The sequence below is a fragment of the Streptomyces sp. NPDC025651 genome, from assembly GCF_055558735.1.
The window spans coordinates 1-57,671 of record NZ_JBVHLZ010000024.1 but is presented as its reverse complement, the minus strand read 5'-3'; the positions used below and the strand labels follow the sequence as shown (position 1 = coordinate 57,671).

The window sequence follows — 57,671 nt, the reverse complement described above, 5'->3', positions numbered from 1 at the left end:
GTGAGGCGCTGGATGTCGCGGCGTTGAGGCCGTGGATGCGGCGTGCGGTCAATGGTGGGACGCGTCTGGTGAACATGTACGGGATCACCGAGACGACGGTTCATGTCACGTATCGGGAGATCACGGAGGCGGATGCGGACGGTTCGGCGAGCCCGATCGGTCATCGCATCCCGGACTTGCGGATCTACGTCCTGGACGAGCACGGTCGGCCGGTTCCCCTGGGTGCCGTGGGTGAGTTGTATGTCGGTGGCGAGGGTGTGGCGCGGGGGTATCTGAACCGTCCGGAGTTGACGGCGGAGCGGTTCGTGTCGGATCCCTTCTGTGGTCGTGCCGAGGCGCGGATGTACAAGACGGGTGATCTGGCGCGGCAGTTGGCGGACGGGTCCTTGGAGTACCTGGGGCGCAACGACGACCAGGTCAAGATCCGCGGGTTCCGTATCGAGCTCGGCGAGATCGAGGCCGCCCTCGCCGGACACGAAGCGGTCTCCCACGGCGTCGTCGTCCCGCGCGGCTCCGACGACGACCGTGCGCTCGTCGCCTATGTGAGCCCGACGCCGCAGTGGCTCGACGACGCCGCCCGCGAGCAGAACGCCACGCTCCTGGACCAGTGGCAGCGGGTCTTCGAGGACCAGTACGCGGGGACCGGCGACGAAGCCGCCGACGACCTCAACCTGGCGGGCTGGGACAGCAGTTACACCGGCGTGCCCGTGCCCGAGGCCGGCATGCGCGAGTGGATCGACGGCACCGTCCGGCGCATCGCCGGGCTGCGGCCGCGGCGCCTGCTGGAGATCGGCTGCGGCACCGGACTGCTCCTGTTCCGCTACGCGGAAGCCTGCGAGGCGGTGCACGCCTTCGACCTGTCGGCATCGGCGCTCGCCGACGTCCGCCGGGGCGTCGAGCGCCGCGGCTGGAGCCACGTCACCCTGGAACAGGGAGACGCCCTGTCGATGGCCCGCCTCACCGGGCAGACCTTCGACACGATCGTGCTCAACTCCGTGGCGCAGTACTTCCCGAACCGGGTCTACCTGGAGGAGACGATCGCCCGGATGCTGCCGCTCCTGGAGGACGGCGGCCGCATCTTCATCGGCGACGTACGCAACCTCGACCTGCTCCCGGCCCACCTGAGCGCCGTCGAACGCAGCCGCGCAGGAGGCCGCACCACGGCGGGCGCGCTCGCCGAACAGGTGCGCCGCCGCCGCAGGCAGGAGAGCGAACTGCTCCTGAGCCCCACCTACTTCGCCCGCATCGCCGAGCGCTTCCCCGATCTCGGCGGGTACGACCTCATGGCCAAGCGCGGCGTCGAGGACAACGAGATGTCCGCCTACCGCTACGACGTCGTCCTGACCAAGGGCAAGGGCACCCCGGCCGAGCCCCTGACGTGGCTGGACGCCGACACCACCCAGCGGCTGGGCGCCCTCCTGGAGGACGGCGCCCCCGACCGCTTCGGCGTCAGCGGCCTGCGCAACCCCCGGGTCGCCGACGACGTGCGCGTCGGTGAGGGACTGACCCGCTGGTCGCCCTCCCGCGAAGTGGACCCGCTTCCCGGTGGCGTCCGGCTCACGGAGCAGGCCGCCGACGAGGTGCGCGAGTTGGAGGCCGTGCTGCTGCGCGCCGAAGAGCTCGGCTACCAGGTGGCGGCCACCTGGTCGCAGGACCGTCCCGACGGCCTCGACCTGGTCTTCGGCCGGGACGCCCTGCCTCCGGTCCGGGCCCGCGCGCCCTACCGCGAGGCGCACCTGGCGAACTTCCCGCGGATCGGCGACCTGGGCCCCTCGGCGGCCCGCACGCTCAAGGAGCACCTGTCCGCGCGGCTGCCGGAGTACATGCTGCCCAGCGTGTTCATGCTCCTCGAAGAGCTGCCCATCACCCCCAACGGAAAGGTCGACAAGCGGGCGCTGCCCGCCCCGGACGAGGGCGCCGTGGCCAAGGAGGCCTACGTCGCGCCGCGCACCGGGACCCAGCGGACCCTCTGCCGCGTCCTCGAAGAGGTGCTCGGGGTCAGCCGTGTCGGCATCGAGGACAGCTTCTTCGCGCTCGGCGGGCACTCCCTGCTCGCCGTCCGGCTCAACCTGCGCGTACGCCAGGAGACGGGCCGCGAACTGCCGCTGCAGCTGATCCTCACGGGCGCCACCGTGACCGAGATGGCCGCGGCGATGGAGGACGAGCCGTCCGCCGCCGAGGCCGTGCCGCTCGTGCCGGCCGTGCCCGTCGCGGAGGGCGAGGAGGTGCCGCTCTCGCTCCAGCAGGGCGACCTGTGGTTCCTCGGCCACCCGGAGCACCTGGACGCCTCGTACGACAACGCGCAGCTGGCCCACCGGCTGACGGGACGCGTCGACCGCGACGCCTTCGCGCGCGCCGTCCAGGCACTCGTCGCACGCCACGCGGTACTGCGCACCGGCTATGTGCGCCGCGACGGAGACGTCGTCCAGCGCGTCCACGACGCCGCCGGCTTCGAGGTGACCGTCACCGAACCGATCGCCGGGGACGACGCCCTCGCCGCGTGGCTCAGGGACGAACGCACCCGTCCCTTCGCGCCGGAGGGCCCGTACGCGGTGCGGATCCACCTGGTGCCGGTCGCGGACGACGAGCACGTCGTCGTGCTCACCCGCCCCTGGGGTGTCTTCGACGGCTGGTCGCTGACCATCGTGCTGACCGAACTCATGGTCCTGTACGGCGCGTCGAGCCGGGGCGAGGAGCCGGATCTGCCGGAACTGCCGCTCCAGTACGCCGACTTCGCCCGCTGGCAGCGCGAGGTGCTGGACGACGCGGTACTCGACCGCCAACGCGACTACTGGAAGCGGCAGTTGGACGGCCTGCCCGCCTGTCTTTCGCTGCGCACGGACCACCCGCGCCGCCCGGTGAAGTCCTACCGGGGCGCCAAGGTCACGTTCGACGTCCCGCAGTCCGTGCTCGCACGGCTCAGGCAGCTGGGCCAGGAACACGACGGCACGCTGTACATGACCCTGCTCTCGGCGTTCGCCGTGCTCCTGGGCGGTCACGCGGACGACCGCGAGCTGGCCATCGGTTCGCCCGTCACCAACCGGCCGCGGGCCGAACTGGAGCAGCTCGTCGGCTACTTCGTGAACACCGTGGTGATCCGCCTCGGCATCGCCCCGGACCGCGTCTTCACCGACCTGCTCGCCCAGGCCCGGCAGGTCACGGGGGAGGCCCACGAACACAAGGACCTGCCCTTCGCCGAACTGGCCGGGGAACTGGCGCCGGAGGCCGATCCCTCGTACTCCCCGCTGTTCCAGGTGATGTTCAACCTGGTGCCGAACCCGGCGGCCGAGGCGGGCGACGCGGCCGGAGCGGCGGACCTGGCCGTGAGCCCCGTCGCCGCCGACCCCGGACCGGCGAAGTACGACCTCAACCTGACCGCCCTGGAGACGGACACCGGCCTGCAGGGCCAACTGGAGTACAGCACCGACCTGTTCACGCGGGACACCGCCGAACGCATGGCGCGGACGTACGAGCGGCTGCTGCGGGAGATCGCGGCGGACCCCGCGGCGGACCTGGCCCGGCTGCGGACGCGAGCACAGACCGTCACCGAGGCGGACACGACCGCATGACGACGCACCCTCCCCACCACCTCGAACAGGAACGACCGGAAGAGGAAGCAGGCATGTCCACGAGTGATCCGGCCGAGCGGGCGGTCGACCCGACCGGCGCGGCCGACGCGGCCGAGCGTGCGGTCGCCGTCGTCGGCATGTCCTGCAGGGTTCCGGGCGCCGAAGACCTCGACGCCTTCTGGGAGTTGCTGCGCGACGGCGTGGACGCCATCACCGACGTGCCGGCCGGGCGGTGGGACCTGGACGGGATCCCGGACGGCGCGCCCGGCTTCGAAGGCGTGCGCCGCGGCGGGTTCCTGGACCGCGTCGCCGACTTCGACAGCGGCTTCTTCGGCATCTCGCCGCGCGAGGCGGACGCGATGGACCCGCGCCAGCGCCTGGCCCTGGAGCTGAGCTGGACGGCGCTCGAACACGCCGCCGTCGTGCCGGAGACCCTGCGCGGCGGCAAGGCCGCGGTGTTCCTCGGCGCCACCGGCGACGACTACGCCGCGCTCGTCCACCGGCACGGCGGGGACGCCGTGTCCCACCACTCCATGGCGGGCCTGAGCCGCGGAGTGATCGCCAACCGCGTCTCCTACCAGCTCGGCCTGCGCGGCCCCAGCCTCACCGTGGACGCGGCGCAGTCCTCGTCCCTGGTCGCCGTCCACCTCGCCTGCGAGAGCCTGCTGTCGGGCGCCGCCACGCTGGCCCTGGCGGGCGGCGTCCACCTGAACCTCGCGCCGGAGGGCACGCTCGCCTTCGCGCGGGCGGGCGCCCTGTCCCCGGACGGGCGCTGCTACACCTTCGACGCGCGCGCCAACGGCACGGTGCGCGGCGAGGGCGGCGGCATGGTCGTCCTCAAGCGCCTGGCGGACGCCGTCGCCGACGGTGACACCGTCCACTGCGTCCTGCTCGGCAGCGCCGTCAACAACGACGGCGGCGGCGAGGGCCTCACCGTCCCCGACGGCGAGGCCCAGCAGGAACTCCTGCACAGCGCCTACGCCCGGGCCGCCGCGGACCCGGCCGGGGTGCGGTACGTCGAACTGCACGGCACCGGCACGCGCGCGGGCGACCCCGTCGAGGCGGCGGCGCTGGGAGCCGTGCTCGGCCAGGACAGGCCGGACGCGGAGCCGCTCCTCGTCGGCTCGGTCAAGACCAACATCGGGCACCTGGACGGCGCCGCCGGGGTGATCGGCCTGATCAAGGTCGCCCTCTCGGTACGGAACGGAACCCTGCCGTCCAGCCTCAACTACACCGAGCCCAACCCGGCGATCCCCATGGAACGGCTGGGGCTCCGGGTCAACGACACGACCGGGCCCTGGCCCGAGGGGCCGCGGCTCGCGGGCGTCAGCTCGTTCGGCGTGGGCGGCACCAACTGCCACGTGGTGGTGGGCGAGGCCCCCGCCGCGCCCGCGGACGACCCCGCGCGGGCCGAGCCGACCGCGGTGCCCGTCGTGGTGTCGGGCCGCAGCGGGGCCGCGCTGCGGGCCCAGGCACGACAGCTGCACGCGCGCGTGGCGGCCGACCCGGAGCTGCGCCCCGTGGACGTCGGACACACGGCGGCCACCACCCGGTCGGTGTTCGCGCACCGCGGCGTCGTCGTCGCCGCGGACCGCGCCGAACTCCTGGCCGGCCTGGCCGCCCTGGCCGCGGGCGAACCGTCGCCCCACGTGGTGGAGGGCACCGCGGGATCCGCGTCCGGCGTCGTCTGGGCGTTCCCCGGGCAGGGCCCGCAGTGGGCCGGCATGGCCCTGGACCTGTGGGACCGCCTGCCGGTCTTCGCCGCCCGGATGGACGCGTGCGCGCGACTGCTCGACGACCAGGTGGACTGGCGGCTGCGGGACGCGCTCGCCGACGAGGACGCGCTGCTGCGCATGGACGTCATGCAGCCCGCGCTCTTCGCGGTGCAGGTGTCCCTGGCCGAGGTGTGGCGCGCGGCCGGGATCGCCCCCGACGCCGTGGTCGGCCACTCCCAGGGCGAGATCACGGCCGCCTGCGCGGCGGGGATCATGCCCGTGGCGGACGGCATGCGGCTCATGGTCGAGCGCAGCCGGGTCATCGCCGACCGGCTCTCCGGCCGCGGCGGCATGGCGCTCGTCGAGATGACGGCGGCGGACGTCGAGGCGGCCATCGAGCACGCCGTGTGGGAGCGGGTCTCGATCGGCGCCGTGAACGGCCCGCGGGCGGTCGTCGTCTCAGGACCGGTCGACGCCGTGGACGCGGTGGTGGCCGACTGCCGCGCCCGTGACGTGCGCGCCCGACGCGTCCCCATCGACTACGCCTCGCACTCGCGGCACGTCGAGGAGATCCGCGAGGAGGTCCTGCGGGCGGCCGCGCACGTCACCACCCAAGGCCGCGAGGTCGCCTTCTACTCCACCGTCACCGGCGGCCCCCTCGACCCGTCCGACCTGGACGCCGCGTACTGGTACCGGAACCTGCGCGAACCGGTGCGCCTGGAGGACGCCGTGCGGGCTCTCGCCGCCGACGGGCACCGCGTGTTCGTGGAGGCCAGCCCGCACCCCGTCCTGACGATGGCCGTCCAGTCCACCGTCGACACCGTGGAGGGCGCCGCCGACGCGGTGGTGCAGGGCACCCTGCGACGCGCCGAGGACGGCGTGCGGCGCCTCCTCCTGTCCCTGGCCGCGCTGCACGTGCGGGGCGTCACCGTGGACTGGCGGCCGGTCTTCGAGGGCACCGGCGCCCGCGCCGTGGAGCTGCCCACCTACGCCTTCCAGCGCAGTACCCACTGGATCGCCGCCGAGGCGACCGGAGGTGCCGTGCGGCCGACGGCGGCACCGGCACCCGCGCCGCCCCAGGACGCGTCCGACGCCGAGACACCCGCCATGGGGGAGCGGGACCTGCGCGCGCTGATCCACTCCCAGGCGGCAGCCGTCCTCGGGCACACCGACCCGCAGACGGTCGCCGCGGACCGCACGTTCAAGGAGACCGGCTTCGACTCGGTCACCGCGGTCGAGCTCAGCACCCGCCTGAGCCAGGCCACCGGACTGCGGCTCGCCACCACGCTCGTCTACGACCACCCCACCCCCGCCGCGCTCCTGCGCCACCTCACCGAGGAGCTCGCGGGAGACGCCCCGGACACCGCGGCGCCCGTACAGGGCCCGGCACCGGACGACGACCTGGTCGCGATCGTGGGCATGAGCTGCCGGCTGCCCGGCGGCGTGAACTCCCCCGAGGACCTGTGGCGGCTGGTCCGCGACGGGGTGGACGCCATCTCGGCGTTCCCCGAGGACCGCGGCTGGGACGTGGCGCCGGAGGCCACAGGACAGGTCCGCAGCGGCGGATTCCTGTACGACGCCCCGGACTTCGACGCCGACTTCTTCCGGATCAGCCCGCGCGAGGCCCGCGCGATGGACCCGCAGCAGCGGCTGCTCCTGGAAACCTCGTGGGAGGCCCTGGAGCGCTCCGGGATCGACCCCGAGTCCCTGCGCCACAGCCGCACGGCCGTCTTCATGGGCGTCTCCGACCAGTCGTACGTCCCTCCGCTGCACGAGACGTCCGACAGCTTCGGCGGCTACGCCCTGACCGGCGGCCTGCCGAGCGTGGCGTCCGGCCGCATCGCCTACACCTTCGGGTTCGAGGGCCCCGCGGTGACGGTGGACACGGCGTGCTCGTCGTCGCTGGTGTCGCTGCACCTGGCGGCGGCGTCGCTGCGGTCGGGCGAGAGCTCCCTGGCCCTGGCGGGCGGGGCCGAAGTGATGTCCACGCCCGGCATGTTCGTGGAGTTCTCCCGGCAGAACGGCCTCTCCGCGGACGGCCGGTGCAAGGCGTTCTCGGACGCGGCCGACGGCACGGGCTGGTCCGAGGGTGTGGGCGTGCTGGTCCTTGAGCGGCTGTCGGACGCGCGGCGCAACGGCCACCAGGTCCTCGCCGTGCTGCGCGGCTCCGCCACCAACCAGGACGGCGCGTCCAACGGACTCTCCGCGCCGAACGGTCCCTCCCAGGAGCGGGTGATCCGCGACGCGCTGGCGCAGGCCGGCCTGTCGGCGCCGGACGTGGACGCGGTGGAGGCGCACGGCACGGGCACCACGCTCGGCGACCCCATCGAGGCGCGGGCGCTCCTGGCGACGTACGGGCAGGGCCGGGAGGCCGAACGGCCCCTGTGGCTGGGTTCGTTGAAGTCGAACATCGGTCACACGCAGGCGGCGGCGGGTGTGGCGGGTGTGATCAAGACGGTGCTCGCGCTGCGGCACGGTGTGCTGCCGCGGACGCTGCATGTGGAGCGTCCCTCGCGGCACGTGGACTGGTCGTCGGGCGCGGTGGAGCTGCTGACCGAGCAGCGGCAGTGGCCGCAGACCGGCCGCCCCCGCCGGGCCGCGGTGTCGTCGTTCGGGATCAGCGGCACCAACGCCCACGTGATCATCGAGCAGGCGCCCGCCGAGGCCGAACCGGCCCCGGAGGAGCGGGCGTCGGCGCGTGCCGCGCTTCCCGTGCCGGTCCTCGTGTCCGCCAAGACCGAGGCGGCGCTGGCCGACCAGGCCGCGCGGCTGCGGGAGCACCTCGTGTCCCACACGGAGCTGCGCCCGCTCGACGTCGGCCGGTCGCTGGCCACGGCGCGCACGCGGTTCGAGCACCGGGCCGCCGTCGTGGCCGCCGACCGCGACGACCTGCTCGCCGGGCTCGACGCGCTGGTCGAGGGCGCCGCGAAGGCGCCGCGCTCGGTCACGGGAACGGCACGGGCCGCCGGTGGCCGCGTGGTCTTCGTCTTCCCCGGCCAGGGCTCGCAGTGGGCGGGCATGGCCGTGGAACTCCTCGACGCGGAACCGGTGTTCGCCGAGCGGCTGCGGTCCTGCGCCGCGGCGCTCGCGGAGTTCGTCGACTGGGACTTGGAGGACGTGCTGCGGCAGGCCGCGGACGCCCCGACCCTGGAGCGGGTCGACGTGGTCCAGCCCGCGTCCTGGGCGGTGATGGTGTCGCTCGCGGCGCTCTGGCGCGCGTACGGCGTCGAACCCTCCGCCGTCGTGGGTCACTCCCAGGGCGAGATCGCGGCCGCCTGCGTGGCCGGAGCCCTGTCGCTGCGCGACGCGGCCCGCGTGGTCGCGCTCCGTTCCCGGGCCATCGCGCGGGACCTGGCGGGACACGGCGGAATGATGTCCGTCGCGCTGCCCGCCGCGCAGGCCGAGGCCCGCCTGGAGCGCTGGCGCGGCCGCCTCGCGGTGGCCGCCCTGAACGGCCCGAACGCCACCGTGGTGGCCGGTGACGCCGAGGCGCTCGACGAACTGCACGCCGCCTGCCAGGAGGAGGGCGTACGGGCGCGCAAGGTCCCGGTGGACTACGCATCGCACACCTCCCACGTCGAGCGCATCGAGGAGGAACTGGCCACGGTGCTCGCCGAGTTGAGCCCCGTCCCCGCCGAGGTGCCCTTCTACTCGACCGTGCGGAGCGACTGGCTGGGCGAGGACCTCGCGGACGCCGGCTACTGGTACCGCAACCTGCGCCGGACCGTGCACTTCCACTCCGCGGTGGCCGCGCTCGCCGAGCAGGGCCACGACACGTTCATCGAGGTCAGCTCCCACCCGGTGCTCACCATGAGCATCCAGGAGATCCTGGAGGACGGCGGGTCCGCGCGGACCGCGGCGGTCTGCGGGTCGCTCCGCCGCGACGAGGGCGGCCCCACCCGGTTCCTGGCCTCGGTCGCCGAGGTGTGGACGCGCGGCGTCGACGTCGACTGGGAGCGGCTGTTCGCCGGCGCGCCCCGGGCCGACGACCTGCCGACGTACGCCTTCCAGCGCACCCGCCACTGGCTCGACGCCACCGCCGACCAGCCGCTCCTCGGGAACGCCGTGGAGCTCGCCGACGGCGCGGGCACCGTCCTGACGGAGCGCGTCTCGCTGCGGTCGCGGCCCTGGCTGACCGACCACCGCGTGCTCGGCAGGGCCGTGGTGCCCGGCACCGCCCTGCTCGACATGGCGCTGCGCGTGGGCGACACCGTCGACGAACTGACGCTGCACACACCGCTGGTGGTGCCCGAGCGCGACGCGGTCGAGGTGCAGCTGACGGCGGCCGCGCCGGACGACGCGGGCCGACGGGCGGTCCGTGTCCACGGCCGCGTCCTCGGCGCCGCCGACGAGGCCTGGCAGCTCCACGCCACCGGTGTGGTCCGTGCCGCGGAGCCCGCGCAGGCCTGCGTCGCGACGGAGGCGTGGCCGCCGCCAGGGGCCGTGCCGCAGGACCGCACGGCCTGGTACGACGAACTCGCCGGGCGCGGCCTGGAGTACGGCCCCGCGTTCCGCAACCTGGAGCGCGTCTGGCGCCACGGCGACGACCTGCTCGCCGAGGTGGCGCTGCGCGAGGAGCCGGGGCCGTTCGGCGTGCACCCGGCGCTCCTCGACGCGGTCCTGCACCCGCTGGTCCTGGAACAGCCCGGCACGATGGTGCCGTTCTCCTGGGCCGGTGTCCGCCTCGCGCGCAGGGGCGCGTCCCGGCTGCGGGTGCGGATCTCGCCGCTGGGCGAGGGCAGGGCGTCCCTGGACGTCGCCGACGGCAGCGGGGTCGAGGTGCTCCGCGTCGACTCGCTGACCCTGCGGCCCCTGGACGCCCGGCGCACCGACCCCAGGCTCTTCCAGGTGGAGTGGCGCGAGGCCGCCGCGCCCGCCGCCGCGAAGCCAGGGGATCCCGCGACGACGGTGCTGCCCGTCACGCCGGGCGACGCGGACGTGCCCACGGCCGTCCACGAGACCGCCGAGCGCGTGCTGCGCCACGTACGCAAGTGGCTGGAGGAGAACGGCGAGGGCTCCTCGCGCCTGGTCGTCGCCACCCGGCGTGCGGTGGCCGTGGAGCCCGGCGACGACGTCGACCTCGCGGCGGCGACCGTGTGGGGGCTGCTGCGACCCACCCAGACCGAACACCCCGGCCGGATCGTGCTCGTGGACACCGACGCCGCCGGTGACGACTCCGCCGAACCCGACGCCGAGGAGCTGGCACGCGCCTCGGCGCTCGGCGAGCCCCAAGTGGCGCTGCGGGACGGCACGTCGTACGTCCCCAGGCTCGCCCGCGGCTCCGTCCCGGCGCCCGACCAGGACCGTCCGGTCATCGACCCCGAGGGCACCGTGCTCATCACGGGCGGGACCGGCGGGCTCGGCGCCCTCGTGGCGCGCCGCCTCGTGACCGGGCACGGCGTACGCCACCTGCTGCTCGTCAGCAGGAGCGGCCGGGCCGCCGACGGCGTGGACGAGCTGGTGGCCGAACTGGCCGCGCAGGGCGCCGCCGTCTCCGTCGCCGCCTGCGACGTCACCGACCGGGCCGCGCTCGCCGAACTCCTGGCGGACGTCCCCGCGTCGGCGCCGCTGCGCGCCGTGGTGCACGCGGCCGGACGCATGGACGACGCCGCGACGCTGTCCCTGGAGCCCGAGCGGCTGCACGCGGTCCTGGCGCCGAAGGTCGACGCCGCCTGGCATCTGCACGACCTCACCGCGGGCCTCGACCTGACGGCGTTCGTCCTCTTCTCCTCCGTGACCGCCACGGTGGGGCTCGCGGGCCAGGCCAACTACGCGGCGGGCAACGCCTTCCTCGACGCGCTGGCCCACCACCGGCACGCCGCCGGGCTGCCCGCCCTCTCCCTCGGCTGGGGCCTGTGGGAGCGGCGCACCGGCATGACCGACCGGCTCGACGACGCCGACCGGCAGCGGATGCTCCGGATGGGCATGCGGCCGCTGCCCACGGACGACGGCCTCGCGCTGCTCGATCTCGTCCTCGGCGCGCCGGACCGGGCGCACCTGGTGCCCGCCTGGCTCGACGTCGCCGCACTTCGCGACACCGGGACCGAGCCGCCCGCGCTGCTCCAAGGGCTCGTCCCGGCAAGGGCCGCGCGGGAGAGCACGGCGCGGGGCGGCGCCGAGCCGTTGCGGGAGCGGCTGCTCACCCTGCCCGAGCGCGACAGGGAGCTGACGGTGCGACGGCTCGTGCAGGCGGAGATCGTCACCGTCCTCGGCAGGGCCGGGGCGCAGGAGGTGCCCGCCGACCGCGGCTTCACCACCCTCGGCTTCGACTCGCTGACGGCCCTGGAGCTGCGCAACCGCCTCTCCACCCTCACCGGCGTCACCCTCACCGCCACGGTGACCTTCGACCACCCGAGCCCGGCCGCGCTGGCCAGGCACCTGCTGGAGCGGCTCACCCCGGAACCTGCCGCCGCCGCGCCGCAGGCGGCCCCGGAGCCACCGGCGAGCCCGCCCGCACCGGCGTCGCCCCCCGACGGGCCCCCGGTCCTCGCCGACCTGGACCGGCTCGCGCACAGCGTGACCGGCGTCGGCGACGACGGACTGCGGGCGGCCGTCACCGACCGCCTCATCGAGCTCCTCGGGGCGGTGGCCGTCGGACCGGATCCCGGCGACCCGGTGGAGGTGCCGCATGACGAGCAGATTGCCGCGGCCGACGCGGACGAACTCTTTTCTCTGATCGACGATGAGCTGGGAAGGCCCTGAAACATGACCGACGGGAAGCTGCTCGACTACCTCAAGCGGGTCACCACCGAGCTGCGTGACACTCGCCGGAGGCTGGCCGAGGCGGAGTCGGGCCCTTCGAGCCACGAGCCGGTCGCGATCGTGGGCATGGCGTGCCGGTTCCCCGGCGGCGCCACGTCGCCCGAGGAGCTGTTCCGGCTGGCCGTCGACGGCGTGGACGCCGTGTCGGAGTTCCCCGCGAACCGCGGCTGGGACCTGGAGGGCCTGTACGACCCGGACCCGGAGCGGACCGGCACCAGCTACACGCGCCAGGGCGGATTCCTGTACGACGCCGCGGAGTTCGACGCCGGGTTCTTCGGGATGTCCCCCCGGGAGGCCATGGCGGCCGACCCGCAGCAGCGGCTGCTGCTCCAGGCGTCCTGGGAGGCGCTGGAGCGCGCGGGCATCGCCCCGTCCTCGCTGCGCGGCAGCCGCACCGGCGTCTTCGCGGGCGTCATGTACAGCGACTACGCCTCGCGGCTCGGGCAGGGCACGGGCGGCTTCGAGGGACAGCTGCTCACCGGCAGCCTGCCGAGCGTGGCGTCCGGCCGCGTCTCGTACACGTTCGGGCTCGAAGGGCCCGCGGTGACGGTGGACACGGCGTGCTCGTCGTCGCTGGTGTCGCTGCACCTGGCGGCGGCGTCGCTGCGGTCGGGCGAGAGCTCCCTGGCCCTGGCCGGCGGCGTCGCGGTGATGTCCACCCCGACGACCTTCGTGGAGTTCTCGCGCCAGCGCGGCCTCTCCGCGGACGGCCGGTGCAAGGCGTTCTCGGACGCGGCCGACGGCACGGGCTGGTCCGAGGGTGTGGGCGTGCTGGTCCTTGAGCGGCTGTCGGACGCGCGGCGCAACGGCCACCAGGTCCTCGCCGTGCTGCGCGGCTCGGCGGTCAACCAGGACGGCGCCTCCAGCGGACTCACGGCGCCCAACGGCCCCTCCCAGGAGCGGGTCATCCGGCAGGCGCTGGCCGACGCCCGGCTCACCCCCTCCGACGTGGACGCGGTGGAGGCGCACGGCACGGGCACCACGCTCGGCGACCCCATCGAGGCGCAGGCGCTCCTGGCGACGTACGGGCAGGACCGCGACGCCGAACAGCCCCTGTGGCTCGGTTCGTTGAAGTCGAACATCGGTCACACGCAGGCCGCCGCGGGTGTGGCGGGTGTGATCAAGACGGTGCTCGCGCTGCGGCACGGTGTGCTGCCGCGGACGCTGCATGTGGAGCGTCCCTCGCGGCACGTGGACTGGTCGTCGGGCGCGGTGGAGCTGCTGACCGAGCAGCGGCAATGGCCGCAGACCGGCCGCCCCCGCCGGGCCGGTGTCTCGGCGTTCGGGGCCAGCGGCACCAACGCCCACGTGATCATCGAGCAGGCGCCCGCCGAAGAGACGGCGGCGCGCGGCGGTGAGGACGGCGCCGCGCCCGGGACCCGTACCCCGGCCGTGGTCCCGGTGACCGTGTCGGGCAGCTCCGACGCCGCCCTGCGCCGCCAGGCGGGCCGGCTGCGGGAGTGGCTCGAGGCCCGCCCCGAGCTGAGCCCGGCCGACGTCGGGTTCTCCACCGTGACGACCCGTGCCGCGCTGCACCACCGCGGGGTCGTCGTCGCCGCCGACCGCGCCGAACTCCTGGAGGGGCTCGGCGCCCTGGCCGCAGGCGATTCGGCGCCCGCGGTCGTGGAGGGCACCCTCGCCCCCGAGTCCGGCGTGGTGTGGGTCTTCCCCGGCCAGGGGTCGCAGTGGGCCGGGATGGCCCGCGGCCTGCGCGAGTCGTCGCCGGTGTTCGCCGCGCGGATGGACGCGTGCGAGCAGGCCCTGAGCGGCCTGGTCGACTGGTCGCTGCGGGACGTCCTCGACGACGCCGCGGCGCTGGAGCGCGTCGACGTGGTGCAGCCCGCGCTGTGGGCCGTCATGGTCTCGCTGGCCGAGGTGTGGCGCGCGGCCGGACTCGTGCCGTCCGCCGTCGTGGGCCACTCCCAAGGCGAGATCGCCGCCGCCTGCGCGGCCGGAGCGCTCTCGCTGGAGGACGGCGCCCGCGTGGTCGCCCTGCGCTCCCGCGCCCTCCTGGAGATCGCGGGCGAGGGCGGCATGGTGTCCCTCGCCCTGTCGCTGGACGCCACCCGCGCCCTGCTGGAGCCCTGGGACGGGCGGGTCTTCGTCGCCGCCGTCAACGGAGCGCGCTCCACGGTGGTTTCGGGTGACGCCGCGGCCCTGGACGAGCTGCTCGCGCACTGCGGGACCGAGGAGATACGGGCCCGTCGCGTCCCGGTCGACTACGCCTCGCACTCCGCGCACGTCGAGCGGCTCCGCGACCGGATCCTCGACGACCTGGCGGGCCTCAGCCCGCGCCGGGGCGACATCCCCTTCCACTCCACCGTCACCGGGCAGGTCCTGGACACCTCGGGGCTCGACGCCGCGTACTGGTACGAGAACCTGCGCACCACCGTCCGCTTCGCCCCCGTCGTCGACGGCCTCCTCGCCGACGGGCACCGCACGTTCGTCGAGTGCAGCCCGCACCCGGTCCTCGCGCTCGGCGTCGAGGAGACCGCGCAGGACGCCGACTGCCAGGCCCTGGTGGTCGGTTCGCTGCGCCGCGACGAGGACTCCACCCGGCAGATCCACCTGTCCATGGCCCGTCTGCACGCCCACGGCGTGCCCGTGGACTGGCGGCCCTCCTTCGAGGGCACCGGCGCCCGCGCCGTGGACCTGCCCACGTACGCCTTCGAGTCGACGTCCTACTGGCTGCAGCCGCCGCGGCCGCTCCTCGACGCCCCCGTCGAGCTGGCGGAGGGCGGCCAGACGGTCCTGACCGGCCGCCTCTCCCTGCGCACCCACCCGTGGCTGGCCGACCACCGCGTGCGGGGCCAGGTGGTCGTACCCGGCACCGCGCTCCTCGAGATGGCGCTGCACGCCGGGGGAGCGGTGGACGAACTCACCTTCCAGGCACCCCTGTTGATCCCCGAGCGGGGCGAGGTCGAGGTCCAGGTCGTCGCGGGCCCGGCCGACGGCGGCGGCATCCGCCCGCTGCGCCTGCACGCCCGCACCGCCGATTCCGACTGGCAGCTGCACGCCACCGGTTCGCTGCTCGACGCCGAGGCGCGGGACGGCGCCGCGGAGGACCCGGTGCCCTGGCCGCCCGTCGGCGCCGAGCGCGTGGACCTCTCCACCTGGTACGCCGACCTGGCCGAGCAGGGTCTTGAGTACGGGCCCGGATTCCGGGGCCTGCGGTCCCTGTGGCGGCACGGCGACGAGCTGTACGCCGAGGTGTCCCTGCCCGAGCCGGTGCGGGCCGCCCTGCTGGACGCCGCCCTGCACTCCCTGGACCTCAAGACCACCCCCGCCATGCCGTTCTCCTTCACCGGGGTCCGCTGGCTCGACGCGGAAGCGGCGGCCGAACCGTCCGGCCTGCGGGCACGGATCACGCCCCTGGAGGGCGGCGCCGTCGCCCTGCGGATCTCCGACGGGACGGGTCGCGGCATCCTGACGGCTGACTCCCTGACGCTGCGTCCGCTCGACGGCATGAGCCTCGACGCGGGCCGGAGCTCGCTGTTCGGCGTCGACTGGGTGCCCGTGCGCCCGGACGCCTTGCGCACGGGCGGCGCCGCGCGGGCCACCGTGCTGCGCTGCCCCGCCGTCGACGGCGAACAGCCCGACAGGGTGCGGGAGATGACCTCCGCGGTCCTCGCCGAGCTGCAGGCCCGGCTCGCCGACGAGGACGGCGGTGAAGGCCGCCTGGTCGTGGTGACCCGCTCGGCCGTGGTGACCGGCACCGGAACCGCCGAGGAGGCGGACCCCGCCGCTGCCGCCGTGTGGGGTCTGGTGCGCTCGGCGCAGACCGAGAACCCGGACCGGATCGTGCTGGTCGACATCGACTTCGACCTCGACCTCGATCGGGACCTCGACCTCGCTCGCGACGCCGACGGTGCGGGCGGCGAGGTGGGCGCCGACGGTCTCTCCGGCCTCCTCCCGGCCCTGCTGGCCACGGACGAGCCCCAACTCGCCCTGCGCGACGGCGAGATGCGCGCCCCGAGGCTGGTCCGCGCGAAGCAGGCCGCCGGTACCGCGGCTCCGGCGCTCCCCGCCGAAGGCACCGTACTGATCACTGGCGCGTCGGGCACCCTGGGCGGCCTCGTGGCACGCCACCTGGTCGCCGAACACGGCGTACGCGACCTTCTGCTCGTCAGCCGTCAGGGCGCCCCCGAGCTCGCCGGGGAACTGGCCGAGCTCGGCGCGAAGGCGACGTCGGCGGCGTGCGACACCGGCGACCGCGACGCGCTCGCCGAACTCCTCGCCTCCATCCCGCGGGACCGCCCGCTGCGGGCCGTCGTGCACGCCGCGGGCACGCTCGACGACGGAGTGATCGGCTCGCTGACGCCCGAGCGCCTGGACTCCGTCCTCGCGGCGAAGGCCGACGGCGCCTGGCACCTGCACGAGCTGACCCGCGACCTGGAGCTCACCGCCTTCGTGCTGTTCTCCTCGGTCGCCGCCACCCTGGGCACCGCGGGACAGGGCAACTACGCCGCCGCCAACGCCTTCCTGGACGCGCTGGCGCAACACCGCCGTGCCCAGGGCCTGCCCGCGCTCTCGCTCGGCTGGGGCCTGTGGGCGGAGCGCAGCGCCCTCACCGGCCGCCTCGCCGAGGCCGACCTGGCGCGGCTCGGCGACGCCGGCGTCCTGCCGCTGGCCACCGACGAGGGCCTCGCCCTGCTCGACGCGGCGCTCGGCGCCGACCGGGCCCACCTCGTCCCCGTCCGCCTCGACCGCACGGCGGCGCGCTCCGCCGGGGGCACGCTGCCGCCGCTACTGCGCGCCCCGGCCCCGGCGCCGCGCCGCCCCCGGCCCACCCCCGGCGCACCGGCCGACACCGCCGCCGCGGGTGAGGGCGACGGGCTGCGGGCGGTCCCCGCGGCCGAGCGCGAGGACGTCGTCGCCGAACTGGTGCGGCGCGAGGTCGCCGCCGCGCTCAAGTACGGATCGGCAGACGAGATCGACCCCGACGCCGAGTTGCTGCGCCTGGGCTTCACCTCGCTGACCGCCCTGGAACTGCGGAACAAGCTCAGCGCGCGCACCAAGCTGCGGCTGCCCGCGACCATGGTCTTCGAGCACCGCACGACCCGCGCCCTCGCCAGGTTCCTCACCGCCAAGCTGTCCGACGGCCAGGCCGCGCCCGCCGTCACCACCGAGGAGCCCGGGCCCGACGAGCGCGCGGACGACCGCATCGCCGTCGTCGGCGTCGCGGGACGCTACCCGCTGGCCGGGACGGTCGGCGAGCTGTGGGACAACCTCGCCGCGGCACGCCACTGCATCCGCGAGGTGCCCGCCGAACGCTGGGACGCGAGCGCCCACTTCGACCCCTCGGGGGCGACGGCCGCGTACAGCAAGTGGGCCGGATTCATCGACGACGTCGATGCGTTCGACCCGCTGTTCTTCCAGATCTCGCCCGCCGAAGCCGAGGCGATGGACCCCCAGGAACGCCTGTTCCTGCAGACCGCGGCCGCGACCCTGGACGACGCCGGATACCCGGCCGCCACGCTCGCCGCACAGGGCCCCGTCGGCGTGTTCGTCGGCGTGATGGGCAGCGACTACGAGTGGATGAGCGGCGCGGCCAACGCGCTCGGCGTGCCGACCGAGGCGCACTCCCGGCACTGGTCGATCGCCAACCGGGTCTCCCACTCCTTCGCCTTCACCGGCCCGAGCATGGCCGTGGACACGGCGTGCTCGTCGTCCCTGACCGCGCTCCACCTGGCCTGCCGGTCCATCGCCACGGGGGAGTGCTCCGCCGCCGTCGCGGGCGGCGTCAACCTGATCCTGCACCCCAAGCACCTGCGCGGCCTCGCCCAGGCCGGGATGCTCTCCCACGACGACCGGCTCAAGGCGTTCGGCGCGGGCGCGGACGGCTTCGTCGACGGCGAGGGCGTGGGAGCCGTCCTGCTCAAGCCGCTGGCCGCGGCGGTCGCCGACGGGGACCGCGTCCTCGGCGTGATCCGCGGCTCCGCCGTCAACGCGGTCGGCGACGCGGGCGGTTACACCGTGCCGAGCGCCACCGCCCAGGCCGCCGTGGTCCGAGGAGCGCTCGACCGGGCGGGGGTGGCCGCGGACACCGTCGGCTACGTCGAGGCCCACGGCACCGGCACGCTGCTCGGCGACCCGATCGAGATCGCCGGACTGGTCGACGTCTTCGGCGGCCGGACCGACCCGGCGCACGGCACGGACAGGGCCGCGGTCGCGGTCGGTTCGGTGAAGACCAACATCGGCCACCTGGAGGCGGCGGCCGGCATCGCGGGCCTGACGAAGGTCCTGCTCCAGCTGCGCCACCGCACCCTGGTGCCGTCGCTGCACTCCGCGGAGCGCAACCCGGAGATCGACTTCGACACCACGCCGTTCCAGGTGCAGCAGACCCGCGAGCCCTGGGAGCGGCAGACGCGGCCCGGAGCGGACGGGGCGCCCCGCGAGCTGCCGCTGCGCGCCGTCATCAGCTCCTTCGGCGCGGGCGGCTCCAACGCCTGTGTGGTCGTGGAGGAGCACCTGCCGGCCGGCGCGCCCGACGCGCCGGAGCCCGTGGCGGACGACGGACAGGAGCAACTGCTCGTCCTCTCCGCGAAGAGCGAGGAGCGGCTGCGGGCGTACGCGGCGGACCTCGCCGCCTTCCTGACCGGCGGGGCCCCGCGCGTGCCGGTGGAGACGGACGAGGCGCTGGACCCGCGGGAGGCGGTGGCGGCCGCCGGCCGCGTCGGCCTGCGTCTCGCCGCCGAGCTCGCCGGGGTGGCCGAGGGCACGTTCGACCTCGCCACCGACCTCGTGGACTGCGGCTTCGGCGTGACCGAACGCGCCCGCTACCACGCGTTGCTCGCCGAGGAGTTGGGCGTCGACCAGCTGCCCGACGCGGCCGTGACGGCGGACACGATCGGGGCGGTCGCCGACGCGGTGGCCGATCTCGTGCCGAGCTCGGCGGTCGCTGCGGACACCGTGGCGGCAGATGCGGTCGCGGTGGACCTCCGGCTCGCCGATGTCGCCCACACCCTCCAATCGGGCCGCACCGCCCACGAGTTCCGGCTCGCGCTGCCCGCGGCATCGGTCGCCGAGGCGGCCGGGCTGCTCGCCGCGTACGCGGCGGGCGAGGGTGCCGCGGACGCCGTCACGACCGGACGGGCCGCCCGTTCGGCGACGCGGCTCTCCGATGACGAGGCCGTCGCGCTGCGACAGGCGCTGACGCGCCGTGACATGGCTGCGGTCGCCGAGCGCTGGGTGGCGGGTGCGGCCGTGGACTGGTCGCAGATCACGCCTCCGGCCGCGCGCAGGATCGAGCTGCCCGGTTACCCGTTCGCCCGCAAGCGCCTGTGGATCCCCCAGCCGCAGGTCGACGCATCCGCGCCGGAGGTCGGCGCATCCGCGCCACAGGTTGACGCATCCGCGCGGCAGGTCGGCGGATCCGTCCCGCAGGCCAGCGCATCCGCGCCGCAATCCAGTGCATCCGCGCCGCAGGTCGGCGGAGCCCTCCCGCGGAACACCGCATCCGTTGCGTCGGTCCCCGCATCGGTCCCGCAGGCCACCGCATCCGTTCCGCCGATCCCCGCATCCGTCCCGCAGGTCACCGCTCCCGCGCGGCCCGTGCTCGAAGGGAATGCCGACATCGACCCCGCCATCGCCCAAGTCCTCACCGGATACGCCCGGTTGGACGCGGTCTCGGTCTCCGGACTGCTCGGCGTCTACCAGCGCATGGGCGCCTTCCTGCGCCCCGGTGACCGGCACCGGAGCGAGGACCTGCGCACCGACCTCGGCATCCGGGACAAGTTCCGCAGGCTGCACGAGGCGATCCTGAACCTCCTCGCCGCCAAGGGGTTCCTGACGCGTGACGGCGAGTGGTTCACCGCCACCGGCGCGGTCGACGGGGCGGACGGAGCCACGGCCGCGGACCGCTGGGAGGCCGACTTCGAGGACGTCGCCACCCGCTACCCGGACATCGCGCCGACGGCACGGCTCAACCGGCAGTTCCTGCGGTCCTACCCGAAGCTGCTGCGCGGCGAGGTGGTCGGCACCGAGGTCATGTTCCCCGACTCCTCGATGGAGCTGGTGCAGGACCTGTACAAGGGCAACCCGCTCACCGACTTCTTCAACGTGCTCGTCGCCGACACGGTCCGCGGCCATCTGGACGCCCGCCTCCCGCAGTTGACGGACGGCGGCTCCTTCCAGGTCGTGGAGCTGGGCGCGGGAACGGGGGCCACCAGCGAGCGGGTGATCCCGGCGCTGGCCGGCCACCCGGACCGCGTGAGCTACACCTTCACGGACATCTCCCCGCGCTTCCTGGACTACGGCCGCGAGCGGTTCGCCGCAGAGCACCCCTTCGTCCGCTTCCAGCTGCTCAACCTGGAACGCGGCCTCGCCGAACAGGACTTCCTGCCGGGCTCGGTCGACGCGGTCCTCGCCACCAACGTGGTCCACGCCACCAGGAACCTGCGGACCACCCTGCGCATGATGAAGGACCTGCTCAGGCCCGGCGGGCTCCTGGTACTCAACGAACTGACCTCCATCCGCCCGTACCTGACCCTGGGCGGCGGCGTGATGGAGGGCTGGTGGGCCTTCCAGGACGGTGAGCTCCGTATCCCCAACTCACCCCTCGCCGCGCCGGACAGCTGGATCGCGCTGCTCGAGGAGGAGGGCTACACGAACGTCAGGGCCCTGGGCGCCGAGGGCGTCGAACTGGGCCAGCACGTGCTGGTCGCCCAGAACCTCGGCGTACGCGAGTCCGCGGCACCGGCGGCCGCCGTGCCCGCGGCCGTGACGGCCCCCGCGCAGCCGGACGTGCGGGACGCCGGGGACGCGGTCACCGACCGCCTCGGTGAACTCCTGGAGCGCGTACTGAAGTTGGACGAGCGTATCGACCCGGACCGGCCTCTGGTCGACTACGGCTTCGACTCGCTCAGCGGCATGAAGATCGTGGCCGTGGTGGAGGACGCCTTCGGCGTCAACGTGCCCCTTGAGGAGTTCTTCGCGCGGCCGACGCTGGTCGAGCTCTCGGAGCACCTGAGGGCGGACTGGCTGGCCGAGGCGGTGTCGCAGGCCGCGGCCGAGCCTGCGAGGGGGCCCGTCGCGACGTACGCGGCCGAGCCCGCCGCGCCCGTATCCGTGACGGTCCGCACGCCGGAGGCGGCGCGCACGTCCGAGCCGGTCCGGACATCCGAGCCGGTCCGCACGCCCGAGCCGGTCCGCACGGCAGAGCCGGTCCGCACGGCTGAGCCGACGCCCGCGGCCCAGCCGGTGCGCGCCGCCGGCGTGACGCCCGCCGTGCGCACCGCGGCCCAAGCCGTCCTGCGCCCCCGGCGCGACACCCACCTCGCCGACCACCCGCTGTCGGAGGGCCAGCGCGCGCTGTGGGTGATCGAGCAGATCGCGCCCGGCAACTGCGCCTACAACCTGCCGCTCGCCTTCTGGCTCGACGACCACGTCGACGTGCTGACGCTGCGGGTCGTCCTGCAGGACCTGCTCGACCGGCACGAGGAACTGCGCGCGAGTGTGCGCGAGGGCGAGGACGGGCCGTACGCCCGGATCGCCGCCGAGCCGGAACTGCCCTTCCGGCAGGTCTTCCTGACCTCCGTCGCGGACGGCGACCTGCGCGACCGGATCCACGCCGAGACGCGGGAGCCGTTCGACCTGTCCGAAGGACCGCTCCTGCGCGCCACCCTCTACACCCTCGGCGACGGCCGCCAGGCGCTGCTGCTCACCGTGCACCACCTGGTGCTCGACGGACTGTCCATCCCGTTGCTGCTCACGGAGGTCGAGCGCGGCTACCGCGCGCTGCGCGAGGGACGCCCCCTGCCCGCCGAGCGGCCCGCGCACACGTTCGCCGACTTCTGCGCCCAGCAGCGCGAACTCCTTGCGGGCCCGCGGGCGGAGCGCCTGCGCTCGTACTGGCTCGACCGGCTGCGGGACCGCCGCACCGCCGTGCCCCTGCCGCTGGACCGGCCGCGCCCGCCCGTGCCCACCTTCCGTGGCGCGAGCGTCGGCGGCCGTGTTCCCGCGGACGTGACCGAGCAGGCCCGCGCGCTCGCCGCGGCGGCCCGCACCTCGCTGTCCAGCGTCATGCTCGCGGCCTACTTCGCGCTGCTGCACCGCTACAGCGACCAGGAGGACATCGCCGTCGGCACCCCGACGGCCGGCCGCCCGGCCGACGGCTACGACGACGTGCTCGGCTACTTCATGAACATGGTGGTCCTGGCCGAGAAGGTGGACGGCACGGAGGCCTTCCGCGATCTGGTCCGCCGTATCCACCAGATGGTCATCGGCGCCCTCGAACACAGCGCGTACCCGCTGATCACGCTCGCCGACGAGCTGCGCAGGGAGAACCCGGGCGCCGCCGCCGACACGCTCTTCGACGCGGCCTTCTACTTCCACAACTGGGCGCGCGACATGCCGGAGGACGGCGTGGTGCGCGGCAGGGTCGAAGGGGTCCACCAGGAGGGCGAGTTCGACCTCACCCTCGACCTGGTCGACCACCCCGAAGGCTGCCGGTACACGCTCAAGTACAACCCGGACCTGTTCGACGCCGCCACGGTGGAGCGGCTCGGCGACCACTTCGTCACGCTCCTGTCGGCCGCGGTCGCCGCGCCCGAATCCGCGGTCGGCGACCTCGACCTGCTGACCGCCGACGAGCGCGCGCACCTCGCGCCGCCCGCCGCCGTCGACTACCCGGCCGACACCACGGTCTGGGAGCTGGTGCGCCGTCAGATCGAGGCGAGGCCGGAGGCGGTCGCGGTCCGCCACGGCGGAACGGAGCTGACCTACCGCGTTCTCGGGGAGCGCGTGACGGCCCTGGCGGCCCGCCTCACCGCCGCGGGCGTCGGCCGCGGCCGCACCGTCGGCGTGCTGCTCCCGCGCGACGCCGACCTGCCGGTGGCGCTGCTCGCCGTGCAGGCCGCGGGCGGTACGTACGTGCCGTTCGACCCGGCGTACCCGCAGGAGCGCCTCGCCTACATGGCGGGGGACGCGGGACTCCACCTGATGCTCACGCACTCCTCGGTCGGCGCGGCCTGGGGCGGTTCGGCGCCCCGGCTCCTGGTCGACGGGGGCCAGGAGCCGCCCGCGCTGCCCTCGCCCGGACCGGCCGGGCCCTCGGACGCCGCGTACGTCATCTACACCTCGGGATCGACCGGCCGCCCCAAGGGCGTCCGCGTCCCGCACCGCGCGCTGACCAACTTCCTCTGGTCGATGGCGCGCGAGCCCGGATTCGGGCCGGGGGACACGCTGTTGGCCCTGACCACCGTGTGCTTCGACATCTCCGGCCTCGAGCTCTATCTGCCGCTGATCACCGGCGGCACGGTGGACGTCCTGCCGACCGAGGTCGCCCAGGACGGACTGCGGCTGCGCGAGGCCGTCGAGCGCGGCACGGCCACGGTCATGCAGGCCACCCCGGCGACCTGGAGCATGCTGCTGGCAGCCGGCTGGCAGGGCGATCCCCAACTCACCGTGCTGTGCGGCGGCGAGGCCCTGCCGGGCGACACCGCCGAGGCGCTGCTGGCGGGCAACCGCGCGGTGTGGAACCTCTACGGCCCCACCGAGACCACCATCTGGTCGGCGGTGAGCCGGCTCCGCAGCGGCGAGCGCGTCACCATCGGCACCCCGATCGACAACACCTCGCTGTACGTCCTTGACGGCGCCCGCAGGCCGGTCCCGACCGGCGTGCCCGGTGAGCTCTACATCGGCGGAGACGGCGTGGCCGACGGCTACCTGGGCCGTCCCGAACTGACCGCCGAGCGCTTCCTGCCCGACCCGTTCGCGGCCGGGACCGACGCGCGGATGTACCGCACGGGCGACCTCGTGCGGCGGCAGGCCGACGGGCGCATCGACTACCTGGGGCGAATCGACTCCCAGGTGAAGGTGCGCGGCTTCCGGGTGGAGCTGGAGGAGATCGAGTCGACCCTGCGGCGCGTCGACGGCGTACGCGAGGCGGTCGTGGTGGCCCGCGGCCAGGGCGGCGGCGACCGTTCGCTGCTCGCCTGCTACGTCCTTTCCGACGGGGCCGCCGAGCCGACCAGGGAGCAGCTGGCGGCCTGGCTGCCGGCCCACATGGTGCCGGACGCACTGGTCCGCGTGACCGGCTTCCCGCACACGCTCAACGAAAAGGTCGACCGCACGACGCTGGCCGCCCTCCCCCTGGCCGAGCTGCGGTCCCGCTTCGGCGCCGGCGGCGCCGGGCGTCCGGAGCCCGCCGCGGCCGGCGGCGGCGCGGAAGGGCGCGTCCAGGCCCTGACGGCCGAACTGGCCGAGGCGGTCGGCCGCCTGGCCGGGGTGCGCCCCGAGGAGATCGGCCCGCACACCCCGCTCGGCGAGGTGGGCATGAACTCGGTGAGCTTCACCGCGCTCAGCGCCGAACTGCGCAGGACGTACGGCATCGAGGTCTACCCGACGCTGTTCTACCGCCGGGGCACGCTGGCCGCGCTCGCCGAGCACCTGTGGCAGGAGCACCCCGGCGAGCTGGCCGGACGGTTCGCGTCCGGCGCGGCCGCGGCCGCGCCCGCCGTCGAGGCGCGGCCCGCCGAGGCCGGGGCCGGGGTCGGGGCCGAGGCACCGTCCGAGCGCGGGCGCGGCGGCGACGTCGCGGTCATCGGCATGGCGGGGCGGCTGCCCGGATCGGCCGATCTCAAGGAGTTCTGGGACCACTTGAGCGCCGGGGACGACCTGGTGACCGAGGTGCCCGAGGACCGCTGGGGGCCGCGCGACGCGGGCTCCCGCAAGCGCTGGGGCGGTTTCCTGCCCGACGTGGACCGCTTCGACGCCGCCTTCTTCGGGATCTCCCCGCGCGAGGCGGAGCTGATGGACCCCCAGCAGCGGCTGCTGCTCGAAGTGGTGTGGTCGGCCGTCGAGGACGCCGGCTACCGCCCCTCCGACCTCGCGGGCAAGCGGGTCGGCGTGTTCATCGGCGTGGCGGGCGCCGACTACCTCCAGGCGCAGCGCGACGCCGGCATCGCCCCGCAGGCCCACACCGCGACCGGCGGCGCCCTGTCGGTCATCCCGAACCGGGTCTCGTACCTCCTCGACCTGCGCGGTCCCAGCATGGCCGTGGACACGGCCTGCTCCGGCTCGCTGACCGCCGTGCACCAGGCCGTCGCCGCGCTCCGCGACGGAACCTGCGACCTGGCCATCGCGGGCGGGGTCAACCTGATCCTGTCGCCGCGCGTGTACGACGTCCTGGACCAGGGCGAGATGCTCAGTTCCGACGGCCGCTGCAAGACCTTCGACAGCCGGGCCGACGGCTATGTGCGCGGCGAGGGCGTCGGCGTGGTGCTGCTCAAGCCGGAGCGCCGCGCGGACCTGGACGGCGACGCCGTCCACGCGGTGATCAAGGCGGCCGCCGCCAACCACGGCGGCCGCACCACCTCGCTCACCGCGCCCAACCCGGACGCCCAGGCCGACCTGCTCGTCGAGGCCTACCGTGCCGCCGACGTGGCGCCGGAGACCGTCGGCTACATCGAGACGCACGGCACCGGCACCGCCCTCGGCGACCCGATCGAGACCACGGGTCTGAGCACCGCCTTCCGCAGGCTGCGCGCGGAGCGCGGCACGACCGCGGCGCCCGGCTGCGTGATCGGCTCCGTGAAGACCAACATCGGCCACCTGGAGGCGGCCGCGGGCATAGCGGGCCTGTTCAAGGCCGTCCTCGCGCTGCGGCACGGCACCATCCCCGCCGGACTGCACCTGCGGGAGCAGAACCCCTATCTGGAACTCGACGGGGGCCCGTTCGAGATCGCCACCACGGCACGGCCCTGGCCGCGGCCCCGCGACGGCGCGGGGAACGGCCTGCCGCGCCGCGCCGGAGTCAGCTCCTTCGGCTTCGGCGGAGCCAACGCGCACATCGTCCTGGAGGAACCCCACATGCCGGACACCGGCGCCAAGGACACAGCGGCCGCCGAGCAGTTGTACGTGCTCTCCGCCCGCACCCCCGAGGCACTGCGGCACACCGCCGAGCGGCTCGCCGACCACCTGGCGGACCAGGACGTGCCCGCGGGCGACCTCGCGTACACCCTGCAGACGGGCCGCGACGCGATGACGCACCGGCTCGCCGTGGTGGCGGGGGGACCGGCCGCGCTCCGCGCCGAACTGGCCGCGCACCTCGCGGGCCGGCCCTGCGCGGTGCGCACCGGACAGGCCGAGCGGCGGCCCGCCCCGGCCACCGCGACCGGCGGCCTGACCGCCCTCGCCGACGCGTGGCTCGCCGGAGCCGAGGTCGACTGGGCGGCCCTGCACCAGGGAACGCGGCGACGCCGGGTGCACCTGCCGACGTATCCGTTCGCCCGCACCAGGCACTGGTTCACCGCCCCGGAGACCGCCCCCGCGGCGGCACCGGCGCGGGACGCCGCCCGGCTGCACCCGACCCTGCTCGACGCGCGCGACGCCACGGGCCCCGCGTCCGGAGGCACGGCGTACGCGAAGACGCTCACGGGCCAGGAGTTCTTCCTGCGCGACCACGTCGTCGGCGGTGACCTCGTCCTCGCGGGCGTCGCCTACCTCGAAATGGCCCGCCTGGCAGGGGAGTCGGCGTTCGGCGCGCCCGTCCGCGGGGTCGACGGCCTCGTCTGGGCGAGCCCGGTCCGCCTCCCGGCCGACGGCGGCGAGCACCGCCTCACGATCGAGGTCACCGGCGACCGCACAGGACCGTCCTTCGAGATACGCACCGCGGGCGACGGATCCCCCGCGCACGCCCGCGGCACCCTGCTGCTCGGCACGGCGGGCGACCGCCCCGCCCCGCTCGACCTGGCGGCGGTGCGCTCGCGCTCCCCGCGCGTCCTCGACGGCGCCGACTGCTACGCGCTGTACTCCCGGTTCGGCTTCGACTACGGCCCGAGCTTCCAGGTGATCGAGCACATCGCCCTGGGCGAGCGCGAGGCGCTGGCGTCGCTGCGGCTTCCCGCGCCGCGCCGCGCGGACGCGGACAGCTATGTCTTCCACCCGTCGCTGTTCGATGCCGCCCTGCAGACGGCGAGCAGGCTCGCGCCCGGCGCGGACGGCGCCGCCCACGAGCAGCCGCTGCCGTACCTGCCGTTCTCGCTGGGCGCTGTCCGGCTGTACGCCGAACTGCCGGAGCGGGTCCACGCCTACGCCACCCCGTCGGCCCGCCCCGCCGCACCCGGAACGCTCGCCTTCGACATCGCGCTCCTGGACGGGAACGGCGAAGTCCTCGCCACGATCGACACGTTCACCCTGCGGGAGGTCCCCGCGCAGGGCACGGCGCGGACCACGACCCCGGCCGCGGCCTCGGTGACCGACACGGTCTGCGCGTACGAACCGGCCTGGGAGCCCGCCCCGCGTACCCCGCGCGAGCCGGACGCCACCGTGCTGCTGCTGGACGCGGGCGCCGAGGGGCACGCGCTGCTCACCGCCCTGACGGACGCGGGCGCCGACGCCCGGCGCGTCGCCCTGGGCACCGGCTTCGGCGTCGACGAGGCGCTCGCCGCCGCCCGTGCCGCGGGACCCGTCCACGTGGTGCACCTGGCCGGGCCCGACGCGGCGCCCGGCGGCGCGGTGGAGCACGGCTTCCACGCGGCGACGGCGTTCCTCCAGGCATGGCAGCGGGAGCGCCGCGGCACGCTGCGCTACCTCTACGTCCACCGCGATCCGGCCGCCTCACCGGCCCACCCGGCGATGGCCGCCTTCGCGCGCTCGGTGCGCAGGGAGCTGCCCGCGGTCGACTTCGGCGTCCTTGCCGTCGCGGACGGCCGCTCCCTCGCCGACGCGGTGCTCGCCGAGCTCGGCGCGGCGGGCGAAGCCGAGGTGCGCGTCGACGCGACGGGCCGGCACCGCCGCGTCTGGCGCCAGGTCGGCCAAGCGGCCGCCGGGGCTTCGCTGTTCACCGGGCCGGGAGCGCATGTGATCACCGGCGGGACCGGCGCGCTCGGCCTGCTCGTGGCCGAACACGTCGCCGCCGCACGCCGCGCCGCCGGGCAGACCGCGGGCGGGATCGTCCTCGCCTCCCGGACCGCGCCGGGCCCCGAGGCCCTGGCGCGGATCGCGGCCGCCGGCGCGCACGTGGTGCGGGCCGACGTCGCCGACCCCGCGGGGGTGCGGGACCTGATCGACGAGGCCCGCCGCCTGCACGGCTCGGTGAGCGGCGTGCTGCACGCCGCCGGGGTCCTCAGGGACGGCCTGCTGGTCGGCAGGCACCGGGCGGACACGGAGGCCGTCCTTGCCGCCAAGGTGCACGGCACGGTGCTCCTCGACGAGGCGACGCGGCACGAACCCCTCGACTACTTCGTGGCGTTCTCCTCCGGGGCGGCCGCGTTCGGCAACGTCGGCCAGACCGACTACGCCTACGCCAACGCCTTCCTCGACCACTTCGCCGAGCAGCGCGAGCGGCAGCGTCGTGAGGGCGCGCGGCGCGGCCGCACCCTCGCCGCCGCCTGGCCCGTCTGGGCCGACGGCGGCATGCGGGCCGACGCGGCCGGCATGGAGTACATGGCCCGGGAGCTGGGCATGCGCCCGCTGCGCACCGGACCGGCCCTCGACGCGCTCGACCGCGCCCTGGCGGGCACGGCGCCGCGTCTGCTCCTGGCGCCCGGCGACCCGGCGCGGGTCCTTGCCGAGCTGAACGGCGCACCGGCCCAGGCCACCGCGCAGGCCGCACCCGCAGCCCCCGCCGCCGCGTCGCAGCAGGCGGGCGAGGACACGTACGCCCGCGCCGAGCGCCTGGTGCTCCAGATCATGGCGGAGGAACTGAAGCTCCCGGAGGCGGAGATCGCCGTCACGGAGCCCCTCGACCACTACGGCGTGGACTCCCTGATCACGCTGAGCGTGACCCGGCGCCTGGAAGAGCACTGCGGCCCGCTCTCCAAGACCCTGCTCTTCGAGTACGTGACCGTCGGCGAACTGGCGGACCATCTGGCCACCGCGCACCCCGCGGCGTTCACGGCGCCTGCCGCCGAGACCTCCGGGCCCGCGCCGTCCCAGGAGCTCGCCCCCGCCGCCGTGACCGGCACGGCGGCGGCCCCGGAGACCGTCCCGGCCGCCGACGCGGCGGGCGACGACATCGCGATCATCGGTGTCGCGGGGCGCTACCCGCAGGCCGACGACGTGGACGAGTTCTGGCGCAACCTGCGCGCGGGACGCGACAGCATCGAGGAGATACCGGCCGAGCGCTGGAACCACGACAGGTTCTACGACCCGGACAAGTCGGCCCCCGGCAAGACGTACGGCAAGTGGGGCGGCTTCGTACGGGGCGCCGACCGCTTCGATCCGCTGTTCTTCCGCATGTCGCAGATCGAGGCCGAACTCACCGACCCCCAGGAGCGGGTGTTCCTGGAGACGGTGTGGCACCTCATGGAGGACGCCGGCTACACCCGCGACCAGCTGCGGGCCTCCCGCACCGGTGTGTTCGTCGGCATGATGTACGGCCAGTACCAGCTGTACGGGGTCCAGGACGCGCTGCGCGGCGAGGGGCTGCCCCCGCACTCGTCGTTCGCCTCGGTCGCCAACCGGGTGTCGTACTTCTTCGACTTCTCGGGGCCCAGCGTCGCCGTGGACACCATGTGCTCCTCCGCCCTGGTCACCATCCACCAGGCCTGCCAGGCCATCCGCTCCGGTGACTGCGAGGTCGCGGTCGCGGGCGGCGTCAACATCTCCAGCCACCCGGCGAAGTATCTGCAGCTGGCCTGGCGCGGCTTCCTCGCCGAGGACGGCCGCTGCCGCAGCTTCGGCACCGGCGGCACGGGATACGTCCCCGCCGAGGGCTCGGGCGCGGTGCTCCTCAAGCGCCTCGACGCCGCGGTGGCCGACGGCGACCGCATCCTCGCCGTGGTCAAGGCGTCCGCCGTCAACCACGGCGGAACGGGCCGCGGCTTCAACGTCCCGAACCCCAAGGCGCAGGGCGACCTGGTGCGCGCCGCGCTCGACCGGGCGGGGATGCGCCCCGCGGACCTGGACTACGTGGAGGCGCACGGCACCGGCACCGCGCTCGGTGACCCGGTGGAGATCAACGGCATGCTGCGGGCCTTCCAGGACGACATGCCGGAGCGGCTGCCGATCGGCTCGGTCAAGTCCGGCATCGGGCACGCCGAGTCGGCGGCCGGCATCGCGGCCGTCACCAAGGTGTTGCTGCAGATGCGCCACGGCGAGCTGGCCCCCTCGCTGCACGCGGACGAGCTCAACCCGAACGTCGACTTCGCGGCGACCCCGTTCGAGGTGCAGCGCGAACTGGCGCCGTGGCCGCGCCGCGTGCTCGCCGACGGGACCGAGCGGCCGAGGACCGCGGGCGTGAGCTCCTTCGGCGCGGGCGGGACCAACGCGCACGTCATTTTGCAGGAGTTCCCCGAGGCGCGGCGGACGTCGGCCGCCCCGGTCGGCGGCCAACTCGCCGTGCTCTCCGCGCGCGAGGGCGACCGGCTCGTCGAGCAGGCGCGCAGGCTTGCCGCGCATCTCCGTGCCGAGGGCGCCGGAGCGGCCCCGCAGGACGTCGCCTGGACGCTGCAGTCGGGGCGCGAGGCCATGGCGCACCGCCTTGCCGTCCGCTTCGACACCCTGGCCGAACTGGCCGCGCGCCTGGACGAGTTCGCCGCGGGAGGTGCGCCCGTCGGCAGCTGGACCGGCGTGGTCGATCCGCGCAGGCCCGCGCCGGGCGGCGCCCCGTCGACCGACCCGGCTGCCTGCGCGGTCGCCTGGACGTCGGGCCGGCCGGTCGACTGGTCCGTCCTGCACGGGGGAGTGGCGCCCCGCCGGGTGCCGCTGCCCGGTTACCCCTTCGGGGGCGAGCGGGTCTGGCTGGCCGCGGCGGACGCGGAACTGGCGGCGTTGGAAGGGCACGTGGCGCCCGCGCCCGTGACCTCCGGTGCCTCCACCGCCCTGCCTGCCGCCGTTCCCACTCCTGCCTCAGCTTCCCCTGCCTCCGCCTCCGCTGAGGAAGGGACGCTGCTGGCCACCCACTGGGTGCCCGCTCAACTGGCTGCGTCCACCGGCAGGTTCGGGCCGACCGCCGTCCTCGCCGCGCCGGGCACCGAAGTGCTCGCCGCCCGCCTGGTCGCCGCCCTGCCCGCCGCGGAGGTGCTCACCCCCGAGCGCCTCGCCGCCGACCTCGCCGACCCCGGCACCCGCTGGGACCGCTTCGACGCGGTGATCGACCTGGCGGGCTGCGCAGGGCCCGGCGGATCCGGTGGGTCCGGCGGATCCGGCGCGGCCACGGACCGTTCGGCGCTGCGCACCTGGCTGGCCTGGCTGCAGCACACGGTCGACCGGAGCAGGGACGGACTGACCGCCCTGCTGGTCTCCCGCGACACGGGAGCGGCGGTGCACGGCGGCGCGGCCCGCACCGGGCTCTACCGCATGCTGCAGAGCGAGTACCGCCATGTGACCTCGCGCCACGTGGCCATGGGCGCGTGCACGGACGACGAGATGTGCCGCCGCGTGGCCGACGAGCTCGGCGGCGAGGCGGAGCCCGGCGAGATCGCCTACCGCGACGGCGTGCGGCACCGCGCGGTGCTGCGCGAGCTGTCCGGCGCACCGGAGCGCGCGGCGCGGTTCCCCGAAGGCCATGTGCTGTGGGTGACCGGAGGCACGCGCGGGCTCGGCCTGCTGACCGCGCGGCACTTCGTCGAGCGGTACGGCGTCCGCAAGCTGGTCCTCACGGGCCGCGAGGCGCTGCCGTCCCGGGACCGCTGGGCCGCGCACATCGCGGCGGGCGACGCGCTGGGCCGCAAGCTGCGCCCGCTGGCCGAACTGGCCGACAGGGGCGTGGAGATCGAGGTCCTCGCCGTGCCGCTGGACGACAAGGAGGCCACCGCCGCGGCGGTGGCGGACGTCCGGCGCGGGCTCGGCCCGATCGGCGGAGTGATCCACGGCGCCGGAGCGGTGGACACCGACAACCCTGCCTTCGTGCGCAAGCCGTGGAGCGGCGTGGAGCGGGTGGTCGGCCCCAAGGTCTTCGGCCTCGACACGCTCGTGGAGTGCTTCCGCGGCGAACCGCTGAGCCTGTTCGTCGTGTACTCCTCCGTCGCCGCGTCCGTGCCCGCGCTCGCCGTCGGGCAGAGCGACTACGCCATGGCCAACGCCTACCTGGACACGGTCGCCGAGGCACGCCCGTACGGGCTTCCGCTGGTCAGCGTGGCGTGGCCGAGCTGGCAGGACACCGGCATGGGCCCGGCGCGCAGCGCCGCGTACCAGTCGTCCGGTCTCGCGACGCTCGCGGACGAGCAGGGACTGCGCCTGCTCGACCGGGCGTTGGCGAGCGGCGCGCGGGTGGTCGTGCCCGCCGTGGTGCGGCCGGACGCGGACTGGCGCCCGGAGCGGCTGACCGACCGCCGCCTGACTCCGGAACCTGTCACTCCAGAGCCCGTCAGCCCGGAAGCTGTCACTGCGAGGCCCGTCGCTCCGGAGCCGTTCACCGCTGAGGCCGCCGCCTTCGGGGCCGTCGCCGAGGTGACGTACGACGCCTCGCCCTCCGCGGCCCCCGGAGCGCTCAAGGAGGCGGCCGACGCGGCGGCCTCCTGGCTCCTGGACCGGCTCGCGCTGGAGCTGCGCTTCGACCGGGCGCGGCTCGCCGGGAACGTGCCGGTGCACGACTACGGCATCGACTCGATCCTGGTCACCCAGCTCGTCCAGACCCTCGGCAAGCAGCTCGACGTGTCCCTCGACCCGTCCGCGCTGTTCGAGCACCCGACCGCGGACGAGTTCGCCGCCTACCTCGCCGACGAGCACCCGGACGACCTGCTCGCCGCCTTCGGCCCCGCCCCGTCCGACGCCCCGGCGCCCGCGGCGCCGCAGGCCCCCGAGGCGCCGGCCGCCCGAGCCGCCGCCCTCGAAGCGGGGTCCCCGGCCGTCGCGCGACCGGCGTCCACCGGGGGAGACATCGCGGTGGTCGGCCTGTCCTGCAGGTTCCCCGACGCCCCGTCCGGCGACGCCTACTGGGAGCTGCTGCGCCAGGGCCGTTCGGCGCTGCGTCCCGTACCGCAGGAGCGCTTCGGCAAGCCGGTGGGCCACCACGCGGGGCTGCTGCCCGACGTACTCCGCTTCGACCCGGAGGCGTTCCTGCTGTCGGAGGGCGACGTCGCCGCGATGGACCCGCAGGCGCTGCTGCTCCTCGAAGAGGTGAACAGCGCGGTGCACCACGCCGGTTACCGCCCCGCGGAGCTGAAGGGCCGCCGGGTCGGCGTCTACGTCGGCGGGCGTGCGGCGCACATGCCGGACGAGGCGCGGCTGGCACAGGCGCAGAACCCCGTGGTGATCACCGGCCAGAACTACCTGGCCGCGAACATCTCGCAGTTCTTCGACTTCCGCGGCCCGAGCCTGGTGATCGACACCGCCTGCTCATCGGCCCTGGTGGCGATGGACATGGCCGCGCGGGCGCTGCGCGCGGGCGACATCGAGTCGGCCGTCGTCGCGGGCGTGAGCCTGCTCGCCGACGACAAGCCGTACGACCTGTTCGGCCGGCGCGGACTGCTCAACCCGGGCGAGGAGTTCCACCTGTTCGACCGCAGGGCGGCCGGGCTGATCCTCGGCGAGGGCGTCGGCGTCGTCGTCCTCAAGCCGCTGGCGCGGGCGCAGGCCGACGGGGACCGGGTGCTCGCGGTCCTCAAGGGCATCGCGATCAACAACGACGGCAGGACCGCGGGCCCGGCCACCCCCAACCTCCAGGCGCAGAAGGAGGTCATGGCCGCGGCGCTCGCGCAGAGCGGCGTGGGGACCGAGGACGTGGGCTGGGTGGAGGCCAACGGCTCCGGCACGACCGTCACCGATCTGCTCGAACTCAAGGCGGTGCAGGCGGTCTACCGGGCCGGTTCCACGCGCCCCGTGGCGCTCGGCTCGGTCAAGCCGAACATCGGCCACCCGCTGACGGCCGAGGGGATCGCCGCGTTCATCAAGGTGGTGCTGATGCTGCACCACCAGGAGCAGGTGCCCTTCCGCTCCGGGCAGGAGCCGCTGGACCACTTCGACGTGGCCGCCTCTCCGCTGTACTTCCCCCGGGCGTCCCGCCCCTGGCCCGGGGACGCGGGCGTCGCCGCGCTCAACTGCTTCGCCGACGGCGGGACCAACGCGCATCTGCTGCTCGCGCCCGCGCCCGAGGCCCCGCTTCCGACCAGGCGACCGCTGCCGGAACCCGAACTGAACCGGAGGACCGTCATCAGAGGCACCGCCGAGCCCGCGGCCCCGGCCGGCGGCCTGTTCTGGGAGAGCTACCGATGAACGAGCCACTGACGAACGAGCCGGCGAAGAGCGGGCAGGCCATTGGCGGGCAGGCCAGGAGCGAGCCGTCCAGGAGTGCGGAGCCACGGCTTCCCGTGGTGTTCATGTTCTCCGGCCAGGGCTCCCAGTACTACGGCATGGGCAAGGAACTCTTCGACGCCAACGAGGTGTTCCGCACCGCGCTGCGACGCCTGGACGCCGTGGCCCGCGAGCACCTGGGCGAGTCGGTCATCGACCGCGTCTTCGACCCCGCCAAGCCCAGGAACCACCCGCTCGACGACACCCGGATCACCCACCCCGCGATCGTCATGATCGAGCTGGCCCTCACGGAGACCCTGCGCGCCGAGGGCATCGAGCCCGACTACGTGCTCGGCTCCAGCCTCGGCGAGTACGCGGCGGCCGTCGTCGCGGGCAGCCTGTCCGCGCAGGACTGCCTGCGCGTACTCGTCCGGCAGGCGGGCATCATGGCCGGCAGCCCCCGCGGCGGCATGCTCGCCGTGCTGGCCGGGCCCGAGGTCATGGAGACGGTGCCCGAGCTCGGCGCCTGCGAGGTCGCGGCCCGCAACTACCCGGGCAACTTCGTGGTCGCGGGCGGGGAGGCCGAACTGGCCGCCGCCGAGGCGGCCTTGCGCGCGGCCGACGTGCTGCACCTGCGGCTGCCCGTCGAGTACGCCTTCCACTCCCGGCTCCTCGACCCGGTCGTCGGGGCGTGCCGCGACAGCTTCGACGGCGTGGCGCTCGCCCGGCCGCGCGTCCCCTGGGTCTCCTGCGCGACCGGCGGACTCGTGGAGGACGTCACCCCGGAGCACTTCTGGCACGCCGCTCGGCGCACGATCGACTTCGAGCGCGCCATGGCCGGCCTGCGGGCCCGCGGGGACTTCCTCTATCTGGACCTCGGTCCCTCGGGCAGCCTCCACAACTTCGTCCGCGCCCTGCTCCCGGCGGGCTCGGGCGCCCGATCCCTGCCGCTGCTCAGCCAGTTCGCCAAGGACACCGACCTGCTGGCCGAGGTCCGCACACACGCCGCCCCGACGACACCACGGAAGGCGCACGGAATGAAGGTCTACGGATTCCCGGGCCAGGGATCTCAACGCCGGGGCATGGGAAGGGAGTTGTTCGCACGGTTCCCCGAACAGACGGCGATCGCCGACGAGGTGCTCGGCTACTCGATCGAGGAACTCTGCGTCAGCGACCCGCAACGACGCCTCGGCCGCACCGAGTTCACCCAGCCCGCTCTCTACGTCGTCGGCGCGCTGTCCTATCTGGAGCGGCTCGCCGACGACCCGGTGCCGCCGGACCACGTGATCGGGCACAGCCTCGGCGAGTACGTGGCGCTGTTCGCCGCGGGCGTCTTCGACTTCGCGACCGGGCTGCGCCTGGTGCGGCGGCGCGGTGAGCTCATGGCCGCCGCGGGAGGCGGGGCGATGGCCGCGGTCGTCGGCGTCGACGAGGCGACCGTCACGCGCGTCCTCGCCGAATCGGATCTCGGCGGCCTCGACCTGGCCAACTACAACGCCATGGACCAGTTCGTCGTCTCCGGGCCCGGCGAGCTGATCGACACGGCCTGCCCGGCCTTCGAGGCCGCCGGTGCCCGCACGGTCCGGCTGCACGTCAGCGCCCCGCTGCACTCGCGGTACATGCGCCCGGCGGCGGAGGAGTTCGGCCGGTTCCTCGACGGGGTCACCCTGCACCCGCCGAAGATCCCCGTCCTCGCCAACGTCGACGCCCGGCCGTACACGGCCGACACGGTCAGGGAGCGCCTGACGTCGCAGATCGCCTCGTCGGTCCGGTGGACCGACACCGTGCGCACCCTGATGGCGTACGGGGACTTCGAGTTCACGGAGCTGGGGCCGGGCAGGGTCCTGACGAAGCTGGTGACGCGCATCAGGGACGCCGCGGAACCGCTGTTCCCGCAGGACGACCGGTCGGCCGCGCGGACGCCGGCCGCGGCCGGGGCGCCCGCCGCCGAGGGCGAGCCGGCGGAGATCGACGCCGAATCGCTCGGCGCCCGCGGTTTCCGCGAACGGTACGGGCTGCGGCGCTCCTACGTCGTGGGGTCGATGTACGGCGGGGTGTCCGGGCGGGAGCTGGTGCGCGCGGCGTCGAAGGCGGGCCTGCTCGGCTTCCTCGGCATCGGCGGGCTGCAGGGCGACGAGGTGGAGCGGCAGTTGCAAGGCCTGGCCGAGGACCTCGGCCCCCACGGCCACGGCGTGAACCTGCTCTATCCGCACCGGGCACCGGAGCGGGAGGCCCCGCTCGTCGACGCGCTGCTGCGGCACGGCGTCGGCCTGGTCGAGGCGTCCGGCTACCCCTTCGTCACCGAGGAGTTGGTCCGCTACCGGCTCAAGGGCGGCCGGATCCTCGCGAAGGTGTCCAGGACCGACCTGGCCGCGGCCTTCCTCGCGCCGCCGCCGCACCAGCACGTCGCGATGCTGCTCGCCAAGGGATCGGTGACGGAACAGGAGGCCGCCGCCGCGGCCGGGCGCCCCATGGCGGACGACCTGTGCGTCGAGGCGGACGGCGGCTGGCTGACCGGCACGGCGGACCCGCTCTCCCTGCTCCCCGCGGTGCTGAGGCTCCGGGACGACGCGGCCCTGCCGGGCCACCGGGTGCACGTGGGATGCGCGGGCGGCATCGGCACCCCGGAGGCGGCCGCCGCGGCCTTCCTCATGGGCGCCGACTTCGTGCTGACCGGCTCCGTCAACCAGTGCTCGGTGGAGGCGGCCACCAGCGCCGCCGTCAAGGACCTGCTGCAGGAGGCCCAGGAGTACGACGTGGACACCGCGCCCTGGAGCGAGCTGTTCGAACACGGTGTCCGGGCGCGCTACCTGAAGCGCGGCCAGTTCTTCCCGGCCAGGGCGTCCAGGCTGCACGACCTGTGGCGCCGCCACGCGTCCCTCGCCGAACTCGACGCCCCCACGAGGAAGCAGGTCCTCGACCGCTACCTGGGCGGCGAGGACCCGGGGGCGACGGCGGCGGGCCCCGACCCCAAGGCGGAACTGGCCGACGTGTTCCGCGCCTACTTCCGGCGCGGCTTCCGCCTCGCGGTGACGGGCGACCGGCAGGCCACCGTGGACTACCTGGTGCACTGCGGACCGGCGATGGGCGCCTTCAACCAGGCGGTCGCGGGAACCAGCCTGCAGCCGTGGCGGGCCCGCACCGTCGAGGCCGTCGCCGACCACCTCATGGACGGCGCCGCCGCCCACGTCACGGCCCGGCTGCGGGCCCTGCGACCGGCACAAAAGATCTAGAGAGACGGAGGAAGGAAAGCTACGATCAGCAACCGTCCCGGCGGGGCGCCACCGGTGCCACCGCGCCGAACGGGACCACCTCCCCCCGCGCGCTGGACCTCTCGACCAGCACAACCCCCTTTCACCGGTACACACATGCTGACGCCTGCGCGCTCGGCAGAGGAGTTCACATGAGCACGGTGCCGCACAGCGAGCCCCTGATCTTCAACCCGTTCACGCCGGAATTCATGGCCGACCCGTACCCGCACTACGCGGAGCTGCGCCGCGAGGTCCCGGTGCACGAACACCCCGGCGGCTTCTGGATGCTGTCGCGCTACGCGGACGTGGACGCGCTGCTGCGCTCCGGTCTCTCCGTCGAGCAGCGCCACGTCGCCCCCGGCCCGTTCCGCGACGCGTACACGAACGCGGGCGTCACGGACGAGCCGCGCCTGAAGGGCCTCGCCCTCCTCGACCGGGACGCGCCGGACCACACCCGGCTGCGCAAGCTGGTCTCCAAGGCGTTCACGCCGCGTGCCATCTACGCCATGGAGCCGCGGATCAAGGCCCTTGTCGACGAGGCGCTCGACGGCATCGCCGCGGCCGGCGGCGGCGACCTGGTCGAATCCCTCGCGTTCCCGCTGCCGTTCACCGTGATATCCCGGATGCTCGGGATGCCGCCCACCGACACCAAGCGCATGCGGTACCTCACCAACGTACTGATGCGCTCCGTCGAACCGACCACGGACCCCGAGATCATGAGGGCCGTCGAGTCGGCCGACGCCGAGCTGTTCGACCTGGTCGGCGAGGCCGTCGCCTGGAAGCGCGACAACCCCGGCGACGACCTGCTCAGCCAGCTCATCGCGGTCGAGGACGACGGCGACGTGCTCAGCCACGACGAGCTCGTCGCCCAGGTCACCATGCTCTACGTCGCGGGCCACGAGACCACCGTGAACCTCATCTCCGGCGGCACGCTGGCCCTGCTGCGCAACCCCGACCAGCTCGAACTGCTGCGCGCCAAGCCGGAGCTGATCGAGAACGCCGTCGAGGAGATGCTGCGGTACGACGCCCCGGTGCACAACAGCCGGCGGATCAACCTGGAGCCGTACCACGTCGGCGGGTTCGAGATCCCGCCGGGCTCGTTCATCCTCGCCAACCTGGCCGGCGCCAACCGCGACGAGGAGTTCTTCGGCCCCGACGCGGAGGAACTGCGCCTGGACCGCGAGAACGCCCGCAAGCAGCTCTCCCTCGGCGGCGGCATCCACCACTGCCTCGGCGCGGCGCTGGCCCGCATCGAGGGCCGGGTGGCGATCGGCGGCCTGGTGGAGCGCTTCCCCGACCTGGCCCTGAACGGCGAGGTCGAGTGGAACGGCCTGCTCAGCCTGCGCGGTGCGGCCCGGCTGCCGATCACCGTGTGAGCGACGGCCCCACGGGTGCGTACCGCGGCGGCGCACGCCGGTACGCACCCGTGGCTCCCGCCCGAGGACAGCGAAGCGACGACGAACGGATCAGTGACCATGACCAGCGTTGACCCCGGCACCGCATGCCGGGTGAAGGACCTCCCGGTGGCCGAACGGCGTGACGACGCCTGGCGGATCCTCGCCGAGAAGGGAGAGGTCGCGCCCATGGCGGACGGCCTCGCGGTGACCGGCCTCGCCGGTGTGAAGGAGATGCTCAGGGAGCCGAACCGGTTCTCGGCCAAGATGGTGTTCGACGGCGTGGAGAGCGGCTTCCCGCTCATCCCGCTGGGCTACGACCCGCCCGAGCAGACCCGCTACCGCCGCATCCTGCAGCCGTTCTTCAGCCCGCGCCGCATCCGGCCGCTGGAGGAGTCGCTGCGCGCCCAGGCCGTCGACCTCGTCGAGGGCGTCAAGGCCCGCGGTGGCTGCGAGTTCGTCGCGGACATCGCCGACCCCTTCCCGGCCCAGGGGCTGCTGACCCTGCTGGGGCTGCCTCTCGAGGAGCGCGAGCAGTTCATCGCCTGCAAGACGGCGGCCCTCGCGCTCACCGCCGACGCCGCGGGCGAGGTCCCCCTCACCGACGAGGAGCGGGCGACGGCGACGGAGCGGACCGTGGCCACGGCCGGCTATCTGATGGAGCTGATCCAGACCCGCCGCGCGCGGCCCGGTGACGACATCCTCAGCGAGATCCTGGCCATCGACGGCGACGACCGGCTCTCCGACGCGGAGGCCATGGGTCTGTGCGTGATGCTCATCATGGCCGGTCTGGAGACCGTCACCGACGCGCTGAGCATGGCCATGGAGCGCCTGGCCACCGCCCCCGAGCGGCGCAAGGAACTGGTCGCCGACCCCTCCCTCGTGCCGGCGGCGGTGGAGGAACTGCTGCGCCTGGACCCGCCCGCGCCGTTCCTGCCCCGGGTCACCACCGAGGACGTCGAGGTCGCGGGCTGCCCGGTGTCGGCCGGGACCCTGGTCAACGCCCACCTGACGACGGCCAACCGGGACGAGGCCACCTGGCCGAACCCCCACGAGATCGACTTCCACCGCCCGGAGAACGCGCACACCGCCTTCGGCGTCGGCGTGCACCGCTGCCTGGGCGCGCATCTGGCGCGCCTGGAGATGCAGATCCTCTTCGAGGAGTGGCACCGCCGGATCCCGGAGTACACGATCGCCGAGGGCACCGCGCACCGGGCCAGGCTGGTGCGCGCGAACATCGGGATGGAGTCGCTGCACCTGACGTTCTGAGGCGTGGCGCGAGCGGGCCGAGACGTGGCGCGAGCCTTTCGGAGGCGCGACGCGAGCCGCACGCCCAGCGACAAGTCCCGGGCGTGCGGCGGGAGTTCACGCCTCCTGGGTGCGGCGCACGCACTCCGCGACCACCGCGCCCAGGCTGCCCGTGCGGTGCAGCACGTCACGCTGGACGCGCGCGCCGTTGCCGTGCCGCAGCAGCCCCTCGGTGCCCTTGCGCACCAGGTCGAGGTCGCCGGTCGCCTCCAGCGCGTCACGGAGGTGGTCGAGCAGCGCCCGCACCACCTCAGGGGCCCGCGCGGGCCGCATGGTCAGGGGGTGGACCAGGTCGTCGTCGAGACCGGACCGCGCCGCCCGCCACGCGGCCAGGCGCAGCAGCCCGACGGCGTGCCCCAGCGGCGGCACGCCCGCGCGCCACTCGCGGGCGGCCGTCTCGACGAGCCCCCGGGCCAGCGCCGCCACGAGGACGGTCGACGTGGCCTGCAGGCACACGTCCGCGACCCGGATCTCGACCGTCGGATAGCGGTGCGAGAGCCGGGCGTCGAAATAGACCATGCCCCGGTCGCGGACCACGCCGGTGGCGACCATGTCGTGGACCCGCTCCTCGTACCGGGCGGCGGAGCCGAAGACCTCGGTGGGGCCCGCCATCGGCCAGCGCCCCCACACCCTGCTGCGGTAGCTGTTGTACCGGGTGTCGTTGCCCTGCCAGTACGGCGAGTTGGCGCTCAGCGCGACAAGGACCGAGAGCCAGGGCCGGATCCGGTCGAGGACGGCCACGCCCTCCTCGTCCGACGCCACCGACACATGGACGTGGCAGCCGCAGGTCAACTGCTCCTGGGTGGTCAGCCCGAACTGCTCCTCCATCCACTGGTAGCGGGTGCCCGTGTTGACCGAGGGGCTGGTGGGCAGGGGTGAGGTGGCGAGGGCGGCGACCGCGGCGCCCACGTCTCCGGCGTGCCGCGCCGCGTCCGAGCGCCACCGCGCGATCTCCTCCGCGAGGCTGTCCATGCCCGTCCGCGGCTGCGTGGCGAACTCGAGCTGATGGCCGTGGAGTTCCTTCTCGAACGCCTCGTCCTCGGGCTCGCGGTAGTCGTCGTCGTGCCGTTCGGTGCCTGAGTTCCCCCCGGTGTCCATGGCCGCCCGCTCCAGGACGGCCGAGGAGAGTGCCCGTGGTTCCCCGCTCTCGCGGTCGATCAGGAGGAGTTCCTCCTCCACTCCTACGGTGCGCACAGGACGCCGCCTCTCTGTCCGTGGCCGCGGCCCCGTCCGATGTTTCAGCCGGGACCGTTCGGCAAACCGATCATTTATGGTGCAAATCGGCTACACGATGATGACCGAGCAGGCCGGGCCCCGCGCACTCGTCGACCATGTGGTCGCCGCGGAGCGGGCCGGCTTCGACTTCTCCGTCACCTCCGACCACTATTTTCCGTGGCTCGACGCGCAGGGACACTCCCCGTACGCGTGGAGCGTGCTCGGCGCCGCGGCGCACGCCACGTCGCGGATCCCCCTCATGACGTACGTGACCTGCCCGACCGTCCGCTACCACCCCGCCGTGGTGGCCCAGAAGGCCGCGACGACACAGCTGCTCGCCGAGGGCCGCTTCCGGCTCGGGCTCGGCTCGGGCGAGAACCTCAACGAACACGTCGTGGGCGCCGGATGGCCGTCCCCGCAGGTCCGCCTCGACATGCTCGAGGAGGCGGTGGAGATCATCCGCGCACTCTTCACCGGTGACGAGGTCAACCATCAGGGCACCCACTTCGACGTGGCGAACGCCCGGCTGTGGGACCTGCCCGACGAACTGCCGCCGATCGGCGTCGCCGTCTCCGGCGAGCGGTCCTGCGCGCTGGCCGGGCGGCTCGCCGACCTCGTCGTCGCGACCGAGCCCAAGGCCGAGCTGCTGGCATCCTTCGACCGGCACGGGGGCCGTGGCAAGCACCGCGTCGGTCAGCTGCCCATCTGCCACGACCCCGACAAGGACGCGGCGATCGCCCGCGCCCACGACCAGTTCCGCTGGTCCGTCGGGGGCTGGCCGGTCAACTCCGAACTGCCGGGACCCTCCGGGTTCGCCGGTGCCACGCGGTACGTCACCCCGCAGGACGTCGCGGAACAGATCCCGTGCGGTGACGACGTCGACGACTTCGTCGAGGCCGTGCGCCCCTACGTCGATGCGGGCTTCACGGAGATCGCACTCGTGCAGGTGGGCGGCGACCACCAGCTCTCCTACATCGACTGGGCCGAGAAGGAACTGCTGCCCGCGCTGCGGGAGCTGTGACACGAGGGGCACCCGTGCCCTCCCATCCGGCCGGGCCGCCGTGCCCCGCCCGAGAAGATCCGAGGAGACCCGAGGAGACCCGAGGAGACACCATGAACGACACCCCGCACCCCCCGTCCCCCGACCTCGTCCACGTGGTCCTCGGCGAGTGCTCGGCGGCCGACGCGGACGCAGTCTTCACCGTCCTGAACGACCACTTCCGCTCCGACCGCGGATCCGACGTGCCGCGCAGGACGGGACAGGACCGCCCCGACGTCTGGACCGGCGGCTTCCTCGCCGACCACGACCCGGGACCCGTGACGGGCGTACTGCTCGCGGGCCCGGTCACCGCCGACCTGCAGGGCGGCCCGGTCGCCGTGGCCCGGCTGCGCGCCGCGCTCGCATCGGCCTTCGTCGCCACGTCCGGCGGCACCGCGTCCGGTGACCAGGAGGTCGAGGTGCAGCTCCGCCTGACCGGCGCCGAGCACGGGGAGCCGCGGGGGGACGGCTGAGGCGGCCTCGGGACCGTCCGTCACGGGCGTGGCCGCTGAACCGGCCCCCTTCCCTCCGGGCGCGGTGCCGCCATACTTTCCGGATGACCGTCGTCGTCGTGGGGGCCGGACCCGCCGGGCTCACCGTTGCCAACATCCTGCGCGCCGCCCGCGTGGACTGCGTGGTGCTGGAGACGGAGAGCAGGCAGTTCGTCGAACAGCGGCCCCGCGCGGGCTTCCTGGAGGAGTGGGCGGTGCGGGCCCTGGACGAGCGGGGGCTCGCCGGGCCCCTTCTGGAGCGCGCGCAGGCGCACGTCGAGTGCGAGTTCCGCAGCGCGGGCGAGCGCCACCGGTTCCGCTACGCCGAGCTGTCGGGCCGGCGCCACTTCGTCTATCCCCAGCCTTTGCTGGTGACGGACCTGGTGCGGGCGTACGCCGACGAGGCGGGCGGCGACATCCGGTTCGGCGTACGCGGCGTGGACCTGCACGGCATCGACACGGACCGTCCCGCGGTGTCGTACACGGACCCTGCCACGGGGGAGCGGGTGCGCATCGACTGCGCCGCCGTCGCCGGCTGCGACGGGGCACGCGGCGTGACCCGCGACCACCTGACCGCCCGGCACGCCACCGTCGCCCGGCACGACCACGGCATCGGCTGGCTCGCCCTGCTCGCCGAGGCACCGCCGTCCTCGGACTGCGTGGTCTTCGGCATCCACCCCCGCGGCCTCGCCGCCCACATGGCCCGCAGCCCGCAGATCACCCGCTACTACCTGGAGTGCCCGCCCGGCGACGACCCGGCGAACTGGCCCGACGACCGCGTCTGGTCCGAGCTGCACGCCCGGCTCGCCGCCGACGGCGCGCCGCGGCTCGCCGAGGGGCGGCTCGTCGAGAAGCGCGTCCTCGACATGCACGACTACGTGGTGCAACCCATGGCGTACGGACGGCTCTACCTGGCCGGCGACGCAGCCCATCTCGTCGCCCCGATCGCCGCCAAGGGCATGAACCTCGCGCTGCACGACGCGCTGCTGCTCGGCGACGCCTTGGCCGCGTACGTCAGGGGCGGGGACGGCAGCGGGCTCGGCGGCTACTCGGCGCGCTGCCTGCCGAGGGTGTGGCAGTACCAGGAGTTCTCGCGGTGGTTCGCCGAGCTGCTGCACGGCGCCTCGTCCGGCGACCCCTTCGCCGCGGGCACCGCGGCCGCCCGGCTGCGCAGGATCCTCGGCTCGCCGGCCGCCGCGGCCGCCTTCGCCGAGCTGTACATCGGTGAGAACGTCGACAACTGACCCTGCCCGTCGGCGAGTTGCCCCCGTGCAAGCGTAGGCGCGGGCCGGTCAGTCCGCCGTCGTGTGGCGGTGCCGTGCCCACGCGGGCAGCACGAACCAGCACAGCAGGTACCAGGAGACGACCCCGGCCACCAGCCAGGGCACGACGGTGTTGTCGGTGGCGACCCGCAGCACCAGCAGGAGCGCGGACGTCAGGGTGCCGAGCAGGAGGATCAGACCCACGAGGGTCAGCCGGGACGCCCACACCACCGCCTGCGGCTTGATCCTGCGGCCCGACACGATGCGGTGGAAGGAGACCGGCGCGATGAGGGCGCCGGTCGCCGTCGAGCCGAGCAGCACGGTCACGATGTAGATGGTCCGGTCGGTGTCGCTCAACTCCGCGAAGCGTGGCGCGAAGACGACCGTCAGGAGGAAGCCGAACAGGATCTGGACGCCGGTCTGCGCCACCCGGACTTCCTGGATCAGGTCGTTCCAGCGGCGGTCGGCGCGCTCCTCCTCGGTCTCGTCGCGGCCGTGGCTCCGGGCCCCGGCAGTGGCGCCGGGCTGCTCCTCGAACTTCCTGTTCGATGTGTCCACAGTGTCGAGTCTGCCCACGAATTCAGGACACAACAAGCGGAGCGATTCACGATCGGTGTGGCCACCGATGATTCGAACCGGCGTGTCCGGGCAGGCGGGAGGTCGAACGATCGGCGTACCCGAACCCGAGGGAGGAACCTCGTGCTGCTGGCGCACCCCGTCGTCCTGGAAGATCTGCTGGAGCGCTACAGGGCCCTGGCGTTGCTGCGTGCCGACCAAGGAGGCGCGGCGAGCCGCCAGGCGTACGAAGACGTCGCCTACAGTCTGTGCCTGGCGACCGGCACCAGCGACGTCGACGCCGCGGTCGTCGCGGCCGGGCACCGGCTGCCCGGCGCCCGGGTCACGGACGACTCGCTGCTCTCGGTCTGAGCCCGCGCTCTCCCCTTCTTTCCGCTTCTTTCCGCCTTCTTCTCGCGGGCGCCGCTACTCCGTGGAGCCGTACCAGACCGTCGTGGCGTTGCAGAACTCGCGGATGCCGTGGCCCGACAACTCCCTTCCGTAGCCGGAGCGTTTGACGCCGCCGAAGGGGAGGCCGGGGTGTGAGGCGGTCATGCCGTTGAAGAAGACGCCGCCCGCCTGGAGGTCCCGTACGCAGCGGGCGATCTCGGAGTCGTCACGGGTCCAGACGTTCGAACTCAGCCCGAACGGCGTGTCGTTGGCGAGCTCCAGGGCCTCGTCCAGGTCCTCGACGCGGTACAGCGTGGCCACCGGGCCGAACGTCTCCTCGCGGTGGATCCGCATCCGCGGGGTGATGTCCGTGAGGACGGTGGGGGAGTAGTACCAGCCCCGCTCCTGTTCCTTGGGGCGCTGTCCGCCGCACAGGGCGGTGGCGCCCTGGTTCAGGGCGTCCTCGACGAGTTCCTCCAGGTCGGCGCGGCCCCGCTCGCTGGAGAGCGGGCCGACGTCGGTGCCCTCGTCCATCGGGTCGCCGACGGTCAACTCCCGCATCCCGGCGACGAACCGGTCCCGGAAGGCGTCGTGGACGTCGGCGTGCACGATGAAGCGCTTGGCGGCGATGCAGGACTGTCCGTTGTTCTGCACGCGGGCGGTCACCGCGGTCTTCGCGGCGCGCTCGACGTCGGCGCTCGGCAGGACGATGTAGGGGTCGCTGCCGCCGAGTTCGAGGACGGTCTTCTTGATCTCGTCGCCCGCGACGGACGCCACCGAGCGCCCGGCGGGCTCGCTGCCGGTGAGGGTCGCGGCGGCCACCCGCCGGTCGCGCAGGACGGCCTCGACGGCGTCCGAGCCGATCAGGAGGGTCTGGAAACAGCCCTCCGGGTAGCCGGCGCGGCCGAACAGGTCCTGGAGGTAGAGGGCGGTCCTCGGCACGTTCGACGCGTGCTTGAGCAGCGCCACGTTGCCCGCCATGAGGGCGGGGGCGGCGAACCGCACGACCTGCCAGAGCGGGAAGTTCCACGGCATCACGGCGAGCACGACGCCGAGCGGGCGGTAGTGGACCGCCGCCCGCACGGCGCCCGAGTCGACCACGTCGACCTGTGCGGGCTCCTCGTCCGCGAGCAGTTCCTCGGCGTGCCGGGCGTACCAGCGCATGGTCCTGACGCACTTGGCGGCCTCGGCCTCGGCGGCCTTGACGGGCTTGCCCATCTCCGTCGTCATCGTGCGGGCGATGTCCGGTACGTCCTCCTCCAGGAGGTCGGCCGCCCGGTTCAGGAGCAGGGCGCGCTCGGCGAAGCCGCTGGTGCGGTAGCGGGCGTGGGCGGTGTCGGCGGCCGCCAGACGCCGTTCGATCTCCGCGGGCGGCAGCGGCTCGAAGGTCTCCAGTGTCTCGCCGGTGGCGGGATCGACCGTGGCGATGGGCATACGGTGCCTCCTCCCAGGCCTACCGCGGCTCGGGAGGGTCCTGGTCCGGTTCCTCCCAGGAGTCCGCGCGGGCCTGTGGCTCTTGCGGTGGGGCGGGGCGGCGCGCGACCAGTCGTCGTCCGTACCAGAACAGGGCCAGCAGGACGACGACGACCACGATGCCGAAGATCAGCAGCAGTGATGAGGTTCCGCTTGCGGCGAGGGGCATGGTGCCTCCGTGAACGGCCGAGACGTCCAGCCTAGGCCGCCGTGCGGAACGAGGCATTCGGAGGCGTGCCTTCCGTGCCGGGCCTCAGTCGGTGGAGAGCGCCTCGAGGAGCTGCCCGGCCTTGGGGTCGGACAGCGCGCGTGCGGCGTCGGCGAGGGCGACCATGCCGACCAGGGAGCGGCCGTCGATCACCGGGAGACGCCTGACCTTGTGGCTGGTCATGGTCGAGAAGACCTCGTCGACGCTGTCGTCGGCGCCGATGGTCACGGCCTCGCCCTGCGCGAGCTCGCCGACGAGGACCTTGGACGGGTCCTTGCCCTTGCCGAGGACCTTGACCACGATGTCGCGGTCGGTGATCACGCCCTTGAGCCGGTTGTCGGTGCCGCAGATGGGCAGCGCCCCGACGTCGAGTTCGGTGAGCTTGGCGGCCGCCTGGAGGACGGTCTCCTCGGCCCCGGCGCACTCGGCGCCCGGAGTCATGATGTCGCGTGCGGTGGTCATGTGAGCCTCCTTGCGGATCGGTCGCGGGCCCGGTCCCGCGGTCCGGTGCGGGGCCGGGCCGTTGTCGCCGACCGGGTGCCCCACCGGCGAGGGCGTAACACCCGTGGGGCCGTGCCGCGTTCAGGGATTCAGAGGCCGAGCTCGGTGAGGCCGGGGTGGTCGTCGGGCCGGCGGCCGAGCGGCCAGTGGTAGAGGCGGTCGGACTCCCGGACGGGGAGGTCGTTGATGCAGGCGTGGCGGGCGCGCATCAGGCCGTCGTCGTCGAACTCCCAGTTCTCGTTGCCGTAACTGCGGTACCACTGGCCGGAGTCGTCGTGCCACTCGTAGGCGAAGCGGACCGCGATGCGGTGGCCGTCGTGGGCCCACAGCTCCTTGACGAGCCGGTAGTCGAGCTCGCGGGCCCACTTGCGGGACAGGAACGCGACGATGTCCTCGCGGCCGGTCACGAACTCGGCGCGGTTGCGCCAGCGCGAGTCCTCGCTGTAGGCGAGGGCCACCTTCCGCGGGTCGCGGCTGTTCCAGCCGTCCTCGGCCAGGCGGACCTTCTCGATCGCGGTCTCCCGGGTGAAGGGCGGGACGGGGGGTCGGGTGCCGGCGGACATGGCGGTCTCCTCATGAGCGGTGTGTGCGGGACGAGTGGTGTCGACGAGCGGAGAACGGTCGTTCTCCGGCATGGTCCGCCACGATAGGAGAACGTGCGTTCTCGCGCAACGGCGCACCGGGTCGCGTAGGCGTAGTAGCCTGAGAGAACGAACGTTCTCAACCCGGACGGGAGCCACCATGGATCACGCCGAGGCGGAGGCCAGACTCCTCGACGCCGCCGAAGGGCTCTTCTACGAGCGCGGCATCCAGACGGTCGGCATGGACCAGGTCCGCACCGCGTCGGGTATCTCGCTCAAGCGGCTCTACCAGCTCTTTCCTTCGAAGTCGGAGCTGGTCAAGGCCTGTCTGGAGCGCCGCGACCGACGCTGGCGCGAGCGCCTTGCCGCGTACGTGGACGAGAGGGAGGGCGGCGAGGAGAAGGTCCTCGCGGTCTTCGACTGGCTGCACGAGTGGTTCGCCGAGCCGGACTTCCGTGGCTGCGCCTTCGTGAACTCCTTCGGCGAGCTCGGCGCGGTCGACCCGGCGGTGGCCGACACCGTCTGGGCGCACAAGAGCGCCTTCCGGGACTACATGGCGGGGCTCGTGGCGGACGCGGGCGGCCCGGAGCGGGCCGTCGGGCCGCTGGTCCTGCTCGCCGAGGGGGCCATGACGACCGCCGCGATCTCGGGTTCGCCCGAGGCCGCGCGCCAAGCCCGGTGCGGCGCCGCCCGGTTGCTGGCCGCGTCGTAAGCTCGACCGTTCGACGGCCCTGCCGTCCGACACGAGGAGGGGCGATGGCGAAGACGTACCGCGTGCACTTCGGTACGCGCATGATCAACCGGGTGTTCCACACGCTGACCGGGTTCGGGCTCGGCAACGCCTACCGGTACAACCTGAGCGTGCGGGGCAGGAAGTCGGGGCGCCTGTACTCCACCCCGGTCGACGTGATGTCGGCCGACGGCGAGCGCTGGGTCGTCGCCGCCTACGGGGTGAGCGGCTGGGTACGCAACGCGCGCGCCGCCGGGCGGATCGGCCTCAGCCGCGGCGGCAGGTCGCAGAGCGTGGGAGTGGTCGAGCTCGGGCCCGAGGAGAGCGTGCCCGTGCTGCGGCAGTACCTGCGCGAAGTCCCCGTCACGCGGCCCTACTTCGACGTGACGGCCGACTCGTCGGACGAGGAGTTCGCCGCGGAGGCGGCGCGGCATCCGGTGTTCCGGCTGGTGCCGCCGGTGTGAGGCGGTGAGGTGCCGGGCGGGCCCGCCCGGCACCGTCGGGTCACACGTCAGCAGCTCAGGTTCGAGCCGGGCGTGGTGCCGAGGAGCTGCGTGAAGGCCTTGTACCGGTCGATGCGGCTCTGGACCTGGGCGGGGTTGCCGCCGTTGCACTCCAGGGTGCCGTTGATGGCGCGGATCGTCTCGCCGAAGCCGGCGCCGTTGACCATGGCGTTGTGCGGGGTCATGGTGCCGGGGCCGCTCTGCGTGTTCCAGTACCAAAGGCCCGTCTGCCAGGCGATGGCCGGGTTCTGCTCCACCAGGTAGGGGTTGCCCAGCAGGTCGATGCCGAGCGCGTCGCCCGCGGCCTTGTAGTTGAAGTTCCAGCTCAACTGGATCGGGCCGCGGCCGTAGTAGGCGGCCTGTCCGGCCGGGCAGCCGTAGGGCTGGGTCTTGTCGCAGTAGTGCGGGTAGTTGTTCTGGTTCTGCTCGACCACGTACTTCAGGCCGCCCGTCTCATGGCTGACGTTGGCGAGGAACGCCGCGGCCTCCTGGCGCTTGACGGTGTCGCTGCCGGTGTTCGCGAAGGCGGGGTACGACTTCAGGGCGTCGGTCAGGCCCTTGTAGGTGTAGAACGAGTTCCGGCTCGGGAACATCTTGTTGAACTGCGCCTCGCTGACGACGAAGCCGGACGGGTCGGGGTTGCCCGGGTCCGTGCCGCCGCCGCAGGTGCCCTGGTCCGCCCAGACGTCGGAGCGGCCCGGAGTCTCGTTCTGGGTCCACCACTTGGCGGTCCAGTTGTGTCCGTTGTACGAGGCCGACTTGCCGCCCGTGTAGACGGACGAGGAGTTCCACGGCGCGGCGCACTCGGCGGCGGACGCCGTGGTGGCGGCCGGGCCCAGGACGATCATCGCGCCGAGCGCGGCCAGCGCGGCGGCGAAGCCGGTGATGCGTCTGATCATGCCAACTCTCCTTACGGGCGGGGAGGATGGCGGCCCGCGCCGCCATGGGGGTGCCGCGACTCAAGCGAAAATGGTCTGGACCTGTCAAGGTCTGGACCAGGACCGAATGCGTGCGACCGGTGCGGCGAGAGTGGTGCAGCCACCGTCGAAGGCGCGCCGGACAAGCCCCTCAACAGCGGTGATGGGCAGGAGAGTTGGGCCGGGCGGCGGTCCGCGACCGGAGGCGATCAAAGGTAAAACTTCCGGGCCGTCCAGCATGCGGGCCGCTGCCGCGGCTTTGACAGGGCGAAACATGGGATGTTCCCATGTCTGGCATCGGGAGTGGGAGAACAAGAGAGAAGGTGCCGACCGATGCCGTTGCGCAGTGCCGCGCGGACCAACCTCGTCGACCTGGTCATCGCCCAGATGGAGAGCCTCATCTCCGACGGCGAGTGGCAGGTGGGCGAGAAGATCCCGGCCGAGCCGCTGCTCGTGGAGCAGCTCGCGGTGGGCCGCAACACCGTGCGGGAGGCGGTCCGCGCCCTGGTGCACACCGGCATGCTGGAGCCCCGCCAGGGCGACGGCACGTATGTGCGGGCGAACAGTGACTTCGGCGCGGCCGTGCAGCGCAGGCTGCGCAGGGCGGGGGTCCTCGAGGCGTACGAGGTGCGTGCCAGCCTGGAGCGCGACGCCGCGCGCCACGCGGCGGAGCGCCGCACGGACGAGGACCTCGCGGCCCTGCGGACGGCGCTCGCCGAGCGCGGGCGGGCCTGGAGCAGCGGGGACACGGCGGCGTTCATCGACGCGGACGTGGCCTTCCACCGCACCGTCGCCGACGCGGCGCACAACACCGTCCTCGCCGAGCTGTACGGACACCTCAGCGACGCCCTGCGCGAAACGCTCCGGTCGGTCGTCGGCGCGCCCGTCCCCGACTCCGTGCGCCACCAGCTCGACGCCCACGAGGCGATCGTCGACGCCATCGAGGCGCGGGACGCGGAGGCGGCGGAGAAGGCGGTCCTCGCCCACCTCGCCGAGGGCATGGCGGCCCTGCGGGACCAGGACACCGACGCCGACGCCTCGGAGGCGAACCATGGCTGAGGGATCACGAACCGCTCCGGGGCCGACGGCCACCGGTGGGACGGCGGCCGCCGCTGCCGACTCGCGGCGGACGCAGGCCGACGGCGCGGCTGCGGAGAGGGCCGACGGGGTCGGCGCGGGCGCGACAGGCACGTCAGGTGTGACAGGCACGTCAGACGTGACAGGCACGTCAGGCGTGACAGGCACGTCAGGCGTGACAGACGCGACGGGCGCGGCAGGTGCGGCAGGCGCGTCGGCCGAAGCTCTCGGCTCCGGGGCGGCGGTCGCCGCCGAGGCCGTGGCGGACACGGCTGCCGCCGCCAAGGCTGCGCGGTCCGGCACGGCGCCCGCGCCCGCCATCGCCGCCGAGACGGCCGGTAGGCCCGGTCCGGTCGGTGGCCGCGGGGGTGACAAGGCGGGCGGCAGCCCCGTTGGGAGCGGTGTGCCCGCCGGGCGGCGGGCTCTCTGTCTCGCCCTCGGCGTCGTTCTGCTCGCGCTCAATCTGCGGCCCGCCCTGGTCGCGGTCTCCCCGCTCGCCGACACCATCCGTGACGACAGCGGCATGTCCGCCGCCGCCACCAGTCTGCTGACCGCGCTTCCGCTCCTCTGCTTCGGACTGCTCGCGCCCGTCGCGCCGCGGCTCGGGCGGCTGTTCGGGATGGAGCGGTCGCTGCTCGGCACCATGGCGCTGATCTGCGCGGGCACGGCCCTGCGCATGCTCGACTCCGTCGTCGCGCTCTTCGCGGGAACCGTCGTCATCGGCGCGGGCATCGCCGTCGCCAACGTCCTGCTGCCGGGCCTGATCAAGCGGGACTTCCCGGCCAAGGCCGGTCTGATGACGGGCCTCTACTCGATGTCCCTGTTCGGGGGCGCCGCCCTCGCGGCCGGCGTCACCCTGCCCGTCCAGCAGGCGAGCGGCATGAACTGGCGCACCACGCTGGCCTGTTGGGGCGCCCTCGCCGTCGTCGCGCTGCTCGTGTGGCTGCCGCAGATCCGGTCCCGTACGCGCGTGACCGCGGCCGCGGCGCGCCAGGCCGCCCACCCCGTACGCGGCCTGTGGCGCTCCCCGCTGGCCTGGCAGGTCACCGCGTACATGGGCCTGCAGTCCCTCAACTACTACGCGGCCGCCGCCTGGCTGCCCACCGTGTTCCAGGACGCGGGGATGGCCGCGGGCGACGCGGGCTGGATGCTCTCCTTCTCCTCGCTGCTCGGCATCGCGGGCTCCTTCCTCGCTCCGGTGATCGTCGGCAGGCGCCTGCGCTCGGGCACCCTCGCCGTCCTCGGCGCCGCGCTCTGCGCCCTCGGCTACGCGGGCCTGCTCGCCGCTCCGGTCGGCGGCGCCTACCTGTGGATGACCCTGCTCGGCCTCGGCCAGGGCGCGGCCATCAGCCTGGCGCTGCTCTTCATCGTGCAGCGGGCGCCCGACGCCCGGCACGCCGCGCAGCTCTCCAGCATGTCCCAGTGCTTCGGCTACGTCCTCGCCGCGACGGGGCCGACCGTCCTCGGTGCCGTCCACGACGCCTCGCACAGCTGGACCGTGCCGCTCGTCCTCCTCCTCGTCCTGCTCGTGCCGCAGGTCGCGGTCGGTCTCGGCGCCGCACGGGACCGGCACGTGGCGGGCATCGGCTGAGCCCCGCTCGGGCAGGATGCACCCGGTGCGCTTCTCCACGGCGCACCACAACGGAGGAGAAGGGTGCAGCGATGACCAATTCGGCTCCCGGGCGGTTCGCGATCTCACGGGCGACGCTCGACGACTGGCGTGTGGTGACGGGATGGGCGGGGGACGAGGGCTGGAACCCGGGCCTCGCCGACGCCCCCTCGTTCTTCGCGCAGGATCCCGAGGGGTTCTTCATCGGGCGCCTGGACGGCGATCCCGTCTCCGCGATCTCGGTGGTCAACTACGGGGACAGCTACGCCTTTCTCGGGTTCTACCTCGTCCGCCCCGACCGGCGAGGCCACGGCTTCGGCCTCGCCACCTGGCAGACCGCGCTCGCGCACGCCGACGGCAGGACCGTCGGCCTCGACGGGGTCCCCGCCCAGCAGGGCAACTACCGCCGCTCCGGGTTCACCTGGAAGCACGGCACCCAGCGCTACATCGGCCCGCTGCCCACGAACGGCGTGCCCGACCGGCACGTGCGCCCCGTCGAGGCCGCGGGCCTGCGCGCGCTCATGGCGTACGACAGCGCGTGTCTGCCCGCCGACCGGCCCCGCTTCCTGGAGTCCTGGCTCGCCGCCCCCGGCCACCGCGCCCTCGCCCGCATCGTCGACGGCAGGCTCACCGGGTACGGAGTGATCCGCCCGGGCCGCGACGCCCTGCGCGTCGGGCCGCTGTTCGCGGACACCCGCGCCGACGCCGAGGCGCTCCTGGACGCGCTGGCCGCGGAGGCGGACGGCGCGCCTGTGGCGATGGACGTGCCCGAGACCAACGCGGAGGCCGTCGCGCTCGCCGAGGCGCGCGGGATGAAGCCCACGTTCGACACCGCCCGCATGTACACGGGCCCGATCAGGGCGTACGCCGAGGAGCGCGTCTTCGGCGTCACCTCGCTGGAACTCGGCTGAGCGGCACGGGTCGACTTCCCGCCGGCGCACGCCCGCAGCGGCTTTCCCGCGCCCCTCGACGGGCGCGGGAGAGTGTTGACCTCAAGTTTGCTTGAGGTCCTAACGTTCCTCGCATGAGCATGGAAACCACCGCATGGACCCAGCTGCACAGCGTCATGAACGCACAGCAGGACCGCCGCCCCTTCGCCCGCGCCACGCTGCGCCGCATCGGCACCTTCGCGAGGCCCCACCGCAGACGCATCTGGCAGTTCGTGCTGCTCAGCATCGTCACCGCACTGCTCGCCGTGGCGACTCCCGTCCTCGCGGGGAGCGTCGTCGACGCCATCGTCAACGGCCGTGACTCCTCCGTCGTCGTGCGGTACGCCCTGCTCATCGCCGTCATCGCGCTCGCGGAGGCCGGCCTCGGGCTGCTGAGCCGCTGGTTGTCGGCGAACCTCGGCGAAGGCCTGATCCTCGATCTGCGCACCGCCGTCTTCGACCACGTACAGCGCATGCCCGTCGCCTTCTTCACGCGCACCCGCACGGGCGCCCTCGTCAGCCGCCTCAACAACGACGTGATCGGCGCGCAACGGGCGTTCAGCAACACACTGTCCGGCGTCGTCGGGAACGTGGTCACGCTGGTCCTGACCCTCGGTGTCATGCTCACTCTTTCGTGGCACATCACCCTGCTCGCCCTGGTGCTGCTCCCGGTCTTCATCGTGCCCGCGCGCCGCATGGGCTCCCGGATGGCCAAGCTCCAGCGCGAGGCCGCGCACCACAACGCCGCCATGGGCACCCGGATGACCGAGCGCTTCTCCGCGCCCGGCGCCACCCTCATCAAGCTCTTCGGCAGGCCCGGCGACGAGTCCGCCGAGTTCGCCGCGCGAGCCCACCGGGTGCGGGACATCGGCGTCCGCACCGCCATGGCGCAGTCCACGTTCATCACCGCCCTCACACTGGTGTCGGCCCTCGCGCTCGCGCTGGTCTACGGCCTCGGCGGGTACTTCGCGCTGGAGGGGACGCTGGAGGCGGGCGCCGTCGTCTCGCTGGCCCTGCTGCTCACCCGGCTGTACGCGCCGCTGACGTCCCTGGCCGGGGCGCGCGTCGAGGTCATGAGCGCGCTGGTCAGCTTCGAGCGCGTCTTCGAGGTGCTCGACCTGAAGCCGCTCATCGCCGAGAAGGACGACGCGGTGGCCGTGCCCGAGGGGCCCGTCGCCGTCGAGTTCGACAACGTGCGGTTCGGCTACCCGGCCGCCGACAAGGTCTCCCTCGCCTCCCTCGAAGAGGTCGCCTCGCTCGACACCCGCGGCGGCGAAGAGGTCCTGCACGGCCTGTCGTTCCGCGCCGAGCCCGGGCAGACCGTCGCGCTCGTCGGGTCCTCCGGCGCGGGCAAGTCGACCATCGCGCAACTGCTGCCGCGGCTGTACGACGCCGACGAGGGCACCGTCCGCATCGGCGGCGTCGACGTACGCGACCTGTCAGCCGCGTCCATGCGGGCCACCCTGGGGATGGTCACGCAGGACGGCCACCTCTTCCACGAGTCCGTCCGCGCCAACCTGCTCCTCGCGCGGCCCGACGCGAGCGAGGACGACCTGTGGGACGTGCTGGGCCGGGCCCGCCTCGACGACCTCGTGCGGTCCCTGCCCGACGGCCTGGACACCGTCGTCGGCGAGCGCGGCTACCGCCTCTCCGGCGGCGAACGGCAGCGGATGACCATCGCGCGGCTGCTCCTCGCCCGGCAGCGGGTCGTCATCCTCGACGAGGCAACGGCCCACCTCGACAACACCTCGGAGGCCGCCGTCCAGGAGGCCCTCGCCGAGGCCCTCGAAGGCCGCACCGCCGTGGTGATCGCCCACCGGCTCTCCACGGTGCGCTCCGCCGACCAGATCCTCGTCGTCGAGGCGGGGCGCATCGTGGAACGCGGCACGCACGAGGAACTCCTCGAACTGGGCGGGCGGTACGCGGAGTTGTACCGGACGCAGTTCGCCAAGGGGACGGACGCCCCGGCGGCCGGGGACGCGGAGGCCGTGCCGGTGGGCTGAGGGGAGTCCCTCGTACCGCAAGCCGTGGCCAGACGTCCACCAGGAGTTCATTGGTTCCCCACCAACCACACCCCCTCCCGTGAGAGAAACCCCCTCATGTGCGATGACGAGTTGATACCGCCGAGCGCGGACATGACGGAGGAACAGTGGCTGCGGGCGGACCCACAGCTCGCCGAAGGGCCGGTGGGGGAGCGGGTCCGGCAGATGCGGGCCGTGCGGAGGCGGTCCGTGCTCGGCGGTGTGGTCGCGGGCGCCGCGGCGCTGACGGTCCTGCCGGGGGCGCAGCCGCCCGCGGCGGCGGCCGAACGCGCGAAGGACGGCAAGTTCCCCCTGCCGACCGCGCCGAACCGGTCAGGTGAGTACGCGGTTCTCCTCACCGGTGACGCCGGCACCGGCGAGGAGGCGCAGCACGCGGTGGCCGCCGCGGCCCGCGAGGTGTGCCGCGCGGAGGGCGTGTCCGTGGCGGTCGGCCTCGGCGACAACATCTACGAGAACGGCCCCGAGTCGGACCACGACTCGGAGTTCCGCACCAAGTTCGAGGACCCCAACTCCGGCCTGGACATGCCCTGGTTGATGGTCCTCGGCAACCACGACTGCTCCGGCCTGATCCCGGGCAGCGGCGGCGACCCCTCGCGCGGTGACCGAGAGGTGTCGTACGCGAAGGGGTCGCGGCGCTGGTACATGCCGAGCCGCTACTACAACGTGGCGCTGCCGTCCGCCGCGGGCACGTCCGCCACCGCGAACGGCCAGGGCGATCCGCTCGTGGAGTTCTTCGCGATGGACACCAACCCCGTCACCTCGTACGTCATCCAGACGGACCCGCACTACCGGTGGAACGGCCCGTACATGCGCGAGCAGCGCGCGTGGCTCGACGGCGCGCTCAAGGCGTCGCGGGCCCGCTGGAAGATCGTGCTCGGCCACCACCCGTACCTGAACAACGGCAAGCACGGCAGCGCCGGTTCGTACGACGGCTTCGTCATCGGCAACTACACCAGCGGCATCCACCTCAAGGAGATCTACGAGGAGGTGGTGTGCGGCCGCGCCGACCTGATCCTCTCCGGCCACGACCACACCCTGCAGATCCTGGAGCCCACCACCCGCACCGGCGGCACCCGGCAGATCGTGTGCGGTGCCGCGGGCAAGGCCGGGGACGGCAAGGCCCACTTCGACCACCCGGCGACCTGGCAGAACTTCTCGGACCACGGCTTCATGATCCTGAAGGTGTCGCAGCGGGCGATGACCGTGGACGCGTACACGGTGGACGTCGCCACGCGCCGGGCCCGCAGGGTGCACCGCATGCGCACGGCGACGCCGGTGGGCCGCTAGGGCGCCGGAGAGGAAGGCGCGGCCCGGGCGCGCGTGGCCCGGGCCGCGGGAGCGTCAGAGCGAGGCGCCGACGAGGAGGGCGAGGTCGATGAGGCGGTTGGAGTAGCCCCATTCGTTGTCGTACCAGCCGACGACCTTGACCTGGTGGTCGGTGACGCGGGTGAGTTCGGCGTCGAAGATGCAGGAGGCGGGGTCGCCGGCGATGTCGGTGCTGACGATGGGGGCTTCGGTGTAGGAGAGCAGGCCCTTGTGGCGGCCGGTGGCGGCGGTCGCGTAGGCCTCCTTGATTTCCTGGAGTGAGGTGGTGCGGCTGGGGGTGATGGTGAGGTCGGTGACGGAGCCGGTGGGGACGGGGACGCGCAGGGCGAAGGCGTCCATGCGGCCGGCGAGTTCGGGCATGACCAGGCCGATGGCTTTGGCGGCGCCGCTGGAGGTGGGGATGATGTTGAGGGCGGCGGCGCGGGCGCGGCGGAGGTCCTTGTGGGGGGCGTCCTGGAGGTTCTGGTCCTGGGTGTAGGCGTGGACGGTGGTCATCATGCCGGCGTCGATGCCGACGGTGTCGTGCAGGACCTTGGCCAGGACGGCCAGGCAGTTGGTGGTGCAGGAGGCGTTGGAGATGATGGTGTGGCGGTCGGGGTCGTAGGCGTCTTCGTTGACGCCGAGGACGAGGGTGATGTCCTCGCCGCTGGCGGGGGCGGCGATGATGACCTTTTTGGCGCCGCCGTCGATGTGGGCGCGGGCGCG

Annotated in this window: 24 protein-coding genes and 2 pseudogenes (1 of these 26 running past the window's edge); 18 read left to right on the top strand and 8 right to left on the bottom strand. The window is 74.0% G+C overall.

Features of this window, described 5'->3' with window-relative positions; translation table 11 throughout:
• The 7 genes and pseudogenes from ACZ4D5_RS43075 to ACZ4D5_RS43045 form a co-directional block, all read left to right on the top strand.
• Positions 1-215: pseudogene (locus ACZ4D5_RS43075) on the top strand (AMP-binding protein) (its annotated part extends 61 nt beyond the left edge of the window); the annotation flags it as partial.
• A gap of 12 nt (positions 216-227) precedes the next feature.
• Positions 228-3,569 (top strand): condensation domain-containing protein, encoded by a 3,342-nt coding sequence (locus ACZ4D5_RS43070; RefSeq protein ID WP_467778011.1) that lies wholly within the window; start codon positions 228-230, stop codon positions 3,567-3,569.
• Between the two features lie 53 nt (positions 3,570-3,622).
• Positions 3,623-11,986, top strand: coding sequence for a type I polyketide synthase (locus tag ACZ4D5_RS43065; protein WP_467778008.1), 8,364 nt, complete (start codon positions 3,623-3,625; stop codon positions 11,984-11,986).
• 33 nt (positions 11,987-12,019) lie between these two features.
• Positions 12,020-34,147 (top strand): annotated as a pseudogene (locus ACZ4D5_RS43060) (amino acid adenylation domain-containing protein); the annotation flags it as partial.
• Positions 34,144-37,398 carry an ACP S-malonyltransferase gene (gene fabD, locus ACZ4D5_RS43055; RefSeq protein WP_467778007.1) on the top strand — a complete coding sequence of 1,085 codons (3,255 nt, stop codon included), beginning with the start codon at positions 34,144-34,146 and terminating at the stop codon, positions 37,396-37,398. The pseudogene ACZ4D5_RS43060 and the gene fabD, both read left to right, overlap by 4 nt.
• Before the next feature lie 170 nt (positions 37,399-37,568).
• On the top strand, positions 37,569-38,792 hold the full coding sequence (locus tag ACZ4D5_RS43050; RefSeq protein ID WP_467778006.1) for a cytochrome P450: 1,224 nt from the start codon (positions 37,569-37,571) through the stop codon (positions 38,790-38,792).
• 99 nt (positions 38,793-38,891) lie between these two features.
• Positions 38,892-40,079 (top strand): cytochrome P450, encoded by a 1,188-nt coding sequence (locus ACZ4D5_RS43045; protein ID WP_467778005.1) that lies wholly within the window; start codon positions 38,892-38,894, stop codon positions 40,077-40,079.
• A 96-nt stretch (positions 40,080-40,175) separates the two neighbouring features.
• On the opposite strand, the gene ACZ4D5_RS43040 is transcribed toward ACZ4D5_RS43045, so the two are convergent.
• Positions 40,176-41,312, bottom strand: a complete 1,137-nt coding sequence (locus ACZ4D5_RS43040; RefSeq protein ID WP_467778004.1) for a glutamate--cysteine ligase 2 — start codon at positions 41,310-41,312, stop codon at positions 40,176-40,178.
• A 76-nt stretch (positions 41,313-41,388) separates the two neighbouring features.
• Between ACZ4D5_RS43040 and ACZ4D5_RS43035 the strand changes: the two genes are divergently transcribed.
• The 3 genes from ACZ4D5_RS43035 to ACZ4D5_RS43025 all read left to right on the top strand — a co-directional run bounded on the left by ACZ4D5_RS43035 (position 41,389) and on the right by ACZ4D5_RS43025 (position 44,107).
• Positions 41,389-42,354, top strand: coding sequence for an LLM class F420-dependent oxidoreductase (locus ACZ4D5_RS43035; RefSeq protein WP_467778003.1), 966 nt, complete (start codon positions 41,389-41,391; stop codon positions 42,352-42,354).
• Positions 42,355-42,446: 92 nt separating this feature from the next.
• Positions 42,447-42,845, top strand: a complete 399-nt coding sequence (locus tag ACZ4D5_RS43030) for a hypothetical protein (RefSeq protein ID WP_467778002.1) — start codon at positions 42,447-42,449, stop codon at positions 42,843-42,845.
• Between the two features lie 83 nt (positions 42,846-42,928).
• On the top strand, positions 42,929-44,107 hold the full coding sequence (locus ACZ4D5_RS43025; RefSeq protein ID WP_467778001.1) for a 4-hydroxybenzoate 3-monooxygenase: 1,179 nt from the start codon (positions 42,929-42,931) through the stop codon (positions 44,105-44,107).
• Positions 44,108-44,155: 48 nt separating this feature from the next.
• On the opposite strand, the gene ACZ4D5_RS43020 is transcribed toward ACZ4D5_RS43025, so the two are convergent.
• Positions 44,156-44,683, bottom strand: a complete 528-nt coding sequence (locus ACZ4D5_RS43020; RefSeq protein ID WP_467778000.1) for a DUF6328 family protein — start codon at positions 44,681-44,683, stop codon at positions 44,156-44,158.
• 141 nt (positions 44,684-44,824) lie between these two features.
• Here ACZ4D5_RS43020 and ACZ4D5_RS43015 point away from each other — a divergent pair, with 141 nt between their 5' ends.
• Positions 44,825-45,052: a DUF5133 domain-containing protein gene (locus ACZ4D5_RS43015; protein WP_467777999.1), complete on the top strand. Its 228-nt coding sequence runs from the start codon at positions 44,825-44,827 to the stop codon at positions 45,050-45,052.
• Positions 45,053-45,106: 54 nt separating this feature from the next.
• On the opposite strand, the gene ACZ4D5_RS43010 is transcribed toward ACZ4D5_RS43015, so the two are convergent.
• The 4 genes from ACZ4D5_RS43010 to ACZ4D5_RS42995 form a co-directional block, all read right to left on the bottom strand.
• Positions 45,107-46,504, bottom strand: a complete 1,398-nt coding sequence (locus ACZ4D5_RS43010) for an NADP-dependent succinic semialdehyde dehydrogenase (protein ID WP_467777998.1) — start codon at positions 46,502-46,504, stop codon at positions 45,107-45,109.
• Positions 46,505-46,523: 19 nt separating this feature from the next.
• Entirely contained in the window at positions 46,524-46,712 is a 189-nt protein-coding gene (locus ACZ4D5_RS43005; RefSeq protein ID WP_467777997.1) for a DUF6479 family protein, read from the bottom strand.
• A gap of 84 nt (positions 46,713-46,796) precedes the next feature.
• Complete coding sequence (locus tag ACZ4D5_RS43000) at positions 46,797-47,213, bottom strand: CBS domain-containing protein (protein WP_467777996.1); 417 nt, start codon at positions 47,211-47,213, stop codon at positions 46,797-46,799.
• A 128-nt stretch (positions 47,214-47,341) separates the two neighbouring features.
• On the bottom strand, positions 47,342-47,815 hold the full coding sequence (locus ACZ4D5_RS42995) for a nuclear transport factor 2 family protein (RefSeq protein ID WP_467777995.1): 474 nt from the start codon (positions 47,813-47,815) through the stop codon (positions 47,342-47,344).
• A gap of 178 nt (positions 47,816-47,993) precedes the next feature.
• On the opposite strand from ACZ4D5_RS42995, the gene ACZ4D5_RS42990 reads away from it, so the two are divergent.
• Complete coding sequence (locus ACZ4D5_RS42990) at positions 47,994-48,545, top strand: TetR/AcrR family transcriptional regulator (protein ID WP_467777994.1); 552 nt, start codon at positions 47,994-47,996, stop codon at positions 48,543-48,545.
• Positions 48,546-48,589: 44 nt separating this feature from the next.
• Positions 48,590-49,027, top strand: coding sequence for a nitroreductase/quinone reductase family protein (locus tag ACZ4D5_RS42985; RefSeq protein WP_467777993.1), 438 nt, complete (start codon positions 48,590-48,592; stop codon positions 49,025-49,027).
• Positions 49,028-49,074: 47 nt separating this feature from the next.
• On the opposite strand, the gene ACZ4D5_RS42980 is transcribed toward ACZ4D5_RS42985, so the two are convergent.
• Positions 49,075-49,965, bottom strand: a complete 891-nt coding sequence (locus ACZ4D5_RS42980) for a glycoside hydrolase family 19 protein (RefSeq protein WP_467777992.1) — start codon at positions 49,963-49,965, stop codon at positions 49,075-49,077.
• Between the two features lie 351 nt (positions 49,966-50,316).
• On the opposite strand from ACZ4D5_RS42980, the gene ACZ4D5_RS42975 reads away from it, so the two are divergent.
• The 5 genes from ACZ4D5_RS42975 to ACZ4D5_RS42955 all read left to right on the top strand — a co-directional run bounded on the left by ACZ4D5_RS42975 (position 50,317) and on the right by ACZ4D5_RS42955 (position 56,927).
• Entirely contained in the window at positions 50,317-51,042 is a 726-nt protein-coding gene (locus ACZ4D5_RS42975) for a FadR/GntR family transcriptional regulator (RefSeq protein WP_467777991.1), read from the top strand.
• Between the two features lie 421 nt (positions 51,043-51,463).
• Complete coding sequence (locus tag ACZ4D5_RS42970; RefSeq protein WP_467778010.1) at positions 51,464-52,651, top strand: CynX/NimT family MFS transporter; 1,188 nt, start codon at positions 51,464-51,466, stop codon at positions 52,649-52,651.
• Between the two features lie 71 nt (positions 52,652-52,722).
• A complete protein-coding gene (locus ACZ4D5_RS42965) occupies positions 52,723-53,580 on the top strand; it encodes a GNAT family N-acetyltransferase (RefSeq protein ID WP_467777990.1) in 858 nt (285 codons plus the stop codon).
• Between the two features lie 119 nt (positions 53,581-53,699).
• A complete protein-coding gene (locus ACZ4D5_RS42960; RefSeq protein ID WP_467778009.1) occupies positions 53,700-55,601 on the top strand; it encodes an ABC transporter ATP-binding protein in 1,902 nt (633 codons plus the stop codon).
• A 96-nt stretch (positions 55,602-55,697) separates the two neighbouring features.
• Positions 55,698-56,927 carry a metallophosphoesterase gene (locus ACZ4D5_RS42955; RefSeq protein WP_467777989.1) on the top strand — a complete coding sequence of 410 codons (1,230 nt, stop codon included), beginning with the start codon at positions 55,698-55,700 and terminating at the stop codon, positions 56,925-56,927.
• A 54-nt stretch (positions 56,928-56,981) separates the two neighbouring features.
• Here ACZ4D5_RS42955 and ACZ4D5_RS42950 read toward each other — a convergent pair.
• Positions 56,982-57,671: type I glyceraldehyde-3-phosphate dehydrogenase (locus ACZ4D5_RS42950; protein WP_467777988.1), on the bottom strand; the 690-nt coding region annotated here is incomplete at its 5' end.

What these genes read in the sequence shown, in the direction of transcription:
- ACZ4D5_RS42975 (WP_467777991.1), top strand. Translation starts at nt 50,317, where the DNA reads ATGCCGTTGCGCAGTGCCGCGCGGACCAACCTCGTCGACCTGGTCATC.
- ACZ4D5_RS42955 (WP_467777989.1), top strand. Translation starts at nt 55,698, where the DNA reads ATGTGCGATGACGAGTTGATACCGCCGAGCGCGGACATGACGGAGGAA.
- ACZ4D5_RS43065 (WP_467778008.1), top strand. Translation starts at nt 3,623, where the DNA reads ATGTCCACGAGTGATCCGGCCGAGCGGGCGGTCGACCCGACCGGCGCG.
- ACZ4D5_RS42995 (WP_467777995.1), bottom strand. Translation starts at nt 47,815, where the DNA reads ATGTCCGCCGGCACCCGACCCCCCGTCCCGCCCTTCACCCGGGAGACC.
- ACZ4D5_RS42980 (WP_467777992.1), bottom strand. Translation starts at nt 49,965, where the DNA reads ATGATCAGACGCATCACCGGCTTCGCCGCCGCGCTGGCCGCGCTCGGC.
- ACZ4D5_RS43000 (WP_467777996.1), bottom strand. Translation starts at nt 47,213, where the DNA reads ATGACCACCGCACGCGACATCATGACTCCGGGCGCCGAGTGCGCCGGG.
- ACZ4D5_RS42985 (WP_467777993.1), top strand. Translation starts at nt 48,590, where the DNA reads ATGGCGAAGACGTACCGCGTGCACTTCGGTACGCGCATGATCAACCGG.
- ACZ4D5_RS42960 (WP_467778009.1), top strand. Translation starts at nt 53,700, where the DNA reads ATGGAAACCACCGCATGGACCCAGCTGCACAGCGTCATGAACGCACAG.
- ACZ4D5_RS42965 (WP_467777990.1), top strand. Translation starts at nt 52,723, where the DNA reads ATGACCAATTCGGCTCCCGGGCGGTTCGCGATCTCACGGGCGACGCTC.
- fabD (WP_467778007.1), top strand. Translation starts at nt 34,144, where the DNA reads ATGAACGAGCCACTGACGAACGAGCCGGCGAAGAGCGGGCAGGCCATT.
- ACZ4D5_RS43030 (WP_467778002.1), top strand. Translation starts at nt 42,447, where the DNA reads ATGAACGACACCCCGCACCCCCCGTCCCCCGACCTCGTCCACGTGGTC.
- ACZ4D5_RS43050 (WP_467778006.1), top strand. Translation starts at nt 37,569, where the DNA reads ATGAGCACGGTGCCGCACAGCGAGCCCCTGATCTTCAACCCGTTCACG.
- ACZ4D5_RS42990 (WP_467777994.1), top strand. Translation starts at nt 47,994, where the DNA reads ATGGATCACGCCGAGGCGGAGGCCAGACTCCTCGACGCCGCCGAAGGG.
- ACZ4D5_RS43010 (WP_467777998.1), bottom strand. Translation starts at nt 46,504, where the DNA reads ATGCCCATCGCCACGGTCGATCCCGCCACCGGCGAGACACTGGAGACC.
- ACZ4D5_RS43025 (WP_467778001.1), top strand. Translation starts at nt 42,929, where the DNA reads ATGACCGTCGTCGTCGTGGGGGCCGGACCCGCCGGGCTCACCGTTGCC.
- ACZ4D5_RS43035 (WP_467778003.1), top strand. Translation starts at nt 41,389, where the DNA reads ATGGTGCAAATCGGCTACACGATGATGACCGAGCAGGCCGGGCCCCGC.
- ACZ4D5_RS43045 (WP_467778005.1), top strand. Translation starts at nt 38,892, where the DNA reads ATGACCAGCGTTGACCCCGGCACCGCATGCCGGGTGAAGGACCTCCCG.
- ACZ4D5_RS43005 (WP_467777997.1), bottom strand. Translation starts at nt 46,712, where the DNA reads ATGCCCCTCGCCGCAAGCGGAACCTCATCACTGCTGCTGATCTTCGGC.